Below are 57,671 nucleotides of genomic sequence, written 5' to 3'. Positions count from 1 at the left end.
GGGCCTGCAAATGTTGCGTTTAATGGATTGTTTACTGGTACGGCGCCAGACTCTACAAAGGCTAGCCTCGGTGGAGTGCAGGGTAGCGTAACACCAACAGGCTCGGTCACCGTCAATCCTGTTGGTGGAGGACAGCCTGTTGGAATTCGCAATCCTTACTTGGGTATGAATTTTATTATCGCGTTGGAGGGTATTTATCCGTCACGTAATTAACGTTGGATAATTGCTATTAAATTAATTCAGTAATCCAGAGGGAATTAAATCTTCTGGATTGCTGGTTTTAGCTACTTTAGCTAAATCAAAAATTTTCGTACACAGCGATTAAGGGGGCTTAATATGTCATGCTGCAAAACAGATCATCCCGATGATCGATATCAAACTCCGGCTTGTGGATTCGTAAACATAAATACGGGCATTAAGTGGATCGTTCAACTGGGTTTTGCAGCAGTAGTGTTGCTAAGTATGAGTGTCAATGCGGCTTCAATTCCTTCTAATGTCATTGTAGATTTCAATGCTTCTGGTTTTGTTGAGAGCGCAGACCATGGGGCAAATGTTTTTACACAGGGTGACTTTAAAATAACTTACAGCGCCGCTAACTGGTTTCAGGATACGGATGATGGTCAGAGTAATTCTGCCGGGTTATTTGCAGGTATGTATTCTGGAGTTGAAGCAATTACTGTCGAAACCACCTCGGGCAATGAATTTGACTTCGTTAGTTTTTACATCAATGCATTTGGTGGTGGTTTTGCCTCGGTTGAGGGCTTTAGAAACGGATCATCTGTTGGGACTCAAAGTACTGGGTCAGGCTTTGGTCAGGCTAATGGCTCATTTACTGTAACGTTAAACAACAATCCCTTTGATAATGTTGACAAGGTAGTTATTACTTCAAATAGCAGCGGTTATTTTGATGTATTTGATAGCTTTGTATTAAATACGGTTCCTGATATCACCCCTCCAACAGTCACCAGCGTAGGTGTGCCTTCGAATGCAACTTATATCACTGGGCAATCACTGAGTTTCACCGTTAATACCAGCGAAAACGTCATCGTGAACACTGGTGGTGGAACTCCCCGCATCGCATTGACCATTGGCGCCACAACCAAATACGCAACCTACTCGTCGGGATCTGGAACCGCTGCGCTTGTCTTCAGTTACACGGTTGAGAGTGGTTTGGTTGATTCTGACGGTATTACCATAGGTGCGCTTGGTTTGAACGGCGGAACCTTGAAGGATGCTGCCAATAATGACATGACGCTGACGCTAAATTCCGTCGGCTCCACAACCGGTGTTCTTGTGGATAGTACAGCACCCACCGTTTCTTCTGTGACAGCCAGTACAGCCAATGGCACTTATAAAGTGGGTGATAGCATCAGTATCCAAGTCAACTTCAGTGAAGCGGTTACAGTAACTGGCACGCCGCAATTAACCCTTGAAACAGGCACAACAGATCGCACGATTAATTATGCGAGCGGTAGCGGTTCAAGCACCCTTACATTTAGCTACACCATTCAGTCCGGTGATAGCTCAAACGATTTGGATTATGTCGCCACCAATTCATTGTCGTTAAATGGTGGCACTATTCGCGATGCGGCCACCAATAATGCGATCCTTACACTGGCTTCACCCGGAGCGGCTAATTCATTAGGTGCTAACAAAGCGCTGGTTGTGGATGGCGTTACACCGTCGGTAACCAGCACAGCTCCTGTTGGTGGCGCGGTATCAACGGACACCAGCGTGGATTTCACCGTGAATTTCAGTGAGTCTGTCAGCAATATTTCCACTGACGATTTCGCTTTGGGTACTACGGGTAGTGCAACAGGCACGATTGCTAGTGTATCTGCGAGTTCAGGCTCCAGTGTGACAGTGACGGTGAGTAGCATTACTGGCAATGGTACGATAAAGCTCAATCTAAACGGTTCCACCAATATTTCTGATGCGGCTGGCAATGCTGGCCCGGCTGCTTATACCAGTGGTACGACCCATACGGTCGCCATTCCAACGGCACCGGATGCTCCCACCATAGGGGTTGCAACAGCAGGTGATGGACAGGTTTCCGTCTCCTTTACTGCGCCGTCCAATAACGGCGGCTCGGCGATTACCGGTTACACCGTGACTTCCAGCCCCGGCGGTATTACTGCAGGTGGTAATGGATTCACAACGTCTCCGATAACGGTGACTGGCCTTACGAATGGTACGGCTTATACTTTTACGGTAACCGCAACTAATGCCATTGGAACAAGCTCTGCCTCCGCGGCTTCCAATTCAGTGGTGCCCAAAGTTAATCAAACAATTACTTTCAATAATCCCGGCGCACAGAATTTTGGTACCAGTCCGACCCTAAGTGCGACCTCTAGCTCGGGCTTGACGGTCAGCTTCTCATCTTCAACGACGGGGATCTGTACAATCACCTCTGGAGGTGCGCTGACCTTTGTTAACTCTGGCTCATGTACTATCGATGCGGACCAAGCTGGGAATGCTGCTACCAATGCTGCAACGACGGTAAGCCAAACCTTTAGCGTTAATGCCGTCGCGCCTAGTGCCCCAACTATTGGCTCCGCAACCGCGGGTGACACTCAAGCATCGGTTAGCTTTACAGCTCCCGCCAGCACTGGTGGAGCACCGATCCTTGCCGGAGGCTACACTGTTACCGCTAGCCCCGGTGGTGCAACGGGTACTGGATCTGGTTCGCCGATCACAGTCACAGGGCTGACTAACGGAGTCACCTATACTTTTACCGTTACAGCGACTAACTCCGCAGGAACGGGTGCAGCATCAGCAGCATCCAATTCAGTTACACCCGCATCGCCTCAAACCATTACTTTTGCTAACCCTGGGGCGCAGAATTTTGGAACGTCACCCAATTTGTCTGCCAACTCAACATCAGGCTTAGCCGTCAGCTTTAGCTCATCTACCACAGGGGTATGTACGGTTAGCGGTTCAACCCTGACTTTTGTCACTGCAGGTACTTGTACCATCAACGCTGAGCAGGCTGGTAATTCGTCCTATCTGGCCGCCGCCACGGTCAGCCGAACATTTACAGTAAATGCTGTTGTACCGAGTGCGCCAACAATTGGCACAGCAACGGCCAGTGACATGCAAGCAAACGTATCCTTTATTGCCCCGGTTAACACGGGTGGAACCTCCCTAACAGGATATACCGTGAGCGTCAGCCCGCCTGATGTTGCCCCAGTTGATGGTGCCAGTTCGCCGATTTTAGTGACAGGCTTGACTAATGGACAGGCCTATACCTTTACGGTAACGGCAAATAACTCTGCTGGCACAGGCGCTGCATCAGCTGCATCAAATAGCGTGACGCCCGCAGCAAGCCAATCCATTACTTTCACTAATCCGGGATCGCAAAACTTTGGTACTTCACCGACTTTGACTGCAACGTCTGATTCAGGTTTGGCACCAACCTTTACCTCATCCACTCCGAGTGTCTGTACCATCACCAGTGGGGGCTTATTGAGCTTTGTCACTGTAGGCACTTGTACCATCAACGCAGACCAAGTGGGCAATGCGAGTTATTTGGCGGCGACTCAAGTGAGTCGTTCATTCAGTATCAATGCCGTTGTGCCAAGCGCGCCAACAATCGGCACTGCCACTGCGGGGAATGCTCAAGCAACGGTGAGTTTTAGTGCTCCGGCATTCACTGGTGGTGATGCCATTACGGGCTATTCCTTAGTATCGACTCCAGGCGGTATTACGGCATCGGGTACTTCTTCACCCATCACGATAATGGGATTAACCAATGGGACTTCCTATTCATTTACGGTTGCAGCTATAAACTCAGCAGGAACCAGTAGCGCCTCCTCGGCGAGTAACGCAGTGAAGCCTAATGGTGCTCCCGTTATCAGTTCAACCGCACTCACGAGTGCCACCCAAGATGCAGCCTATAGCTACACCTTGGTAGCAACGGACAGCGATGTGGGCGACAGTGTCACCTTAAGCGCCGTGACACTGCCAAGTTGGCTGAGCTTTAATGCCGCGACTGGCGTGCTGAGTGGTACCCCAACTAATGCTAACGTGGGCAGCCATGCCGTGGTACTACGCGCCACCGATGTGGATGGTTTAACCGCAGAGCAAAGCTTCAGCATTGTGGTGGCAAACGTCAACGATGCACCAACCATCAGTTCAACGGCGTTAACCAGTGCCACCCAAGATGCAGCCTATAGCTACACCTTGGTCGCAAGCGACAGCGATGTCGGCGACAGTGTCACCTTAAGTGCCGTTACACTGCCAAGTTGGCAGAGCTTTAATGCAGCCACGGGTGTGCTGAGTGGTACCCCAACTAATGCTAACGTCGGCAGCCATGCGGTGGTGCTACGCGCTACGGATGTGGATGGTCTGACGATTGACCAGAGCTTTACCATTGTGGTGGCAAACGTCAACGATGCACCGACCATCAGTTCAACGGCGTTAACCAGTGCTACCCAAAATGCGGCCTATAGCTACACCTTGGTAGCAACGGATAGCGATGTGGGCGACAGTGTCACCTTAAGTGCCGTCACTCTGCCAAGCTGGCTGAGCTTCAATGCGGCGACAGGAGTCCTCAGTGGTACCCCAGCTAACGCTAATGTCGGCAGTCATGCCGTGGTGCTACGCGCCACCGATGTCGATGGCTTAACCGCAGAGCAAAGCTTCAGCATTGTGGTGGCAAACGTCAACGATGCACCGACCATCACCTCTAGTGCACAGACTAGCGCTACCCAAGATGCGGCCTATAGCTACACCTTGGTAGCAACGGATAGCGATGTGGGCGATAGTGTCACCTTAAGCGCGGTTACACTGCCAAGCTGGCTGAGCTTTAATGCCGCGACGGGCGTGTTAAGTGGTACCCCAACTAATGCCAATGTCGGCAGTCATGCCGTGGTGCTACGCGCCACGGACGGGGATGGTCTGACGATTGACCAGAGCTTTACGATTGTGGTGGCAAACGTTAATGATGCGCCGACCATCAGTTCAACGGCGTTAACCAGCGCTACCCAAGATGCAGCCTATAGCTATACCTTGGTAGCAACGGACAGCGATGTGGGCGACAGTGTCACCTTAAGCGCAGTCACTCTGCCGAGTTGGCTGAGCTTTAATCCGGCGACGGGCGTGCTGAGTGGTACCCCAACTAATGCCAATGTCGGCAGTCATGCGGTGGTGCTACGCGCCACCGATGTGGATGGTTTAACCGCAGACCAGAGCTTCAGCATTGTGGTGGCAAACGTCAACGATGCACCAACCATCACCTCTAGTGCACAGACTAGCGCCACCCAAGATGCGGCCTATAGCTACACCTTGGTGGCGACCGACAGCGATGTGGGCGACAGTGTCACCTTAAGCGCAGTCACTTTGCCAAGTTGGCTGAGCTTCAATGCAGCCACGGGCGTGTTAAGTGGCACCCCAACTAACACCAATGTCGGCAGTCATGCCGTGGTGCTTCGCGCCACCGATGTGGATGGTTTAACCGCAGACCAGAGCTTTACGATTGCAGTGGCAAACGTCAACGATGCGCCTGTCGCTTCCAATCAGTCTGTAGCTCTTGAGGAAGACAGTTCGGTGATGATCACGCTTGCGGGTGAGGATGCCGATAATGATCCTCTGACCTATGAGATCAGCGCCCAACCTGCCTCTGGTACCTTAGAGCAGCACGGTAGTGTCTGGCTCTATACGCCTGAGAAGGATTTTAATGGTACTGACTCTATTGGCTTTATCGCTAAAGATGCAGAGCTGAGCTCAGAGCCTGCCACAGTCACCATTACGGTTACGCCAGTGAACGACGATCCTCAAGCTGTCGATGACAGCTATACCTTAACCAGTACTGCAAATGACACCTATTCGTTAGCTGTGTTGGCAAACGATGTGGATGTCGATGGTGACACCTTAAGCATTGATGGTGCTGCTGCGGATATTGGCAGTGTACAAATCACTGCTGATGGACTCAGCTTTACCGCGCCCGAGGCTTATGTGGGGCCTGTTGCACTGCGTTATACCATTAGCGATGGCAACAAAGGCCGAGCAACCGCCAAAGTGAATGTGCTGATTGAAGGCGCTGACTCAGCGAGTCAACCCGTGATCACTCTACCTGATGATGTTGAGGTGAATGCGACAGGCCTGTTTACGCGGGTGAAACTCGGTTTTGCCAAGGCGGTTGACCGTAATGGCCATCCATTACCCGTGTCGCTGGTGAATAAGAGCTTATTCTTCGCCCCTGGCAACTCCTTAGCCTATTGGCAGGCAGTAGACAGCGAGGGCAACAAGGCGATTAAAGCGCAGAAGGTCAAAGTCAATCCATTGATTTCGCTGAGCAAAGATCAAGTTATTGCAGAAGGGAATCAAGTGACCGTGAGTGTTCACCTCAACGGAGAGGCACCAAGCTATCCGCTGAGTATTCCTTACACAGTGTCAGGAACGGCAGACAGCAGCGACCATGATTTGGTTGATGGCGTAGTGGAGATAGCCTCAGGACAAATGGCAGAAATCCACTTTACTACCTTGAACGATGGTGTGAGTGAAGGGAATGAAGAGGTATTAATCAGCCTTGACCCAAGCCTGAATCTTGGTAGTAAGCAGCAGACCCAAGTGGTGATTACCGAAGCCAATATTGCACCACAGCTTAGTTTGGCGGTGACTCAAGCTGGCCAACAGCAGGTGATAGTCGCGCAAAATGGCGGCGATGTGCATATTCGTGCCACCGCCTCCGATGCCAATGAGCAAGATACATTAACGCTGACGTGGGCAAGCGGTGCGTTAAGCTTGCAAGCGGATGCGACGGGGATGATGTTCTCTCCAGCCGCGGTAACGCCGGGGATTTATCCCGTGAGCTTAACAGCGACCGATGATGGTTCGCCTGTGCTGTCGAGTACCGAAACGGTGTACATCGTAGTGCGTCCAAGTTTAGCCGCATTGACGAGTGCTGATACGGATGGCGATTTAATCCCCGATGTTCAAGAAGGCTATAGCGATAGCGATAGTGATGGCATCCCAGATTATTTGGATGCGAACAATGACTGTAATGTGATGCCTGAAGGGGAATTGCAGCCAGTGTACTTCTTGGCCGAAGGGCAAGCGGGCGTCTGTTTACGTTTGGGAAATATTGCCCTAAGCCGTGGACAGAGCGGCGTGCAACTACAGCCTGAAGCTGTGGCTGAAGATGCTTTAGCCGCAAATGTGGGTGGTATTTTCGACTTTATCGCGACGGGTCTACCACAACAGGGCCAAAGCTATAGCTTGGTATTGCCACAACGCTCGCCCGTTCCAGCGAATGCCGTCTACCGCAAGTTTAATGCGCAAGCGGGCTGGCGAGACTTTGTGATTGATGCAAACAACACTGTTGCCAGTACTGAGGGGGAACGTGGTTTCTGCCCTCCGCCGGGGGATAGCCGTTGGACGCCGGGATTAACCGAAGGCCATTGGTGTGTGCAGTTGACTATCGAAGACGGTGGCCCTAACGATGATGATGGTGTGGCTAACCGTACTATCGTCGACCCAAGTGGCGTTGCTGTGATGCTCAATGGTAACCACTTGCCTGTCGCCAATCCCGACTCGGCAGCAATTGCTTGGAACCAGAGTATTGATGTCAATGTGCTTGCCAACGATACGGATAGCGATGGGGATAGTTTGAGTGTTACTCAAGTGATCAGTGAGTTTGGCACTGCCACAGTGTTAGCGGATCAACGGATCAGTTACACGCCAGCGGTAGACTTTATCGGCACCGATGTGTTGGTGTATAGCATTACCGATGGTAAAGGTGGTACGGCAAGTAGTGAGCTGACGATTGAGGTGAATGGCAACACAGCCCCTGTGACTGTTGATGACAGCGCCGCCACCGATGATCGCACCAGCTTGCTTATCGACGTGCTAAGTAATGACACCGATCTGGATGGTAATACGTTGACCCTGTTAAGTGCGACAGCTCAACAAGGCAGTGTGACTATCGAAGCCAATAAACTGCGTTATATCCCTAAAACAGGGTTTGATGGTGTGGATACCGTGACCTATAGGATTAGCGATGGTCAAGGTGGTGAAGCAACGGGGCAAGTGCTTATCACAGTGAAAGCCTATCAAGAGGTCATTATCGATAATAAGTCAGGAGGAGGCAGTATGACCTCATGGGCGTTGGCATTTATCTTAGCGTGCGCGATATTGCGTCGCCGAGAATTACAGCGATTGGCCTTAGGCTGCCTGTTATTGCTCAGTGTGACGCAACAGGCACAGGCAACAGACTGGTATGTTGAGGGTTTTATCGGCCAAGCGCAGGCCGATAAAACACTGCCTGAGTTAAACGCCCAAGTCGGAGAGGGACAACTCCTCAGCGTCGATGACTCGGATACCGCATTTGGGGTGAGTCTAGGTTATCAATGGACACCGATTGTGGCGTTGGAACTGGGCTATGCCGATTTTGGTGAAGGAAGCGCGAGAATTAAGGGCTCGACGTTAACGCCAGCGCAATACCATGAGTTGGTGAAAACTGTCACCCCAGTGCTTGCCGATGGGGTTATGTTGGGCTTGAGATTTACCTTGCTGCAGCATCAAGGTTGGCGCTTTGAAGTGCCTGTTGGCTTGTTCCATTGGCAAGCGGATATTAGTAGTACCATGGGCAATACCACGATAACGACTGATTTAGACGGCACAGATTGGTATGCGGGAGTGCGTTTTAGTTACCAATTTAGTGATGCGTGGTCTGTGGGTTTAGGTTATCAATACCTAGCTATCGAGCCGAATGACCTATTGAGCTATCAACTCAATCTGCGTTATCAGTTTTAGATGATATTGACATCAAAAGGGGCTTAGCCCCTTTTTTGTGGGTGAATTTTCGCGATAAAAAGCGGGAAAGTTTTAGCCGCTTCTCCTTTGTTATTGCTTAGTGCGTGACTTAAATCCCATTACTTGGGTGGTGGTCTTTGGAATAGCCGCACTAAATTCAGGTTGTAGATTAAAGACAGGATAGTAAGATTGTCACTTATCCTAGTTAGTTTGTTGCTATTTTTATCCAGGGGCAGTTATGTCACAGCGGCACCACAAGCCGGAAATCTTGCATACTGAAGTTGTCGCTAAGAGCCGTTTGTTTCAAATTGAACAAGTCCATCTTAAATTCTCTAACGGTGTCGAGCGCCAGTATGAGCGGATGAAGGGCGGAAGCCGTGGCGCTGTGATGGTTGTACCCATTCATCAAGGTAACATGCTGTTAGCCCGTGAATATGCAGCTGGTACTGACAATTACGAGCTAGGTTTTCCTAAGGGATTAATAGACCCTGGTGAGCAAGCTATCGAAGCGGCCAATCGAGAATTGCAGGAAGAAATTGGTTTTGGGGCCCGTAAGCTGACCCTGTTGAAAGAACTTAGCCTTGCGCCGGGTTATTTCTCTAGCAAGATGCAAATTTTCATAGCAGAAGATTTATATGAAAGCCGCCTCGAAGGCGATGAGCCAGAACCCATAGATGTGGTGCCTTGGGCGTTGGCCGAGTGGGAAGCGTTACTCGAAAATAGCGATTTTTCGGAATCCCGTAGTGTGAGCGCATTGTTTTTAGCGCAGAAACACCTACAACTTAAATAATCTTTTTTGTTATAGCATTCAGCAATTGAGTGCTTGTGGATCATTCGCGATGTTAGCGATTGGAGTGGTTATGAAGCCAGAAGAGTTAATCGACGAGGTGATTGCGATAGCAACGGATGCGGGTCGCACTATTCGTGAGATTTACCTCAAGGGTAATTTTGAGCGAGAAACCAAGTCTGATAATACCCCTGTCACCTCGGCGGACCTAGCGGCGAATAAGCTGATTTGTGAACGCTTAGCCGCATTGACGCCCGATATTCCTATCCTGTCTGAAGAGGCTGCCGATATTCCCCTGAGTGAGCGTGTCGGCTGGAAACGTTATTGGTTAGTCGACCCTCTCGATGGCACGGGAGAGTTTATTGCCGGTAGTGGTGATTTTTCGGTGATCATTGCGTTGGTGGAGCACAATCGTCCAGTAATGGGTGTGGTCTATGTGCCGATGACGCAGGTGTGTTACTACGCCATCGCGGGATTAGGTGCCTATAAACGCACCGATAAGCAGGAAGTGCGCATCAGTAGTAGGCAAATTCAGCACCGTGAGCAAGTTTCCCTAAGGTTAGCGGTGAGTCGTCGTCAGGATCCTCAATCTGTATTAACTCTATTCAATCATCCTAAGCATTGTGAACTGGTGGTCATGGGCGGTGCGGCCTTGAAGAGTTGTCTGGTCGCCGAAGGACGCGCCGATTGTTATGTGCGAGTCGGGCCTACGGGAGAGTGGGATACCGGCGCCGCACAGATCATTATTGAGGAAGCGGGTGGTCAGCTTATGGATACCGAGCTGCAACCTTTAACCTACAACGAACGTGAGACGCTTGAAAATCCTAACTTTATTGTTGTTGGTGCGCCCAATTTAGCGTGGGATAAAATTTTAATTGGTGAATAGGTTTACATGCAGTCGATTCGTCCAGTATTAAAGTCAGAGTTAGCCGACGTTTTTCAACTTGAACAGGCTATCTTTGGCGATCATTGTTATCCCGATTTTTTCTTCCGCCAAGGGTTTGATTGTTGGCCTGAGCAGTTTCTGGTTGCCGTAGACGCTGACGGGGAGCTTTTAGGCTATTTGCTCTGCGCTCAAAGTGGCGACCCTACCTGTATGTGGATCCTGTCCGTGGCGGTGAGTGAGCAAGCCCGCGGGCGAGGCATTGGTAAACAATTAATACAACAATGTTTAAGCCAAATACCACCTCTGGTTAAGCGGGTGGATTTAACTGTCGATCCCCATAATCCTGCCCATGGTTTATATCAGCGTTTAGGGTTTGTCGATACTGCCTTCGAAGCGGACTATTTTGGCGCTGGGGCCGACAGAGTCGTGATGAGTTATCACTGCCGCTAGGTAAAAGTTCAATGTCGAAACGGCGCTCTCGATTCAGGGCGTCGTTTTTTATGTGCTAAAAGTTAAATTCCCTCCAGGGTTGCCATCGAGCGATTGCCCAGAGTTAGACTTTCTTCCCTCATTTTTATGCCTTTTACTTCATGCTGTACGCAAAATAAACTTATTTTGAACGTTGTTTTTTATTTTTCAGACTGTTAATCTCACTGCATTCAACAGGGAGTGAGACCTATGGCGAGACGCAAAGAGCATAGTCATGATGAAATTCGTACTATGGCAGTAGAAGCGGCAATGGCACTGCTGCAACAGCAAGGGACACAAGAACTGAGTTTACGCAAGATTGCTAGCCAGATTGGCTATGTGCCGAGTACCTTAATTAATATCTTTGGTAGCTATAACTACCTTTTGTTAGCCGTTTCTGAGGCAACGCTGCAGGCGCTGATGCATGAGCTCTCCGAGGTAAATGCAGATAATAGTCGCAATAAAATCATCAACATGGCGCAAAAATACGCTGAGTTTGCCCATGCACAGCGCCAATGTTTTAAGTTGGTATTTGAACTGCAGCTACTCGACTCCGAACCTTTGCCCGAATCTCAAGGCCATCTTATCGCGAGTTTATTCAGTTTAATTGAACGTGAGTTAGCCCTGTTGTTCCCCCATAAGACTGCTGAGCAGCAACTCCAAATGAGTCGAGTACTCTGGGGCGGCATCCACGGCCTCACGGCATTGTCACTGGATAATAAATTGTTTGCCGATACGGCATCTTTACCCGCTTTACTAGAAAGTCATGTGACTGGGTATTTACAGGGAATGGGTTATCAGAGGGAAGCATCATGCTGCTAACAAAACGTTTTTTACCGTATTTCGCAACCCAATGTCTGGGCGCACTTAACGACAATATCTATAAAAATGTGTTGCTGTTGCTCGTCACCTTCAGCCAAGTCAATGATTTACCCATTAGCGTCGACATGTTTGTTAATTTGGTTGCAGGGGTCTTTATCCTGCCGTTTTTCCTGTTCTCTGCCCATGCTGGCGTCGTGGCCGACAATATGGATAAAGCCAAACTTATCCGTCGCTTAAAACTGCTCGAAGTCATCATTATGTTCAGCGCCGCACTCGCTATTGTGAGTGAGAATTACATGATGATGTTATTACTGCTGTTTTTAACCGGTAGCCAGTCAGCCTATTTTGGTCCGGTCAAATATTCCCTCTTGCCTCAAGCCTTAAAAGAGGATGAGTTAGTGACGGGCAATGCCTGGGTTGAGATGGGGACGTTTTTGTCTATCTTGATCGGTACCTTGAGTGCCGGGATCTTAGTGTCTGAAAACAACGCCACCTTGTGGTCGGCCATCACGGTTGCAGCCCTTGCCTTGGCGGGGTATTTGTCTAGCCGTGCGATCCCTGCTTTACCGCCGCAGGGCACGGTACAGAAAATCCAATTTCGTCCATTATCAGGCACTTGGCGCACCATTAAGAAGGCACGCCAAACGCCTTCGATTTGGATGGCCATCCTCGCCATTAGCTGGTTCTGGTTTTTGGGGGCGACATATCTGACCCAATTCCCTAACTTTGCCAAGCTGCATTTGCACTCTGGCGCGACAGTGGTGTCGCTGCTACTGGGAATGTTCTCTATTGGGATTGCGGTGGGCTCCTTTGTCTGTGAGCGTTTTTCCTTTGGCCATGTGGAGTTAGGCTTGTTGCCCTTTGGGGTGCTCGGGTTAACCGTGTTTGGTGTGGACTTGCTGTGGGCGATTCCGCCTGCACCTGCGGATGCTAGTTTTGTTTATGGCTTACAAAGCTTTATTGCTGAGCAGAAGCATTATCGAGTGATGTTGGACTTCTTTATGATTGGGGTCAGCGGTGGTCTGTTTATCGTGCCTCTGTACGCCTTTATTCAAGCGCGTTCTGCGAAGGGAGAATGTGCGCAAGCGATTGCCGCGAATAACATTATGAACTCGCTCTTTATGGTGGCGTCAGCGTTGTTGTCTATGCTGTTACTCGGTGTGGCTGGCTGGAGTATTCCACAGTTGTTCTTACTGCTAGCCGTGATGAATTTCGTTGTTGCTCTCTATGTGTATTCACAAGTGCCTGAGTTTACCCAACGATTTATCAGTTACTTACTCAGCCATGTGATGTATCGAGTGACTGTGACTGGGCGGGAAAAGATCCCCAAAGAAGGCGCGGGTATCATAGTCTGTAACCATGTGAGCTATGTGGATGCGTTGATCATTATGGGGGCGTCGACCCGGCCGATTCGCTTTGTGATGGATAAATCGATCAGTGAAATTCCGGTGCTGAAATACCTGTTCCGCCATGCAGGAGTGATTCCGATTTGTTCGCCGCGCCAGAGTGAGACGACTTACAATCAAGCCTTTGAATCAATTCATGAAGCGTTAGCGAATGGCGAGTTGGTGTGTATCTTCCCTGAAGGTCGTTTAACGCCGGATGGTGAACTCGGTGAGTTTCGCCCTGGTATCGATAAAATCTTGGCCCGCGATCCCGTGCCCGTAATCCCTATGGCGCTGAATGGCCTGTGGGGCTCTTACTTTAGTCATAAGGATGGCCATGCATTGACCACAATGCCGAAACGCTTTTGGTCCAAGGTATCGGTGAGCTTAACGGATGTGGTGGATGGGCAAAATGCTGATCGGCACTCGCTCAGGGATAGTGTCGCGAATCTACTCAATAAGTCCTAACTTGACGAGATAGATAAAGAAAACCGTGGCAGTTAGCACACGGTTTTCTTGTTTTTAACATGCTGAGCTGTACTTGTTTAGCCAAGATTATCTTGCGATAAGTTATCTAACCACTGATGCATGTCTTGGTGATTTCCCCTAAAAAGCACTCGATGTGCTTTTTTTGCTAATTGGTATTCATACATAGGGTCGTAATACTTTTGCAGTAGCAGGCTTATCCAAGTTAAATGCTGTGAGGTTTGGTTTTGATTGAGTTGCTGCGTCAGAGCTTGTTGCATGATGTCTTGCAGCTCTTGATATTGCTTACCACCAAGACGTTTGCGAATACTGGTAAGACTCTGCAAAAGATATTGGCTAAAGGCATCAAAGCCTGCCTCAATACCTAAGCGTTCAACAAAACCGTGATGCATTTTATGAACATATTCATCGAGTAAGCGACTTAGCCTAATGTCGTCATCTTCTTCGAGTACTACAATATCGGCTGCTTGCATGGCGCTATAAAAGCTTTGCGGCAGCGCTGAGCGGCCAATCAGAAAGCTTTCATCCTCAAGTAGTAAGCAGGAATGATTGCCCTGTTGGTGGCGGAGTAGTGCAATCGCGAGCTGATTTTCAAAGTTTATTTGCGTTGGTTGTGGGTCGATGTTTTTACCAAAACTCGATCCTCTGTGATTGGCGATACCCTCAAGATCCACTGCCTCTTTGCGCTGTCTTAAAAAATCCGTTTTACCGCAGCCCGTCATACCACTTAGGCTTAACAAGCGTTGTTCGCTAGGGACGGCATCAATCACACCAATTAAATATTGGCGCATGCCTTTGTAGCCACCCTGTACATAAGGTACGACTACGCCCGCTTCTTTAAGCCATTGCTGAGTTAGCTGTGAACGTAGCCCGCCGCGAAAGCAGTAAAGATAAGCTTCGGGGTGGGCCGATAAAAAGTGTAACCAAGCATCAATTCTTTGTTGTTTTACTGCGCCATGTACGAGTGAATGGCCTAAGGTAATCGCGGCTTGCTGTCCTTGCTCTTTGTAGCAAGTGCCGACCTTTTCCCTTTCTTTATCAACCATTAACGGCAGATTTACCGAGGAAGGAAACGCGCCGCGGTCAAACTCGATTGGCGCTCTTAAGTCGATTAATGGCAGCCCAGCGACAAAGATATCGTGGTATTGCTGGGCCTGGATAATCGTTGTTGTCATTAACACAGCACCACATTGGCGGTGGAGGTGGGCGTTTCTAACGAACCAATGCAGATAGGCTCAATTTGATGGGCATTAAGCAGTGCCACCAGTTCTGCTTCGGCCTCATTCGATACCGCCACTAACAAGCCGCCACTGGTTTGCGGGTCACACAAAATGGCTTTTTGGTGATCGGTAAGTGCGGGCAAGTGTTCGCCATAACTGTCGTAGTTACGATGGGTACCACCGGGTATACAGCCTTGCGCTAGATAGTCGAGGGCGCGCGGCAAGAGTGGCACGGCATCCAGATTAAGTTTAGCGGTGAGTTTAGCACCTTGACATACTTCAAGTAGATGGCCCGCCAGGCCAAAGCCAGTGACATCGGTCAGGGCGTTTACGCCTTTGATCTTAGCGATCTTAGCGCCTACGCTATTGAGCTGGCACATGGCATTCACCGCAATGTGGCTATCTTCGTCTTTTAGCTTCTTCTGCTTTTGTGCCGTGGTCAGGATGCCAATGCCAATAGGTTTTGTGAGATACAAACGATCGCCAGTTTTAGCAGTGTCGTTTTGTTTTAAATCGGTTAAGGCGATTTGCCCTGTTACTGCAAGGCCAAAGATAGGTTCAGGTGCATCGATGCTATGACCGCCAGCCAGCATAATGCCTGCTTCCATACAGGCTTGACGACCACCATCAACCACTTGTTGCGCGATTTCGGCAGGCAATTTGTTGATTGGCCAGCCTAAAATAGCAATCGCCATCATCGGCGTGCCGCCCATGGCGTAAATATCACTAATCGCATTGGTGGCAGCAATGCGGCCAAAGGTAAAGGGGTCATCAACAATGGGCATAAAAAAATCAGTGGTACTGATAATGCCAATCTCATCATTGAGCTTATACACGGCCGCATCATCGCGACTCTGATTGCCGACCAGCAGATTAGGATCGGTAAATACAGGCAGCTGCGAGGCAAGAATGGTGGTCAGTACTTTAGGGGAAATTTTACAGCCGCAACCGGCACCATGACTATATTCGGTGAGTTTAATGCTATCGGTTGGAGATACTGCACAATTCGACATGAGCCTAACATCCTGTAAAAAGTGAATGAGGCATCATAATAATAGGATACGGCCACCATGCAAGGCGGCCGTATGATTTTTACCGATAATTGTGGCCTAGCTATAAGTTGCAGTCAGGCTCTTCCAGCTTTTTTGCTGATTCAGGAGTCGGGTTTTTAGCTCTTCGACTTGCTGCAATAATTGCTGATCGACCAGTTGCTTACGTTTGGCCTCTAACAGTGCCTTTTGGGCTTGATAATATTCGAGTAAGTGTTGTTTCATCAACTCATACTCTTGTTGAATTTTTTCAATAATTTCATCGGCATTTGGCAAATTGAGCACTTTGCTTTTAGCATGCAGCAGTTGCATTTGTAAGCGGGCACTCTCGATTCGCTCCTGCGGACTCGTGCGTAAGTCTTTGGCTAAACCCACCCAAGATAACGCCTTAATCAACCACTTAGTCGGATCGTAATGCCACCATTTAATCCCGTTACGATAATCGTTTTCGAAGATATGGTGGAAATTATGGTAACCCTCACCGTAGGTCAGTACAGCCAGAAAACCGTTATCGCGGGCCGTATTTTTATCGGTATAAGGTTGGCTACCCCACACGTGGGCGAGGGAGTTAATGAAGAAGGTGCAGTGATGCACGACCACTAAGCGCAGAAGTCCCGCCATCAGTAACATACCCGCGATATTGCCAGTGAACCAGCCTAATAAAGCAGGCAGACCAATATTCATAAGTAGCACAAGTGCAAGATAGTGCTTGTGTTGCCACATCACGATACGGTCGTTCTGTAAATCACGCACGTTTTGGTAGTCATGGTAACGCTGGGCTTGGTATTCGCGCAGCATCCAACCGATATGGCTGTACCAGAAACCCATGTTGGCGGAGTAAGGATCTTTGTCATTGTCATCGACATGCTTATGATGCACTCGATGATCGGATGCCCAATGTAACGCGCTGTTTTGTAATGCTAATGCACCACAAAGTGCGTAGATGAAACGTATTACAGGGTGTGCCTTATAGGCTTTATGTGACCAGAGTCTATGGTAACCCGCAGTGATCGACAGGCCACTGGCAAAGGCTAATACCACAAAAGCGATCCATTCGCTGGCACCGTAACCGTGGGCTAGGCCATACCAAGGAACGAGGATTACCGCACTGAGAAAGGTTAGGCTAAATAGGGTGACATTAAGCCAGATGATAGGGGGTTTATTCATTATAGTTTCCAATATCCGCATTTGAGCGTACAACTGTAAGCTAATTTAGCCCAGCAATCTTGTTTGGTCAAGGTGGATAGGGCTGTGTTTCAATCGCAAAAGCGGTATTATCGCGTCATTACATTCAGTTAGCGGATTCAAGAATGGGTATTCGTGCACAGCAAAAAGAGAAAACTCGGCGGGCTCTAGTCGATGCGGCCTTTAATCAGCTCAGTGCTGAGCGGAGCTTCTCTAGCTTAAGTTTGCGAGAAGTGGCGAGGGAAGCCAACATTGCGCCCACATCCTTTTATCGTCATTTTAAGGATATGAATGAACTCGGGTTGACTATGGTCGACGAGGGCGGGCTTACCCTAAGGCAAATGATGCGTAAGGGGCGTCAACGTGCTGAAGCGGGTGGTAGCGTGATCCGTATATCAGTGGATACCTTTATGGAAGTTCTTGATTCTAATCCAAACGTTTTCAGAATTTTACTGCATGAGCGTTCAGGTACCTCGGCGGCATTCCGCGCTGCGGTGGCTCGCGAGATTGAACATTTTATTTCTGAATTGGCCCATTACACCGAAGCGACGGCGGGCCGTACACCTATGCTAGCCAGAGCGCAGGCAGAAGCGCTAGTGACCTTAGTGTTTAACGCCGGAGCGTCGGCACTGGATATGAAGCGCGCCGATCGTAAAGTGCTTGCCGATCAATTAGTAATGCAGCTGCGCATGGTCGCCAAGGGCGCTGAGGCATTACAACATAAAGTAGAACATCGTTAGTTGGGTACGGTTTGACTAAAAACAAAGGAGCCACAGGCTCCTTTGTTTTTAGGTATATAGAGTCGCCTAACGACGTTCTAACAGCACACCTGTTTCCATATGGTCGGTGTAAGATGATGCCAATCTAATAGTGTCCAAGTAAGTCTATTTTTGTATTTTAATTTATTGAATTTAAATGCTTTAATTTTTAATTGTTGTCCATGGCTGTCTAAGGGGATACAATAAAAACTCACACGTCGCCGTACCCCCAGCCGTACCCAGAATTGTTGAGGTTTACTCATGACCACAAAGCGAATTAGCAGCAATGCCACGTTGCAAGCATTAAATCCGCAAGATAAAGAGTACCTAGTCCCAGATAAAAAAATTGAGGGGTTAAATATTCGTGTTCGTCCGACTGGCACAATGACTTGGGTATTTCGATTTCAAGTTGGTAAGAAGCACGAAAAAATCTCAATGGGTCGATACGACAAGATGAAACCTGAAACGGGGATGACATTAGAGCAGGCAAGAAAAGAAGCGGGGCGTTTCCGTAGTTGGCTCGAAAATAACAAAAATCCTAAGCAGGAGTTATTAAGAGAGCAACGTGAGCAAGAAGAAGCGAAAACATTTGATGATGCTTTTGTAAGCTTTGATGAGAAGCTGCTATCAAAGCAATTGCGAGGTTCTCAAGCTCGTGCCACTTATTTTCGCGACATAAAGCCATATATTGGATGCATTAAATTAACTGATTTGAGAATGAATGACCTCAATAAAGTGTTTGATGCAAAGGTGGACAAAAATGGTCGAAGGATGGCTGGGGCGATAGGAGTATGTCATAAGGTAATCAATCAGGTTCTCAAGCATGCCTTAGCTTTGAATATGATAGATACGCATCCTGCGCCGCTATTGAGAGCGAGAGATGTTGGTGGTGGGACCAAAATCACGAGACGGAATCTAAGTTTTAGTGAGCTGAAAATATTGTTAACAGGATTACCATCTTGGCGAACGGATGCAGCCAATATACGGCTATTACATTTTTTACTTGGGTGCGGACAAAGGATCAGTGCAGTACTTGAAATGCGCTGGAGTGAGGTTGATTTTGAAAAAAAACTTTGGCTGCTTCCTGCTAGTTCAGAAGAACGGCACACTAAGAGCCAAGAAAGTCGTAAAGTGCCATTAAGTGATTATCTTATCAAACAGCTTGAAGCTCAACGTGAAACTGTTCCTAGTCATTGGAAATTAGTATGGCCTCAGGTTGGCTCAGATAAAGTGCAAGTACCTTCAGCGATTCGCTCGCATATCAAACGAAATCTGCCGGCGAATTTTGAACGTTTCTCGCCTCATGACTTGCGCCGTACTTTTATAAGTCGATGCAGTGAAATGGGGCTAGATATAGTGGCAATTGAAAAGACTGTTGGTCACCAGCTTCCTGGTATGCTGCGAGTGTATAACCACCACGATTACCTTGATGAGCAATTATCAGTACTACAAGCTTGGGGTGATAAGCTCGAAACACTAATGATTGAAAATGTGGTGCCTTTAACTTCGAGGCAATTCATATAGACGGCTTTTCCGTCAAATTAGATTCAGTCAGTATTATAGAATACTCCATATTGAACTTTCTTGCTATGTGAAATCAGTGAATAGTGTGTATCTCTGAACGCAAAAGCAACATGAAAGACCTCAGGGCGTCAATTCTATATAACTCATTAATACTATGTCAGAGCGCTATATTTAACACGCAATTGCTCACTAGCATGACCATGTGACGTGTACAGAATAGCTGCCTTTTAAGCAGAATCGTTCATATTTTAAAAATGTAAAAGCAAACCCATTATGAACTGTTTCTTCATCATATATGTATCATCGTTACCAGCATATTTTATTGATTGTTATTATTCTTATCTGTAGAAATATTTTCCTCTTTTAGCATTTCAGGTGTAGGTTCTGGATTTTTAGATGTAATTCTTGAATTTTTAATAAAGGCTATTTCTTGTTGCAGTGACTCGGCTAAATCTCTTAAATCTTGCAGACTTCCATCGTCATTTCTCTTACGTGAATTTGTTTTATTTTTTTTTCATAAACCTTATCTTTTTCATTTCATAGTTCTTTTTTAGTTTTTTAAGATATACTAAGGTTTCCCAATCTTTATCGTATAATGAAAAATGAATTGACGTAATTATGCAATCCATTTTGTCTTTTGGAGTTATCGGCTCTAGGTTATCCGCGTGTAAATTATTTTTAATATTGTTCCATACCCAATCTATATCTCTATCATTTACATTTAGTATCCAATCAGTTATTTTTGATGTTTTGTATTCATATTCTCTAATCTGATTCTTTAGACTTTCTAATAGGTCAAATTTCGCATGCATATTGTCAGACTGTTTTGGATTCCAAAAATCCATAAAGTATATGATTGAGTTAAATCTGTGTAGGGTATTGTCTAAATATAGTGAGTTAATTATTAATTCATATGTTTTTTTATGTTTTTTTGTTGAGAAATATAATGGTGGATCATATTTGCTTTGTATTGATGGAGTGAATTTTTTAATTGTTGATTCTTCAGAGGATCTTATGAAGTACCAGCATATTAGAGTATGTAATGAGTTTTTAGGGTTAAGCCATGAAAAATAGTTTTCATCTAAGATGTTTAATTTACATTCATAAATAATTTTTTCATTTCTTAATTTTACTTGATCTATTAATAGTTCAGGTTTTAGGTTTGAGTTTAATAATGTAGAGCTGTAAAGTGTTTCAATTATACTTGATTCAATATTTCCACTAATGATTGATTCTATTTCTTCATAAATAGCTTCCATACTTGTTGATGTATGTATTTTTTTTATAATGCCCTCTTTAATCATTACTTTATAAATATATATAAATTCCCTTTCTTTTTTAGATGGAATTTCATTTAAGTTTTCTATCATTTTGGTTGTTTTTGAGTGGTTTTTCTTATGCTATCATGTATTTTTTACGTGGTAAATATGTGGTTTATTCGTGGTTTTACTTATTTTTTTATCAACTGGTTTAAGTAAAAAGTACTTAATTTCAAATGTTTGAAGTGTTACTTGTCATTCGGAGCACGATTTTTATGTACTTGTTCAACAAAAAACATTTTTTGCTGAACTTAGCTTAAGACACAACTCCAGAGTTGAAGATGCCGGGATTTTGCGCGTAAAAGGGTTAATTTCTTTGAGAAAGGTTAGCTTTAGCGTCTAACGGAATTTCGGATTAGTAATATAGGTCTGGGCTAGTGTTGTAGAGCAAACCTATTGCTGTTTGACAGTGCTTAGAGTTCAGATCACCACATATGGTTATCGTGTAGAAATAAACATGCTTGGTACATCTAGTGAATTAATTACACTGGAGTATCAGCATGACACCATTCAATCCAAGCTTCTTACAGATGACTAGCGAATATCCGCTAGTACCAGAGTATCAAGCTATCATACTACGTACACTTGAATTAGAACTTAGTAACTTCAATCGAGTTTGTGCAATGCGCTTTGATTTGAGATTTCCTGACAACATGTTTTATCAAGACCCTAAAGTGATCTCGCGTTTTATTGACTCATTTAAGGCTCATTTACGAGCCTGGGATAGTCAACGCTTGGGCTCTCATAGCATCGGCTTTAGTTATGTTTGGTGTCGCGAAAGAGATCGCTCACCAAACTGGCATTACCATCTGATTTTTTTGTTTAATAAAGATGCCGTATGTGGTTTTGGAAGTAATACCTTTGGTGATGGCAGTATCTACAATCGAATTTTAAACTCATGGGCGAGTGCAATTCCCATTCCTGTAGAACAGGCTATAGGTTTAGTTCATATATGTAAGAACGGGGTGTACTGGCTTGATCAGCGTTCTGTGGATTTTCCTTCACAGCTAGCCTTGGCAATGGAACGATTTAGTTATCTTGCTAAAGAAAAAACGAAAGACATCAATGACGGATATCGAAATTTTGGTTCTAGCCAAAAAATTTTTTTGATTTAGTTCCATTATCATTGGAAGTATTCATACCTAAGTATGTTACCCACCAGCAGAAAAAGTGTCAGTATGTTTATTAGACGAATATTCATAGCGAATAGACAATAGATTTGAGTTGGTGGATTATTGCTGCGTGAGCAATCCCTTAGCCTCACACTCACGTAGCAATAACTATGGTTTGCAGTTAAAGTTTACATAGGACTCTAAGGTTATGAAATTAACCCAAAAGGAATGTCAAAATGGATATAGGTCACAGAGAGTTACAACTACATCTTAATAGCCAATATTATTGCTTGGCGCTAGATAAACTCGACTTAATTTCACAAACCATGAGAGCCGCTCTAAATAAGTATTCAAGAGTCTTTATGGTCCGGTTTGATGTGCATTTACCACGGTTGAATTTAAAATATTCACCCAAAATTTATGATTCAGCTGTAATTGACCGGTTTATTGACTACCTGAAAGGCACTATCCAAAAGGGAAGTTTTCCACAGGGTTGCAAACGTAAGCAAACTTATCCCAGTAAAATGTTCTATGTATGGTCAAGACACTATTCAGATGCAGATACTGACCATTATCATGTTGTCATTTTCCTTAATCATGATGTTTGCAGTCATTTGGGGGATTTCAGTGTCCATGGATATAGCCTGAATACTAAGATTGTTGAAGCTTGGGCCTGCGTATTGGAGTTAGACAGCGACAGTACTAAGTTTCTAGTGGATTACCCTGAGGATACACCTGTTTACTACCTCAATCGTAATGCTAAAAAATTCTCTCAGACTTTTGATAAAGCATTCTTTCGCTTAAGCTATTTAGCCAAACTAGGAACTAAGCACTATGAAGATAGGATGCATTCATTTGGGTGTAGCAAAGTGTTGGATTCACATTAAGTCAGGCTGCTGGTGGGATTAAATATTGAGTTCATCACAGCTTGCTCTCGAAAGTTAAACACCTAATGAAATACATCAGGCGTTTTTATTTTCATGTAGTTGATTATTAACGTTTTAGTGTAAATTCAGTCCTCTGAGCAGAGGTATTGACCAGTTCACTAAGTCTTTTTCGGAGGGGCGTTGATATCGGTCGTTGGAGCGGATTGTAAGCTATCGTGCTGTTGTTGCATTTGTGTTTTTATTTGGTTTTTAAATTGTTTTATTGTGTAACTATTTATTTTTTATTAATTGCTCATCCTGCATTTTGTATGGGTTTTATTTGTTATTAGATTTTGCTTAATTGTTAATTGGTGTTGATTTGATTTTGGTTAACAGTTATAGCTCGTTTGTTGCTATGTCAAACGGAGCTTGATGATGTATACCAATCCTTTCAAAACCCTATTAGTCTTTTTCCTCACATTCACCACGTCTTTCTCAATTTTTGCAGATACCGAAACAGTGGCATTAACAGGTGCATTTCGTGTTAATGAGATGGGAGCTGCAACCTATTCTTTGCCGATTGATGTGGCGCCAGGAAGAGGGGGAATGAAGCCTTCAGTAGCAATAGCTTATTCATCGTCCGGTTCGGATGGTTATTTAGGTTTGGGTTGGGGGATACAGGCTGCATCAGCAATAACACGCTGTCCTAAGACCATTGAACAGGATGGTTTTTTACAAGGTGTCCAATTAACGGATTCCGATAGTTTTTGTTTAGATGGCCAGCGATTGATCCTTGTGAGCGGTCAAAATGGTACTGATGGTGCGGAATATCGTAAAGAGATTGATGATGCCTCGTTGATTACTGTATTAGGCCGAGCAAGCGGTGGTGGTCCTGGTGCATTCAAAGTAGAAACTAAGGCAGGTGAAACCTTTTACTATGGTGATGTATATACCCAAGCGGGTAAAAATTTTGTAACGACATCAAACTCGAATAACCAAAGTGACTCGTATCAAACTGCATTGAAAAATGGCAATGAGGTTATTCATTCTTGGAGTTTAAAGGCAATTGAGGATGTGGTGGGTAACTACATTAGCTACCACTACATTAAAACCAACGAAGAGCAGTATTTATCCAGCATTGATTACTCTGGACATTCCAACGGTGCATTGCCCTATAAAAAAATTAGTTTTGATTACGGCGCTCGTCCATATCCTAAAAAGGGCATCGTTTATGGTTCAGCAGTTTCACAGACAAAATTGCTCAACAAAATTATCTTATCGACTGATAACCAAGTTGAAAAAACCTATTATCTCACCTATCAATTAGCCAGCTCTCTGTCCGGGTTTAACTATCTCGATAGCATCCGAGCCTGCGTGGGGGCTGATACCGCTGATTGCACCCGAAGCATTTATTTTACTTGGGAGCGTAGCAATATTCCCCAATCGCCAACCTATAAACCCTATACAGGACTGGACACAACTACCAACTTAAATATTCCTTCAGGTGAAAATCTAACCGCCAATATTTTTGATATGGACGGTGATGGGTTAGCCGATATCGTGTATGTCAGAAACGGCGCTTGGTATAAACGCTCTATTGCCTCGGGTATTGAGACGAAAATGACCAGCACTGGTGCCTCGCAACATGCTTATGCTCAAACGATTGATTTTGATGGCGATGGTCAGAGGGATTTACTGGTTGCAGCGAGTAGCAGTTCGCCTTGGCACGTGCTTTCTTTCAAACCGTCAGAAGAAAGGGTCCGAGATTGTGAGCCTGATGGACGCGGAGGTCAGCTGTGTAACGATAGTACCCGTACAGTGCAATATACGCTGACCTCCCTTGGCCGTACAGCGATTGGACTTAATGGCAGTGCGATAGTCGCGGACGTAAACGGCGATGCATTAGAAGATATCGTGTTTATCGATGCAGGCCAAATTAAGTGGTACCAAAATTTAGGTAGTGGAAACTTTGCCGCTGCGGCAAGTTTATTCACCTTTTCCTCTGGGACGACGGCAACTCCAGGTATTCCACAAATTAATCATACAACAAAAGGATTTGAATCAAGTGCATTGCTTGATGTGAATGGCGATGGCCTCACCGATCTTATATTGAAAGTAAATGAAACCGTATCCTACTGTTCAACGAGAAATGGGGTGGTTCATGGTATATCTCAAAATGAGTGCATTTACGATTTAAATGGTCAGTGGCAAACGAGTAAATGGGACTATTGGAAACTGTATCTATCGACTGGTACCGGATACAAAGAACAGCAGAGTATTTATATCACTTCAGGGACTGATACGCTTCGTGCGGCAGATTTTAATGGTGATGGGCTTACCGATATTGCCTATGTAAGAAGCAATCAATGGTATATCCAACTGTCCGATGGCAACGGCTTTTTGCCTGCCATTGCAACGGGGATAACCACTGATAACGATAAAAAGCTAAACACTTATTTTGTGGATATTTCGGGTAATGGCCGTGCCGATATTATTGCTAAATCAGATTTTCTTAAATCGACTATTTATATGTCAGATCCACACTCAGCAAGTGGAATGACTACTTGGGTGGCTTCAGGTCAAATCGACCAGGTAACCGGACCTCGTATATATTTTGCTGATATATATGGCCTTGGAAAACTTGATATTATTGTTACTTTTAATAGCAATTGGCAGAGTTATTCCCCCATTTCCCCCAAATACAACAATACTATCAAAGCCATTACAGATGGTTTTGGGGTGACGACTAACATCAATTATGCCTATTTAACTGAGCAGCTTAATGGTCAAAGCCGGGTATATAAAACTCAAACCTCCAGTAATGTTGATCATTCAAAAAACTTCTCTATCATCGCGCCACTGCAAGTTGTTGCTGAAGTCAGCACACAGGCAAGTAGTACCGGTAGTGTTAGTGTTGCTTACGAATATGGTGGATTACTTGTTAACCGTTTAGGTCGCGGTTTCGCAGGTTTTGAGTTACTCAGAACGATTGATGAGCAGTCTGACATCATCACTGAAACCATGTACGACCAGGTATTTCCGCGTATTGGGTTACCGATTGCGACTAAGCAAAGTTACCAATCACAAGCATTATCAGAGGCAAGAACCAGTGTTGATTTTGTGCGCGATAGCTATGGGGTGTATCGGCAAACCAGCATGAGCAGTACCGATATTACTCGTCAGTACGGAACGGATAATGTGGTTCGGGAACTGACGCAAGTTGATACTCAAAATACTTATGATGATGCGGGGAATATTCTCAGTAGTGAGGTAGTGACTCGTGACTTACAAACTAACACTGTAGCCTCTACTGTTTCTATTAACAACGAATACAACGGTGCCGGAGGTGGCGCCAGTAAAGGGCGGCTCAGTCATTCAGTCGTCGCAAAATCTCGCGCAGGTCAACGAGATAATGTCCCTGATATCACCAATGAGAGTAGTTTTACTTACTTTGATAACGGCTTAATCAAAGACTCTATCGTATCGCCCAATGACAACCGTTACAAAGTCACCACCTCTGTCACTTATGATATTTATGGCAATAAAACTTCAGAATCGATAACGGCAGGCACGAAGGCTGATGGCTCTGTTCCCCAAACTCGTAGCAATTACAGCACCTACGATGCGAGAGGACGCTATTTAAAAACCACCACTAATCCCCTTGGTGATACGGCAACCTATGGTTATAACGGCACAACGGCCGATAGTGTTACCGGGTTGATCACTAAAGTCACCTTATCGGATGCGAATGGCCGTAAGTTAACTAAAACCTCAGACCGCTGGGGGCGGCCAATTAGCGAGTTAACGCCTGATGGTGCATTAACCCAAATCAGCTACCAATCTTGTAGTGGCGGAGGATGCTCTTTCTTTGCTGATGGTTATCTTTTGACGACCACATCAAAAGCAGGAACGCCGAGTGCAAGTGTCATTACCGACAAATTTGGGCGCACGGTCGGTAATTTGCTGGTGGGATTTGATGGTAAGACGATTGTCACTGTAAAAGAATATGATGGATGGGGTCGTCTAATTAAAGACTATGAGCCTCGTTACGATGCTGTATCCACGTATTTTACTGAGCTTAGGTATGACGGTTTTGGCCGAGTCATTGCGCAAGTCAATCCTGATCGTGGTGAAACATTAAATAATGTACAAGGTTTTGAATCTCTGACCATTGATCCATTAGGAAATCAAACATCTGTAGTCGTGGATGCACTTGGGCTTCAGTCAGTGGTAACTGATGCTTTAAATAACCAGTTGCATTTTGTCTATGATGCATCGGGAAATCTACTCAAGTCTTATGTGTCGGGTAATGGTACAGAGATTGTCAGGACGCAGCTGATTTATGACGATTATGGTCGTAAAACCACCTCTATTGATGTTGATAAGGGAACGTGGCGATATACCTATAATGCGTTTGGGGAACTACTTTCTCAGACAAATGCCAACAGTCAGTCTACCTTTTTCTACTATGACACACTCGGGCGGCAAGTGCGCCAAACTGAGCCTGAAGGCACCTCTTGCTGGGTATATGGTACTAAAGCGACTAACAATGCGGGCTTATTGGTTGCTGAAAAACGTTATGACACTATTGTAAGTGATTGCAGCGCGGCAGGTGCTGTACATCAAAAGACCACGAACTATGATGAATTGGGAAGGTTAAAATCCACAACCACCACGATTGGTGCATCAAGTTATACCTTAAGCGTTAACTACGATAGCCTCGGGCGAGTCGCTGAACAAAGCTATCCTGAAAATTTGCTTACTGTTGTTAACCACTACAATACGTCTGGCTACTTGTATAAGCGTACCGACAAGGCGACGGGTAAAGCCTATCAAACCATCGAGAAAATGAATGCGAAAGGTGGCGTTGAAAAGGTTATCTATGGCAATGGTACAGAGGAACTAACCGCTTATGATGAAGCGTTGGGGTGGGTGAAAAGCATTCAGTTAACAAGCCCAGGCGAAATGCTTCACGATTTAGAATACGTCTTTGATGGTGTTGGTAATCTTACTCAACGCAAACACAAATTGTCTTCAGCATCAACGACATTTGCAGAAACTTATAGTTATGATGACCTTCATCGTCTATATAAGCGAACGAAAAATGTTGAGTTAGACAACATTATTTCACCAAGTGAAGTAAGCACTCTTCAATATGACGATTTTGGCAATATCACATCAAAAACAGGGGTAGGAACATATCGTTATGATGCGACGAATCCTTATCGATTATTAGATATTTGTGGTGAAGGAGGTTGCGGTACACTTGAAACAACTCCTGCAAGTAAATCCTGCCCAACGGGTTATGCGCTCAATGCGGCTGGCACTACCTGCCAAAAGAGCGAAACCCAATCCGCATCGCTAAGTTACAGCTATAGCTGTCCTAGTGGTTACACTCTTTCCGACACAACTTGTTCTAAAACAGAAATCAAAGTTGCGCAGGTTAAAACCGAACAAAGTTGCCCGAAAGGCGGCGACTTAAATGCATCAACGGGTAAATGCTCGCGAGATTTCACCATCGTTTCAGCAACTAAACCTTCTGGAGCCGGGGTTGTATGCGGTGGTGGGGAACCTATGGGGGGCGGTCGCCGTCTGTGGGAGTGTATTGAAACGTATCAATCCACGCCTAAACAGGTCTATAGCTGTGATGCGGGTTGGACGGTAAGCGGAACTAATTGTACTCGGTCATTATCGCAAGCGGCTACCCAAACACCTGTTTATTCTTGTCCCGCTGGTTGGTCTGTTTCAGGGAGCACCTGTAATCGAACACTCACAGCTTCAATAACTTATAGCTGTCCAGTAGGGTGGACGCAAAATGGCTCTCAGTGCAGTCGTGCACGTCAAGCCAGTTACGCGATGGTTTATGACAAGAACGGCAATATTACCAATGATGGTACTAGAACGCTGACTTATAGTTCCTACGATTTGGTCACCAATGTTGCCAAAGGTAACGAATCCAGTCGTTTTAAATACGATGCCTCAAGACAACGTTATGAGCGCTATGATGTCAAATTAGAAGACGGGGTTTTAGCCTACTACACCACTTACTACGTCGATGGCGCCTATGAAAAAGTGGTGCGTACCGGAGGTGGCAAATCAGCACTGACAGAGCAAAAACTGTACGTGGGTAATTTGGTCATTACTAAACGCAGTAATAACACCTCAGACAGTTTTTATCTGCATAAAGACCATCAGGGTTCTACCACGACCATCACGGATGCCGCTGGTAACAGTGTTCAGCAGTTTGTTTATGACCCTTGGGGAAAGCAAACAGCAGTGTATAACACGGGATTATTAGCCAATTATATCGCACCAGCCGCCACCAAAGGTTATACCGGCCATGAGCATATTAGTCATTTGGATTTAATCCATATGAATGGTCGTATCTATGACGCGACTATCGGGCGCTTTATGCAAGCAGACCCGTTCATTCAAGCGCCAACTGATACGCAAAGTTATAACCGCTATAGCTATGTGAAAAATAACCCGATGAGCTATACCGACCCCAGTGGCTTTTTCTTTAAGCGTCTTTATAAAGCTTTGATGGATATTGGAGGGGTGACTTTTATTCACCGACAGATTGCGAAAGTGGAAGGGCTTGGTTCGGCTATTCAAATTGGCCTAAATTATATTCCATTTTTTGGACAGTTGGCGTCAGCACACTTTGCCTTTGATGCTTCATTTGTTGCTACTGGGAGTTTGAGCTCTGCCTTTAAATCTGGGGCAATATCTTTCGCAGCTTCAAATATGGCAATGAATGGCCTAAACGGTGTGGAGGGATTTATCATCAGTGGAGTTGCTGGTGGTATTTTTAATGTTGTACAAGGAGGTGAGTTCGGTCATGGATTTATCGCAGCTGGTGTTGGGATGCTTGGAAATCAAGGCGCTGGAATGTTAGGTATTTCAGGGTTTGTGGGACAAACATTGGCATCAGCTATTATTGGGGGAACTGCATCACAGCTTAGCGGGGGAAAATTTGTGAATGGTGCTGCGTCAGCTGCATTTGTAAGAGTGCTGGGGGAAGTTCGTGCTGGCTTATCTAGAACAAATCAAGATCCTCAAGATGATCTAAGAAATGCTGTTGAACGGAATGAAAAACTCGATTTAAAAGTTACTTCTGTCGATGGTAAAACAACAATTTCAGGGACTATAAATGTTTACTGTAGTCTTGAGGGGGCTTGTAGTAAAATAACCAGCCAGTTAACAAAATCATTCAATTATACAGATGGGGATTATGCGCTGGCAATTGATGTTAATTTAGTTGAATCTGTATTCGATGCTGATGTATGGCTCACTTCCAGTAAAAACTTACCAGGAAATGCAATGGGGAATTACAGAAATTTGGTTGTAATTGATAAGGTTACAATCAAAAGTTCTTATATATATCAAAATAAATTTAATGTTTGGGAACATGAGTTTGGACATGTTTTAGGCTATGGACATCAACTGAATCTAAGTAACTCTGTGATGAGTTATTCTGATAATGCAAGAAACTATTTTACTAAAACTGAACTTCAGTATTTAGCGGAAAGTTATAGGTGATGTATGAAATTATTATTAGTTTTTGACATAATTATCAAATTTTTTTTACTAATTACAATATTGATACCTTGGTATATTGTTTTTAGGAAAGATTTGATGCTGAAATTTAAGTTGTTTACTGTGATTTCATTTTTAATGTGGTGTACTTTTGGTCTCAGTGTTATTTCATTTTCTAATGAAAAAATTGAACTTGTTATGTTTTTTTTAATTGTTTTGGGGTTTAATTCTTATTTGGTTTCATTGTTTTCTTCATCATTAAAAATTAAGATTCTTGTTTTTTTTCCATTAGTATTTTCCATTGGAATAGTGATTCTGAACTCTAGATTTTATGATGTCTATTTTGATTTTTTTGGGTACAGTATAAGTTGAATAAATTTTATGGCTAGTTTAATCAAAAAATGGTAAGGCGTTACCCATCGAAGAGCAAAGCCATAGCGAAGAAAAACTGGCATGGCACTGACCCTCATCCGAACCTATCACATGCTCGAAGGAGGTCCTGGAGGTTATCAGCTATTACGAGTATCGCTGGTTGATTGAAGATTACCACAAGGTATGGAAAAGCAGTGGCACCGTGGTGGAATTGGAGCGCATGAGTATGATACTGGCTTTCATCGTCATACGAGCTTCGCTTTATGCGGAAGTGGCAGCCCAATGTAGTTAAACGCTATTGGGTCAGAAAGCGTGGAAATTACTTTAGCTGAAAATGGAGGGACGTCAATTACCTCAACAGGCATCCGATATGCGGTGGGCGTACGAGCGTCTGGCCACATTAGGGGGAAAGATACCAAGCGGATAGGCCGAGCTTCCGTAGAGGCATTGTAGGAAGGATGTTTTTAGTTACAAACCATCCTTGAGGGTTACGAATTGGCCATCTCTCTCAATCATAAAGACTTGTTATCAAGAGACTGACCTTATGGTGGTTTTTACAGGCTTACCCCAATATGATCCGTACCAGCACTTTTGGACACCTTGCTAAGTGGGTACAATCCGCTTAACGAGGTGAATAATGTCAACAAAGAAAGTCCGCAAAACACATACGGCTGAATTTAAAGCTGAAACCCAGAAATTAGCTGATAAGATCGCTGCCGCAGCCAGAGGATTTAACCATCTTAAAAAAGCGGCAACCTACTTCGCGAAGAACCAAAAATAGCGCGATTTGAGTTTATTTTGGAGCATCAGCACCTGTCCTCGTTAATCAGAATGGTTGCGGTGCTTCAGGTGTCGCGTAGTGAGTATTATGCCTGGCATAAAAGCGGCCTGACGCTAAGCCTGAGGGCGCTGAAGCGTGTACAGCGAGATGTCTTGATGAAGGAAGCCTTTGACGATTCCAAAGCGCGTAATGGTGCCAGGCGAATTCAGGTAGACCTGGTTGAGCATGGTGATAAACCTGACGTCAAAAACATACGAAACAGCATGGTTCGTCAGGGCTTGGTGGCTAAAGCGGCTCGCAAGTTCAAGGTAACAACGGATAGCAATCATACGCTACCTGTTGCGCCAAATTTGCTTGAGCAAGACTTTAACGCAACGGGCTCGAACCAGAAATGGGTCGGTGATATTACGTACTTGATGACCAGCGAAGGCTGGCTGTATTTGGCTGTGATTATCGACCTCTACTCACGCACCGTGATTGGATGGTCGATGAGCAACCGCATGACGGCAGACTTGGTGTGTGATGCGCTTAAAATGGCCTTGTTTCGCCGCGGACGCCCAAAAAAGTGATCGTTCATAGTGATCGAGGCAGCCAGTATTGCTAGCATGATTACCGAGACCTGATTACAAAGCACCAACTGGTGCAAAGCATTAGCCGTAAAGGAAACTACTGGGACAACGCCTGTGCAGAAAGCTTCTTCCATTCATTGAAGGTTGAAGCGCTTCAGGATGAGCCGATAATGGATAGGGAAACGATAAGACAGCACGTTTTTGAATACATTGAGGTTGATTACAACAAGACCAGAAGGCATAGTCTCTTGGCTATCTTAGCCCAGAGAATTTTGAATTGAAGAACAGTGCTTAGTGAAGTGTCCACTGTTGCAGATACAGATCACTCTATCTCGTAAAAGGTTGTAGGTAATGCCAACAAATCAGCAAGTTAAAGCATACTAAAGGTTTTAATGTGTTCGAAAATGCTGTGCAAAATTATGGTCGAGGTTTTCGTTGATGATGGCCACAATGAAAAATTTACTGTTGCTTTATTTTTGTATGCTTCTTGCTGCATGCGATCAATTTCCAGGCCCTAACATCAGAAGTGGGTTTTCTATTCCGGTTAAATTAACCGTTACTTACAGAAATGGTGAAACCTTTTCCCATGAGTGGCCACCATGTCGTGTATTTGGTTTGGGAGCCATGGGGGAGGGTATTTGGTGTAAAGCAGAACGAAAATGTCACTTTAGAGCGGATTGATATCGAAGCAGAAGGAAAGATTATTCATACTTTTGATGGGAGCCTAATCAATTTATTGCTTGAAAAGGAAAAAAACGAGGTAAATGAGTGATGGATCTGGTATCCGTTTTTCTAAGGATATGGAGTGTACTTTACAGGCCGGAGACTAACAATAAGGAGGGATTACCCTCCTTATTGTTAGATTTCCAGCTCAACAAAGTCCTTATCGATATCGTTAACATTGAAAAATGGGCATGGATAAGGACTCTACTTTATGTCTACCGTAATGAATTTTACTGCAGTAAATTATGTTTATTTTCTCTTAGGCTGATAGTGTAAAGCGACAGATTGAGGTGAGCTATGGTCCTAAAAAATACTCTCTTATCATGTTTGTTATTGGGAATAAGTTTTATGACTTCAGCAATGCCTACGCAGGTCATCACCTCTAAGACTTTAGAATTTAACAAAGGTGCTGGCACTGGTATAGTCAGTGTTATTGATATAAAAACTCGCGACACCATAAGAGAATATCATGTGAATGCGGGCAATAGCCCTGTCATGCGAGTTTATGGCGACAAGTTATCCATCTCCAATGGGATCTTAAATCTTGGCGAGTATATTCTTAATCTTACGAATTCTTCCGTTGAATATCACCCAGAGCGCCGAGGCACCGTTTTTTTTACTGAAGACTCATATATGTATTTTTCAGTAATCAACAATGTGGGTGAAATTGTTTTTGTTAAGGAAGGTAAAGAGGTTCATCGCATTGATAAAGTGATGATAGTCCGACGTCCACCTAATATATACACCTATTCTGATAATTTCGTGAGTTTCTATCTTAGTAAAGGTGATTTATACCTTGTCAATGGAAACGATTTATCCTTTAGTAAGTTTTCATTAAAAGATTATACAGACATGATCTATTTAAGTGAGGATAAAGCCTTAGCTGTTAAGGGCGGAACATTATACTGGCTGCGCCTTTCCGATGGACAAGTGTTAAGAACGAAAAAAATATCTGTCATGGACTTATTTAGTATTGTAAGTAAAAGTGATGATGGCAGATTTATCACACTTCGAACTTTGAGTATCTCTTTGGTTCCTTGGTCAGATACTTTTATGCAAGAGCGTATCGATTTATATGTATTTGACTTGCAAAATGAAACCTTGGAAAAGCTTGCAAGCAGCGTGGCAGGTAATGGAGTGGGCCTTACGGTGAGATAAAATCAAGTAATTGTTTATAGATGATAGTCCTTGAAGCTTACTGTGAGTACCAAAATGTAGAGGGTGAACTGGCACCCTCTTAACCTGTTAGATTTCTAGCTCGACAAAGTCCTTATCGATATCGTCCTGCTCAATACCGATATAGCGCAGGGTAGTTTCTTCGGCGCTGTGCCTGAGCATCTTCATTACTCGGCCAATATCTTTGGTTTGTTGATAAAGCAGATAGCCTCGCGTCTTACGCATTGAGTGGGTGCCTAAGGCGATTTTGAGCTCTTCCCCAATCATCGCTAGGGCGCGGCAAATATAGCGCCGTGACAAAGGTGCGGGGTTGGTGTTTTTCGCTCGTTGATTGCGGTAAGACTGAAACAGGTAAATGTGATTCGGATGCTCGCGCGCAATTCGCTGTATCCGTTCCAGCGTTTTTGAGTTGAGCTTGATATTGGCGATTTTGCCGGTTTTAGATTCCTTAATGATAAGTCTATCGCCATGGATATCACTGAACTTAATCGAGAGTAAGTCAGAAATCCTCAGGGCGAGATTAAGGCCGATATTCCACACATCGGCCAGTTGCTGACTAAACTGTCTTTCGAGTAGATAGCTGATAAGCTTAACGGTGTCTTGATCTTTAACCGCTTGAACTTCAGGCATGGTCATGTTCCTCTTTTTTGCTATAGCGTGTTTTTGGGCACTTGCGTTGTTGAAAGCCTTATGGGGCAAGGGTTTGAGTGTTCCCGTTTTATGGTTACGGGAACTTGCAGGCGTTCAACAACATTGAAATAACGAGGCGGGTTAATCCAAGCTCACTTCCACTTGATAGGCTTCCATCTGGTAGTAACTGACAAAGTTATCGCTGAACAACTTAATCAGCCCCTGTGATTCCCGTTCCCCAATCCAACCGCTAAACAGGCTATAGACCTGCTTGCTGTTAAAGCAGATATCGATGTCTTTAACCAGTTCAGGCAAGGGATGACCGCGAAATGCAAAGTCGGTGACGTACACTAAACGCCAGTGATCTTGCTGTTTCTCAAGCCGGACTTCGACGGGATGAAAGCCACCCGCTTCGGCACTGTAATCAGGGTCGCGAAAATTAAGGGTGATGGCGTTGGCATCTTTTGGATCGAGGTTGGCCAGTTCCTTTTCAATCACTTGGTAAAAACGATCGGGCATCGCTGGCAGTTGGTTACGCTTGATGGTTAATGTCATGGGATATTCCTTGTTTGATTTACATGCATACGCAAGAGCCAAGGCGCAGTCACGCCTTGGCTCTTGTTGTCTATGCGGCTGGGTTAATAAAAGAGTTGTTGGTCGAGCGGTTTAATGTGAGTCGCTAAGGGCTGCTTGATAGAGCTCTAAAGCTAGGGTTTAGGAAAAGGGCTTACGGTTAGGGGATTGGTACAGGCTTACGAACTCGAACAAGTTATCGAGTGAGGGCGAAGTTGCTGGTGGTCAGTGGCTTAGCTTTGGTTTAGTTACGGTTTGATAAATCGCAATATACAAATAGCCGTAACTGCCAAGTGTGTCGGCCTCACAGGTAAAGCCGGCGTGTTCAATGCTCACGCAGTGCTGCTTGGTGGCATCAATCTCGCCTTCGGCCACCAGCCGCTCAAGCTGTTTAACCATAGTGGGAAAGGCCTCAACAAATTGTTGTTTAATTGCTGGTGGAAATTCACCGACAAAACTGGCGCGGTCATGGAGATAATCCAAATGCAGACCGCGTAAAATCAGCCTTGCACCAAAGCGGGGGGACACTTTACGGGGCAAGCCCCAGGCGTGCTCAATATCGAAAAGTTTTAGGGTTGTCATAGTGACCTCAATGGTTGAACGATGAAACAAAGGGAGTGGCTTGCTTGTTTGTTAGCGGATTAGCGGGAGCGGTGATAAATACATAGGCAAGTACAAGCGGTGAATACAGCTAGCTGGATACAGGGCGGGTAATCGTTTTTAGGTATGCACACTCCAATTAGGCTGTTCATTACTGCCATGGTTGAAGTACACACCGTTGATCACCCGTTGCCATTCACCTGTTGGCACACCATAACTATCACAGGGGCAAACATAGCGGCAAAAGGCAATCTCCTTGGGTAAGTGCTCAACCACATCACGGTGAAACACACTCAACACGGTTTTATGTAGCAGTGGATTAGGTGCCACAATCGGCTTGCCAATCACTTGACCCATGGCATTAAGTGGACGGACAAACATCGGCAAAATGAGTTCAACCGCTAAGCGGTTACGCAGTTCAGGAAACGCGGCGCAGGCCTCGGCAACACAGGCCTGTGAAAAGCTATCAGTAAATTCAATCATGATGGACTCCTTGAAAAATGGTTGGCATTAACGCTGACTAGAGTAAGCCGCGCTCAACAAAGGACACTGGCGTGCGACCAACCACGATATGGTCAAGCACGCGCACATCGATAAGCGCCAGCGCATCGGTTAACCGTTTGGTTATGTGCTTATCTGCCATTGAAGGTTCAGACTCGCCGGAGGGATGGTTATGGGCAAAAATCACCGCCGCCGCATTGACAGCCAATACCGCCTTAACCACTTCCCGTGGATAAACACTGGCCGCATCTAAAGTGCCAAAGAACAACTCTTTAAACTCGAGTAATTGATGCTGATTATCGAGTAGCATCACCGCAAACACCTCCCGCTCATAACCACCCAGTTTGTAAGTTAAAAAATCCTTAGTGGCCTGTGGATTAGTATAGGCGTCCTTTTTCACATAGCGCTCGGCAATGATATTTGCGGCAGAGGCGAGGATGACGTCATCCGAGGGCGGCCATAGCGTTACAGGTCGAATGGTTGTTCTGATGGGCATAGGTTTTGTTGACATATCGGGCTCCTTCAAAGCGTTAATGGGCTTATGCACTGGAGTGATATATAGCTAAAAAATGTTCGAAACAGACATAAAAGCCAAGGTGCTTGTGGGCACCTTGGCTTTGTGAGGACATGACTAACCTAGGCTATATACCTTTGTTTTTCGCCCAGTCGTAACCAGCAATCACGCCGAGAATAAATAACTCAGCTACGGGCCTATTGATGAGCAGGCTAAACATAATCCTTCTCCTTTAGGCTGCGGTAAATTCCAACGCCAAGCATAAAGCCGGCGATAAATGCGATAGGCATAAAGCCTCCTTAGTTTAAATAGATAGATTGGCCACTGGTTGCAATCGCTTCTGGTAGCCGGATGTGACAGTAAAAGGGTTACTGCATGTCATTGATATAGATGTGAAAAAGGTTGGAGACCGCTAAATTTCACAGTTAAAGATAACCGCCACTCCTCATGGTTTGAACTAAACCAGAGGATTCAAAAAATGAGATTAATCAGATTAAAAGAAGTTATCGACTGCACAGGCCTTGCCCGTTCAACCATCTACAAATACATTGATGAAGGCACTTTCCCTAAGTCGGTCTCGCTAGGCGATAGAGCAGTTGCATGGGTCGAAAGTGAAGTTCAGGAGTGGATATTAGAAAGGATCGCGCAGAGGGATGGTACGGTGACAGAATGCCTTTAATAAACAGTATAAAAAGGTGAAGGCTAGTGAAAGCCTTCACCTCATCAAGTTAATTAACTTATTTGTCAGATTTTGCTAGATAGCAAAGGCGGAAGCCCGTTTTCATGCCTTTATAGCGCGTAGTTGAGGTCGCTGGGCATAGATCTCTTTCTATCGCCCCCAATTTAATGAGGCCCTGTTTGGGCGTTTGTGGTTTTAATGAAATCCCGAAGTACAAAGACTGTGTGCTATCTCTCTGGATTAGATGGATCTTTTCTGACACAATCCTAAAAATTATAGGCATTAATCTAACTGATGTAATCGTTTAGTTGATCAGCTTTAGACATGATATTCAAAAGCCTTTAGGCGATTACCATTGCAGTTTTTGCCACAAGAATAATAAGAGGTGAGGCACAGGGATGGTCGATACAATTCCAAGCTATGAAGAGATGATGCCTGCAGTGCTTAAGGTGTTAGCTGGCGGCCAGCAAAAACCATTGAAGCAGGTTTATGATGACGTTGCTGTCCTCTATGGCTTTTCTGAAGAGCAGCTTGCGCTCACCTTGCCCAGCGGTAAACAAACCTACATTCGTAGCCGTGTTGGTTGGGCTAAAACCTATCTGGTTAAAGCGGGACTTATCCATCAACCTAAGCGTGGTATCTGCGAAATAACCAATAGGGGAAGGGAAGCTCTGGCGAGTGGTCAGCTTATTAATAACGACTATTTATCTCTGTTTGATACCTTTAATGACTTTAGAAGTGCTCACCATGAGCAATCAACAGAACAAGGCAAAGTAGAGCGTTATGCCAGTATCAGTCATAACGATAATACTCAAACCCCAACAGAGTTAATGGCGCAAGCCTTCACCGCCCTCAATTCGGTCCTTGCCGATGAATTAATTGATCAAATCCACACTCTATCGCCCAAGTTTTTCGAGCAGCTGGTGGTCGATTTAATGTTGGCCATGCGCTACGGCGGCAGTCAAAAGGATGCAGGCCAAGCAACCCAATACAGCAATGATGGCGGTGTTGATGGTATCATCAAAGAGGATAAGCTCGGGCTAGACTCCATCTACTTGCAAGCCAAACGCTATCGCGATAACACAGTCGGCAGACCAGATATTCAAGCCTTTGCTGGCGCGCTTGACATGCACCGCGCCCGTAAAGGGGTGTTTATTACCACTTCGACCTTCAGCAAAGATGCCCGTGATTTCGTTTCAATGATTGAAAAGCGCATCGTGCTCATCGATGGCCGTGAACTTGCGGCGCTGATGATAGAGCACAATGTCGGTGTTTCGACACGCGAGCTATACGCCGTTAAGGCAATTGATTCAGATTATTTTTGGGAAGAGTGATTTTTGAACTCGCCCGATCTGTAAGTATCTTCAGTAGCATCAGATTATTAAGCAGCGATAGGATCTGCCTTGTGTGAATGTGCTGAATGGATTTAGGGATAGTTAAGATGGACAAGAATAAGCTCAGCGAACGAGACATCTGTACCAAATTCATTACTCCGGCGATTGAGAGAGCAGGTTGGAAGCGCGATCAATTCTTCGAGGAGGTTAACCTAACTGCCGGTCGTGTCATGGTTAAAGGTAAGCTGGCGGCACGGATAAAAAATCCAGAAGCCAAAGGCGGCCCTAAACGTGCAGACTATGTGTTGTATGCGAAGCCGAACTTACCAATTGCAGTCATCGAGGCGAAGCAAGCAAAATACTCGGTGGGTCACGGCATGCAACAGGCACTTAGCTATGCCGAAATGCTTGACGTGCCTTTCGCCCTAAGTAGCAATGGCAGCGGCTTTCTACTCCATGACAGAACTGGTTTAACCCATTCAGTAGAATCAGAATTAAGTCTCGATGAATTCCCAAGCCTAGACACCTTGTGGCCTCTTTACCAACGTTGGAAAGGCATAGCAACCGAAACCGATACGCTCCTCGGGCAACCCTACCATAGTGATGGCAGCGGAAAAGGTCCTCGTTATTACCAAAGAGTTGCAATCAATAGAACTATCGAAGCCATTGCTAAAGGACAAAACCGGATACTGCTGGTTATGGCCACTGGTACCGGGAAAACCTATACGGCTTTTCAAATCATCTGGCGGCTTTGGAAATCCAAGGCTAAAAAACGCATCTTGTTTCTAGCCGATCGAAATATCTTGGTTGACCAAACCATGCAGCAAGACTTTGCGCCTTTCGGCAAATACATGCATAAAGTCACCAATCGAGAGGCTAAAAAGAATTACGAAATTTACTTAGCGCTTTATCAAGCTGTTACAGGTAAAGAAGACTGGAAGCAAATATATCTTCAGTTTCCATCAGATTTTTTCGATTTAATCGTAATTGACGAATGCCATCGTGGGAGTGCGAAGGAGGACTCCGCGTGGCACGAAATTCTCAGATACTTTGAAAGCGCAACTCACATTGGCCTAACAGCAACTCCAAAAGAAAAAAGGGCGATTGATGGTGAAATTATCAACCCTGAGTTTAACTACAAGTATTTTGGTGACCCCATCTATACCTATTCTCTTAAGCAAGGTATTGAAGACGGATTTCTCGCTCCTTACAAAGTTATCCGCATTGCATCCAACGTTGATGCATTAGGTTATACACCCGAAAAAGGCAAAATAGATAAATATGGTCAAGAAGTAGAACAACGTCATTACAATACCAAGGATTATGACCGAAACATTATCCTAGAGAGGCGTACACGCTTCGTTGCCAAAAAAGTATGGGAATACCTGTCAAACACAGACCCCATGGCAAAGACAATTATATTTTGTGATGAGCAAGATCACGCTGAGCGTATGCGTCAGGAATTGGTCAAGCTTATCCCTGCTGCTGCAAGTAACCGGCGATATGTCATGAGAATTACCGGTGATGATAAGGAAGGCAAGGCACAACTGTCTTACTTTATCGACAACGATGAGCCTTATCCCGTTATTGCAACAACATCTAAGCTGCTCACCACAGGAGTGGATGCCAAGACTTGCAAACTCATTGTTCTTGATCAAAACATCAACTCAATGACTGAGTTTAAACAGATAATTGGTCGCGGTACTCGTCTAAGGGAAGATTACAACAAGCTCTATTTCACCATTATGGATTTCAAGGGGGCGACACGTTTATTCTCTGATCCCGACTTTGATGGTGAACCGGTTGTTGTCTATGAGCCCGGTGAGGATGATCCAGTAGTTCCTAAGGATGATGGTGGGGAACTTCCCCCCGATCCTGACTCCAGCAAAGATAACGGCAACAATGGTGGAAAAGAAGTCCGTGAGCCTCGGAAAAAATTCTACCTGGATGATGTCGCAGTGGGTTTGGCTGCAGAACGTTCGCAATACTTGGATATTGATGGAAAACTCATCACTGAGGACTATCAAGGACATCTAAAAGAGCAGATTGAACAATCCCTCAAGGAAAGTTTTGGTACACTATCTGGCTTCCTAAAACGCTGGAATGAGAGCGAGAGAAAGCAGGCCATTATCGACGAACTGGCCGAACATGGCATCGATTTGGCCTTGTTGCAGCATGCAATACCCAATGGCGATGAAATGGATGCATTCGATTTGATTACACATCTTGCTTTTGACCAAAAGCCCCTGACTCGTAAGGAACGAGCAAACCAAGTAAAAAAACGGGATGCGTTTGGTAAATACGGCCAGCAGGCCAAAGCTGTGCTGGAGGCCTTAGTTGAAAAGTTTGCTGAAAATGGCGTCCTAGAGATTGAAAACCCAACAATTTTAGAGCTGCCCCCTTTTGATAAGCTTGGTAGCAAAACCCAGATTAGACGCGGTATTTTTGGCAGTATCGAACAATACCTCCAGGCCATAAAAGAGTTAGAAATTGAATTATACCGAGATGATCTGAGTGCCTGATCATTTCAATAGAGTGGACAATTAGATGAATTTAACTAGTACAATCAAAAGCATACAGGACATCATGCGAAAAGATGATGGCGTTGATGGCGATGCCCAGCGCCTTGGGCAACTCACCTGGATGCTATTTTTAAAGGTCTTCGACCAGCGCGAAGAAGAGTGGGAGGACGATAACAAAGACTACGTATCCCCCTTGCCAAAAGGGCTACGCTGGCGAGACTGGGCAGCTTACGTTCCGGGTGCCGATGGCAAAAAAGCGCCACAGATTGCTGCCAGTGAAATCATTAGCTTTGTTAACAATGATTTGTTTCCTGAGCTAAAAGAAATAGATGCAAATGCCAGCCCGCTTCATAAAGTCATTCGCAGCGTGTTTGAAGACGCTAACAACTACATGAAATCCGGCACCCAACTGCTGGCGGTGATCGAAAAGCTCGAAGAAGCAATCAACTTTCACGACTTTAAAACCCGCGCTAATATTGGTGATGTGTACGAGCAACTCCTTAATGACCTACGTGGTGCAGGAAACGCGGGTGAGTTTTATACCCCCCGCGCCATTACTGCCTTTATGGCCGACCGCGTTAACCCGCGCTTGGATAAACGCGAAAGTGTCATGGACCCAGCCTGTGGCACCGGCGGTTTCTTAACCGCCGCTATTGATCATCTGCGTAATCAGCTCACCACGAAATCGGGCGCAGAAGACAAGCGCGCCATTGAAGACCTCATTCACGGCATCGAGAAAAAACAACTGCCGCATCTGTTGTGTACCACCAACATGCTGTTACACGGTATCGATGTACCTAGCCAAATTGAACATATGAATACTTTGGGTCGAGGTTGGAACGAATGGAGTGCTAACCATAAAGTCGACTGCATCATCACTAACCCACCTTTTGGCGGTTATGAAGATGACGGTGTAGGCAGCGACTACCCGGCCGACCTAAAAACCCGCGAAACCGCCGATATGTTTATGGCGCTAATCATCAAAAAACTGCTAAAAGAAAATGGTCGCGCCGCTGTGGTGTTGCCCGATGGCTTTTTATTTGGCGATGGCATTAAAGGCACGCTTAAAAAACTGCTGCTGCAAGAATGCAAACTGCACACCATCATCCGCCTACCCAAAGGTGTATTTGCCCCTTACACCACCATTAAAACCAACCTGCTGTTTTTCACCAAAGGCGCACGAGTAGACGATGGCAGCGAACACTTTCACACTGACACCATTTGGTTTTACGAACACCCCTACCCAGCGGGCTACAAAAGCTACAGCAAAACCAAACCCATTCGTCTGGAAGAATTCAAACCAGAGCAAGATTGGTGGGGCGATGAAAGCGACGACTTTGCCAGTCGCGAAGAAAACGAATTCGCATGGAAGGTAGACTTCAAAGCTAAACGCGAACAGGCCGAAGCGGCTGCTCAGCCACATTGGAAAAATGCCGAAAGTTTACGTAGTCAAGCATCAGATGCTCGCAGGCAAGCTAGGTATCTTAGTGACTCCTTAACTGGTCGCAGAAAAGATAATGGCATTTCAGACTTGCTTCATGAGCAGTTGGTTGATTTACATGCAGATTTAACCGGATCAAGTGATAGCCAGCGCGCCTACACAGCAACCCTCATCAGCGCCTTACAAACCGCTATTCAAGAAGCGATGCCTGAAGGGGTTATTGCCAATCTAAACAATGCTATCGAGACTCTTAAAAATAAGGTTGATTCTCTAGAGTTAAAGGCGCGTGATGCCCAAGCCGCTGGCGACCGCCTCTATTGGCCTATTTTCAATCTGGATTTAAAAAACCCCAATGCGCCAGAGGATGAAAGCCACGACCCGGACGAGCTGCTTATTAAATACAAAAAGCTGTTAGGTGAAATTGAAGAAACCGAAAATCAGCTCAAAAGCGAATTGGCTGCGGCGCTGGCTCATCACTTCAGTGACGAGGAAGCTTGATGGACGCACAACAGTTTTTGACCGAGTTTGGCCATATTGCCAATGCGCCAAATGGAATAGTCAAACTTCGAGAGTTAGTCTTGCAACTGGCAATCTCGGGTCGACTCGTGGAAGAGAATGAATCCTCTCAACCTGTAGAAGATACAATCAAAGAAGCTAACGATATCCGTGAAGCATATGAAGAAGCTCTTAAACTGCGTTCGACCAGAATGCAGCCCCCATTGTCAAAGATCCCCTACATTATTCCTGAGCACTGGAAGTGGGAACGATTGGAACGACTTTGTAAATATATCCAGCGGGGAAAAGGGCCAAAATACGTAGATAAAAGCTCTACTTATGTTGTATCGCAAAAATGCGTTCAATGGAGTGGTTTTGATCTAACGCCAGCTCGACATATTGCAGATGATTCTTTAGAAAAGTATGGTAAAGAGCGTTTTTTGTGTGACGGTGATTTGCTTTGGAACTCAACTGGCACTGGAACAGCTGGGCGCGTCGCGATCTATTCAACTACAGAACAAAAATCAGCAGTAGCGGATTCACATGTTACTGTTATCAGGCTTGCTAATTGCTTGCCACGTTATTTTTGGTGCGTGATTGCTTCACCATGGGTGCAGTTGCGCATTGAACCGTCGCATTCAGATTCACTTGTATCAGGGACAACCCAACAGGTTGAATTAAATACGACTACGGTTAGATCGCTCCCAATTCCCCTTCCTCCACTTGAAGAACAATCCCGCATTGTTGCTAAAGTTGATGAGCTGATGGCTTTATGCGATCAGCTGGAAGCGCAGCAACAGAAACTCCGCACCCTGCAAAACCACCTGCGCCAAGCTACCCTGCAAGCCGTCGCCGCCAGCCAAAGCCCGCACGAACTACAAGATAACTGGCAACGCCTGCAAGACAACTTTGAGCAACTGTTTTCCGCGCCGGAGGATGTAGAGGATGTTCGCAGGTTAGCTATGGAATTAGCTGTCAGGGGCTTATTAACAGAACAGAGAGATACAGATGAATCTGCAAATCACATCCTGCTTCGTTGTGCTGAAGAATATAAAGACCTGGTTCGAAACGGTGAAATTAAACGACGTAAACCACTTCCTGAGATAGATGCGTCGCAAGCTCCATTTGAGCTACCTAAAGGCTGGGTATGGGCAAGATTTCCGGAGCTAGGCATCTTTGGTCGTGGAAAATCAAAACATCGACCTCGAAATGATCCGAAGTTATTTTCACCCGGAATTTACCCGTTAGTTCAAACGGGCGAAGTTGCGCGGGCAGGAAATTTAATTAGCGAATACCACTCAAAGTACAGCGAAGTTGGTTTGGCTCAAAGTAAATTATGGCCTGAAGGTACTCTTTGCATAACTATTGCTGCAAATATTGCAGACTCTGCGATTCTCGGGTTTGAGGCGTGTTTTCCAGATAGTGTTGTTGGATTTTTACCTGCGAAAGAGTTGAGAGATAAGGTCGAATACTTCCTGCTCTTTATGAAGACTGCGCGTGAACAACTCTTGGCATTCGCTCCATCTACAGCACAAAAAAATATTAACCTTCAAATTCTTGAATCCGTATTGGTGCCGGTGCCGCCGAAAGATGAAATCGCGCGAATTCTTAGCAGGATGGGAGAAATTAACGCGTTATGCGACAGAGCAGTCAGTGCGCGAACTAAGTCTCTTAGTGTTGGAGAATTGCTAGCTCAGGCATCCGTTTCCACCCTCACCGGCATTGCCATCGAACAAGAAGAGGAACCTATGAAAGCCCCACAAACTGAACTGGTGGCCCCGGTGCGTTTAGGTACGCCGCCCGATGTCAAAGCCCAAGCCCCGCTGGCCACCATTTTGGCCCGCCATAACGGCGAGATGAGTGCCAAAGATTTGTGGCAGCGTTTTGGCGGTGAGATTGATGCCTTTTACGCACAGTTAAAAACCGAAGTCACCCACGGCTGGTTGCTGGAACCTGCGCCTGCCGAAATGCGCGAAAAGGCAGATAACTAAAAGGACTGGGATTAAAAGGACTCTAATTTTATGGGAACTGTATGCAACTTCGATATTTAGCCATTCCGCAGTTTCGTAACCTGCGCAATTTGGAAGTGAGTTTTTCCTGCGCGTTGGATCCGGTTGCGAGCGCAACGACCAGCGAACCCAAACGCATTCGCAGCCATGCGCTGATTGGCCAGAATGGCACAGGTAAATCTAACTTAATAGAAGCGTTGATTAATATCTTCCGAACAATAGATCTCGAAATAGATCCACCGTTTGAGTACACATTGGAGTATGAAATCAGAGAAAGGATTGTTCGCATCCAGGCTGACTTTGATGTACTTAAAACCAGAGCAACAGTATGGGTAGACGGTAAAAAGGAAACTCAAAGCTTCTTACTAAAAAACCGTGAACTATTGCCTTCACATATTTTTGCCTATTACTCTGGCCGTCATGAGCGCATTGAACAATTGTTTCAGGAGCATCAGCGCCGCTTTAACTTACGGCAAGAAATCACCGCCGATGAAGTACTGCCCGAACATTTGCTGCAAAACTTTACCGCCAGTGAAGCCGACATTCGCGCCATAGAAGAAGCCAAACTCCGCCGCGAAGCCAAACTCAAACAAGCCGGTGACGACCGTCTGCGCCGCCTGTTTTATTGCCGTGGCGGTCATAGCCAATTGGTATTGCTGGCCTGTTTACTCTCGGATGACCCGGTGTTTAAAAAGGTACTCAATAACCTACATATCGAATCACTGGAATCGGCGCTGTTTGTACTCAAAGAACCCCACCGACTGCGCGAAAAACGCCGTAATGGAAAATTTGATGAAAACGAAATTATCGAAGGCGACCCACGTTTTTGGTATGCCCGTGGCAATGTGGTCAGCGAATTTCTCGATAAACTCTGGCAAGTGGCCTGGGCACCCATTGAGCAGGAAGCCAGCAAACAGATTGATTTTCGTGGCCGCAGCGAAAAACAAAAACAGCTGTACCTGTATATACCCAACAAAGAAAAACTTAAAGAGTTGGGTGAACTGGTCGGTGGCCCCGACAGTTTCTTCCGCTACGCCGAAGGCGCCTATATTGGCGATTTAATCGACGAAGTACGCATTACCGTCAAAAAGCGTGATGAGCATGGCGGCAAGGTTAGCTTTACCCATCTCTCTGAAGGCGAGTTACAAATGCTCACTGTTCTGGGCTTAATGCGTATTACCCGCGAAGACCATTGCTTGTTTTTATTGGATGAACCCGACACCCACTTGAACCCCATCTGGAAGCTGCGCTATTTCGACGACATTGAAGGCGTATTAAGTTCAGATAAAGATGCGCTGGTGCAGGGAGAATCGCAAATTCTGATCACCACCCACGACCCGATGATGGTGGGTAGTCTTAAGCGTGAGCAGGTACATATTTTGCGCAAGCACGGTGATCGTTCAGTCATTGAATCACCCGATGAACACCCGCAAGGTATGGGGGTTACGGGGTTGCTCAAAAGTGAATTATTTGGCCTGTCATCGACACTCGATATTGAAACCGAACGTCGATTATTCCGCCGCAATGAGTTGTTTGTAAAGTCACCGCGTACGCCGGAAGAAGATGCTGAACTTTCGAGGCTCTCTGCCGAGCTAGCCGATCTTGGCTTTTCGACCGCCGATTTTCGCGACCCAGATTACGCTTTGTTTGTTCGCAAGATGGCCCAACACCGCAAATTCAGAAAACCGACACTTACACCTGAAGAGCAAGCCGAACAAGATCGTATCGCCGATGACATAATAAGCGAAATTCTGCGCGAGGAAGCTGGCGAATGATTTTTATCGACTTGGAAAACAAACTGCCGACCGATACTGACTTGCCTGCCAATGTTCGTTGGACTCAAGCCGATTGGGATGCGTGGTTAGCTGAGTCAGCACGTTTGGTTAATGAGCTTGCCAAACTAGATGCTGCAGGAAGTGTCAAAGAGCGTAATAGCTTGATTGATAAACACGACAATCATTGGGGAAAACTAAAACCTTGGTTATTAACTCTATCGGGCGGAAAATGCTGGTTCACTGAGGCGCGCGACCTTGCTTCACACTTAACTGTAGAGCATTTTCGACCCAAAAAGGCTGCTCGTAATGTTAAAGGCCAAGAGCGCGACGGTTATTGGTGGCTAGCTTTTGATTACATGAATTTTCGAATAGCCGGCACCGTGCCTAATTGTAAAAAAGGTGTTTGGTTTCCTCTTCGTTATGGTTCACCAGTTTCTACTTTCACGCGCCGCTGCGAAGGCGACGAAAATCAACATTTTCTCGACCCTACCAACGCGTATGATGTCACACTTCTAGCGTTTGACGAGGAAGGCAAGGCTGTGCCAGCTCCTGGTATTCCCCGTTGGGAATACGTGAGAGTTAAACGCACGGTAGAAAGATTGAAACTTACTGAACATCAGGTTTTGTCAGAGGAACGCCGTAAAGTCTGGCAAAAAACCTCAAAGTTGATTAACAAATATCACAATGCTCTTGCGGAAGCACGTAACTCTCCTGCTGCGCGTGAGCGAGTCAGATCCACTGCGCGTGAAATTGCTTGCCTAACAAAACCTGAGTCTGAACTTTCAGCTGTAGCGAAATGGTGTATTTGGTTACGGAACGACCCGCAACTTTCAAGACTGGTTGGTTAGGGCGTCATGCTGTAGGAAGTTACCTTACTGACATGTATTGCTCTTTATTGGTTCAGTCTATTTGCTAATGACTGCATGAGTGGAACAACACTATGAGTAAGCTCTGACAACTATTGTAGTTTGAAGTGGACGTAAAATTAGACTAAGTGATGGACTGGTTAGTTTGGGAGTGATGATGGCGATAGGGATTAGTGAGTTATTAAGCGGTTTACAATTTGCTGAAAAGATTGCTCATTACGTCAAAAAGTTTTTAAAGCAACCTGAACCAGAGACTCCTGCCAGCCGATTTCTTGCCTTATTCAATGCCCATGGTGTAAAGGCAAGTCAAATTCCTGATTTCTTTGGACACTGCCTAAGTATTGCCGATTGTCACTCTGCAGAATCACTCACTAAGGTGTTAACTTCTGATCTGATGGAAAAAGCGGCGCAGCTTTTTGGTATCAATAGAGATTGGTTAGATTGCGCTAGTGATGTGGTTTACGAGCCGCATTCCTTTTATAAAAATCCTCAAGGATTTGATGCCTATCTAAAAAGCATTGCACTTGAATCGCATCTACCTTTGCGGGCGACTTTGTATATGCCCACCAGCAATAGCTTATTTTATCCTGATGACTCTGGGGTGTTGGTGATATCGGTTCCCGTGGGAGAGGTTAATCAACGAACCATATATTGTTTTGAATTGGTCAATTATGATCGTATTTGTTACTGGCACTGTAGAGGTTATTTAGCCGCAAATTTGGCTTCCATGCTGAGAAGGTATGCGATCGTTTATGGTTCATACGTAGCTGCAAAAGTGCTTGAGCCTGTTGCACAAGGGCAAAGATTGCCTGTTTATGATTATGGGTCTCAAGACGCTTTCCGGTTGAAGGTAAAAGGTCGTGTTTCAATTGAAGAGTTGATTTCTAACCCTGATAAATATTTGGAGGGTGTCGATCCAGAAACTAACAAATTTGGGCACCGTGAAGCTATCGGCCTATGGCTGAACATGGCAGACCAAATGCGCACTCGAAGTCACGCGGAGCATTCTCGTATAGTGTTGAAATTCGAAGAGGCATTTAAGTCTTTAACATAGAAGATTACAGCGCTGTTGTTAAAAGTGATGATTTTAACCGTATGAAATTTTGGCTTTTATGGGGGGTATTGGGTGTCGCTTGTAAGGTTATTAGGGGTATTTAATCTAGTAATAAAGCCCCACTAATAGGAAGTGCCTACATGTCCAATTAGTGGGTAATGATGAATCAAAACGTAACAGACCAATCGCCATCATCGGTAAGCACATCGACTTGTTTTACATCACAATCACCATTGGCTATCACTGAAATCGATTCTCCAAATTTAAGTAATTTAGGGAGTCCCGACATTACGGTGCCGCCACAATTTCCCCTGTTTATGATGACTTTGTTTATCGTTACAGTATCGCTAATGGCTTTTACGTTGATACTTGGGTACGTATAGCCAAATGTTGTTTGATATTCGTAAGTAATTTCAATGTTAGGCTGCGAGTTTCCACAGCCAAAAATCATCAAAGTAAAAGCTAAAATAACCAATGTTTTAATCATATAAACCACACTTTTTACTGTATGTCAGAGTATCGTTGAACTCTATCAACTTGTTTTAAACCAAGTTGATTTTCAATGTTCTAGACTCACGCCCTTTGCTTTTTCAAAGGGCGAAGGTGAGTCATTACGAGGCACTATTAGTGAGCTTTTTGGTTTGGACAAAAACGGTGATTGAGTATCCAATCCCGTACAACGCTGAAAATATCCCCCAGCCGGCAGAGGCTTCTAAATCAACTTCCGCAAATGCAGAGGCAAGAATGAGGCATAAAGGGAAAAACACCATTCCTATGATTGACATGGTTTTTACGACAGACATGTATAACTCCTTTTAAAAATTGTGTTGAACGACATCACCGGTCTTGAAAGAAGATGCTCACTAGAAGCATTTTCTAGACTTTAAATATCAAAATGACAACTATACAGGTCTAAATGTATCTTTTATGGCGTGGTTTGTCTATAGCCAGTGCTTGAGAATTATCCAGTATTCAATGCTCTGGAGTTCTCAAGTGAATGATGATGAAGTATTAAAAATGGGGATGGCTTTCGGCCGAGCGGTTAAGTTACGTCGTGTTGAGGTGGGGTTTAGCCAAGAGGAGCTAGCGGATAAGGCTGAACTTGCTAGATCATTTGTATCAAGTGTTGAGCGTGGTATGGCTAAGGCATCTATCGCTTCAGTGTGGAAACTTGCTCAAGCGCTAAATTGTAATCCATCGGATTTATGGATAACGGCAGAGAGGCTTTATGGTGTGCGTTAAGTCGGTATAAGCCTTGTGTGGGAGAGTAATAAAGTCTCATACTAAAATGGCAGCGATCCTATGCGGTACGCTGCCATTTCTAAATCCTTTATGCCCCAAAGCTAGATAAGTTTGTCGTCAGGTGTGTAGGATGAATTGTCATTGTTTCCCCTGTGACACGCCATAAACTCATCCATGCCGCCAACGGTCACAGTTGCAACAATGCCAATCTTTATGACCATCGAACTGTTCATCTGGCTAAAAAGCTTTTGCCCCAAAACAATTCAGCGCTTCATTTTTAGACATAGCCTTACATTCAATTATGCATGAGATTTTGTAATCCATTCTGTTAAATTAAGAATGGCATCTCCAACATGCTCCTAGCGTTTATGCATCAATCAATGAGGTATAGCTATTTCCATTTTTAGACTAAAAAATAAACAATGAAGGGGCGTAACAAATTGGGTCACATTGGTTAACCTCCCAAACCAAATTGACATTATTCATCTATTCAACATGTTGGGGATGAATCTCCCTCGCAGTGAGGTTTGTGCTAAGACGAAATACCATATTTTGTTTGAGAAATGTTAGCGAAAAATCCTATAGATGGGCAACTATGATTAAAAAAATAAAACTATTAATAATTATTTTTGCAGTGATTAATTGCACTTTATGTTGACTACTCGGTCAGTTCGCGATGTCCATTGAACAATAAGTAGGTTTTTGTCTTTGAAATTAACTAGTGTGAATTCACCAAGCTTCCTACAACCACTTGTTTCAGTAATGTTTTCAATGTTATTTTATGTGGAAAAATGTTGCCACTATGATATTGGTAACATTAACTTTAGCTGAGATCGATTTAATTTCAAATTTAAAGAATAACATTAAATATATTAGTAATTCATGTTGAATAAAAATAAGGACAACGTGATATGGATATCCGTTACAAGAAACTGTCTTCCGCATTATTTTTGACATTTTTATCGCCCCTTACAAGTGCAGCGTATGCTGCCGACATAAATCCTGTGATTGCCGAAGCGTTGGAGGAGCCTGGCTTTGGCCTTACTCAACAGCCTCAGAGTATTTCAAAATTTGCTGTTGTATCAGCGGCAGATACCGGAGGTTCGGACACATCCCCCACAAATACCGCTGAACTTGCCTTAGCAAGGATGAATATAAAAACAGAGGTGACCCCTGAAACAACTGAGCTTTTCGGTGAAAAGGTTGATTTAAATTCAGGGGCTATCAGTATGACAAATACTGATTTAGTTATTCCTGGTAATTTTCCTATCGAAATGGGTATTACTCGAGTTTATAAAGGGGTCCATTATTCGCAAGGGCAATTATTGCACTTTGCGGATTGGCAGTTAGATATACCGTCAATTTCTACCACCATAGTAGATGGTGATTCTACAGTTAATACGTGGACTAACGGCAAACCTTGCTCAGGCTCCCTCAATCCAGGTTCAAGTTACCTTGGAGATAGTATGGGCTATGTTGTCGCGAAACAATATTGGAACGGTGACTTTATTAACGTCCCAAGTGTAGGCTCAGAACGATTGCTTGAACCCAATACGGCAACCCCAGGCGTCACGCGAGTAGCTAAAAACTGGCGTATCACCTGTCAGGCTAATGGCAACTCAGAAGCATTTATTGCCACATCTCCACAGGGGATTACCTATACATTTAGTATGTTACGTACTTTTCCTGCCGAGATATTAGATATTCCTTTCGTCGATAAGGAAACGAGCAGTATATGGAATACTAAGGCTACTGTATATAAAGCGTATATGCAGGTTACTGAAGTAAAGGATAGGTTTAATAATAAAGTAACCTACCACTACAGCGCGCCAGACCAATTGGATTCGATCACCTCTTCCGATGGCAGGTCAATTCATTTTACCTATGAACTTGGTGTAGAACGAAAGCGTATTAAGACTATTACAAGTGATGGAAAAACTTGGTCGTACTATTATCGAATAGCTGAGCAAACAAAACCTGTTGGGCCAGCCTATATTTACCCAGATCAGCTTTATCGAGTCGTGTTACCTGATGGACGTGAATGGGTATATGATATTGATTTTACACCGACCAAAGCGCTAGAGCAGCGACAGATACAATACAGTTATGGTGGTACTCAGCAAGACGACTTCCAATGTTCGTTTTCTGATTTTTTACCTAATTATATACCTCGCTCTTATGTTAGTAGGGTGACTCATCCCAATGGATTAAAAGCCGAGTTTGAAGTTAGGCCGACAATATTTGGGCGATCCAAAGTACCCAAAAAACTTAATTCGAATCCATTAATTAGAATTAATGAATTCGACAGATGTTTTTCAAACTTTGCGCTGATTAGAAAGACGTTATCAGGAAAAGGCGTTTCTCCTCTGCATTGGTATTACAGTTACTCACAAAACCCAGGGCAATACATCGATGGAAGTGGCGATTATGGACCTGCACCACAGGCATTATCGGGTCTACCAGAACTACCAAGTGGCATGTCAGCAATGGATTTACGTTCAACTACTGTGGTTGCTCCTGATGGTAGTAAAGCAATCCATGTGTTTGACCGTCGTTATAACTATTCGCAAGATAAGGAGGTTGCGACCTACTTGTACGATACTGACGGTACGACATTATTGCAGCGCAACGAGATGACCTATGGTCAAGGGAGTGCGATAGGTAAATCACAGTTATTTAGCGGTAGGTGGGATGGAAAATTTTTTTCAGGCAGCGGCGCTTCATTTGAAAATGAGTCGCAGTACAACAGCTTTGTCAATAATATAAAAAGTACTATCTATCAACATACGCAAGACTCAAGAGTCGATACTTATAGTAAAGAGTTCTTAAACTTCAATAACTACGGCTCACCCGAATTAACGGTAGAGTCCAATAGTTTTAATACTAATAGGAAATACCTAAAAAATACGTACTATCATGATTTGAATAATTGGTTAATTAATCTTGAGGATAGCAACGCCATTTCATTTGATGGAGTTAACTATATTACCGCCAAGAAGAATACCTATTATCCTGATAATTCCGCCGAAAAGTCTTCGCTTTACCAAGAGTATCAAAATGGCAGATTACTCAGCACGCATAGTTACTATGGTGATGGCAACATAAAGCAAACTACGTTCAATGCAAACAATCGTTGGATGGCATTTGCCAATTATATGCGTGGCAAGCCGCAGTTAATCAAAATACCTCAACGCGACACTGCTAATTGTGCAAACCCAGATACCTGTTTTTTGTCGGCATCAATGGTGGTCGATGGCAGTGGCAATATCATCAAAGTAACCGACTTTAATGGTGTTGAAACTCAGTATCGTTATGACAGTAATAACCGCGTTATCAATGTAAAGAATGCGGATACGCGATGGGCTGAGACAACCATTAGCTACGACTTAGACAGTAGTGATAATGCGGCGTTGTTCCAAAATATTACACGTGGCAACTACAAAAAGACGGTCACGCTCGATGGCTTAATGAGGCCTATTTTAGTGAAAGAGTGGGACTTAAATAACGAGTCTGCAACCGCCAAATATATTAGCCAAGCATTTAATGTCTACGGTAAGCCTACCTTTACTTCATTTCCATCGACCTCACCTGATGAGACGCTAGGAACCGCTATCGCTTACGATGGGCTCATTCGCACCACATCCACAACTCGCACAAGTGATAATAGCCAGACAACGACGCAATATCTATCAGGCAATCAAACTGCAGTAACAGATGGTCGTGGCAATACAACACTGACAAATTATTTGGCTTATGGCTCGCCATCGAGTGAGAAAGCGACGCAGATAGCTGCGCCTGATACTGATGTCATTAGTATCAACTACAATGAATTAGACCAAATTGTTGCCATTACTCAGGGCTCGATTACGGAAAACCGTTTGTACAATGGCTATCGCGACCTGTGTAAGGTGGTGCGTCCTGATACGGGGATGGCAGCATTTGGCTATAATAATGTTGGTGAAATGATATGGCGAGCAGAGGGGACATCTGGTAGCGCGACGTCTTGTGATGAAGCCTCCGTACCTTCGGCACATAGAGTGGTGCTTACTTATGACAACGTCGGTGCACTCAAGACAGAAGACTTCCCAGATTCAACACCTGACAGACAGTATACCTATGACAATAACGGCAATTTGAAGTCGTTAACAACGGGAACGGCTGTGTGGCAATATCAATATAACAGTCTCAACTTGCCTCAGAGTGAAACTCTCAGCATTGATGGTCGCAGTTTTGCGTTGACATCGGGCTACGATAGCTTAGGTAGTGTTGCCTCTCTCCAATATCCCTCTGGTGCCGTGGTGGACTTTGCGCCTAATGCATTAGGTCAAGCCACAAAGGCAGGTACCTATGCTTCAGGAGTCAGTTATTATCCAAATGGACAACTTAAACAATTCACCTATGGTAATGGCATTGTACGTAACGTCGCATTGGACACCACTGGGCGAATTGATGCGCTAACGGATATCAAAGCGGGCTCGCTGAAGAATAGCCTCGACCCTAGTTATGACAGTAACGACAATTTAACCCGCTTGATTGATGGTGTTGACTCAAGCAACAACATCGCTAACCTGAGTTACGATGGCGTCGATAGGTTGAGGTCTGCCGATGGCAAATGGGGAACAGGACGTTACGTTTATGACGGTCTGGGTAACATCCTTAGTCGCAGTTTGAACAATTCCACTATCAACTACCATTACAACACGCTTAATCGTTTAAATAACTTAAGTGGTGCCTATGCCTACAGCTATCAATATGATACCGCTGGCAATATTACTCATAATGGACGTTATTCACTGAGTTTTAATCGTGCTCAGCAAATGGTGGCCGCTAAAGACATGGCTTATGTCTATGATGGCTTTAATCGCAAAATCAAACAGAACAAGCCATCAGGTACTGCTTATACCGTATATAACAAAGCCGGACAGCTACTGTACCGTGAAGATGATAATGGTAAAAAGACAGACAGCGTTTACCTTGGTAAGCAGATAGTGGCTGAAGTGGATATTTGCCCGCCATCAGGATGCGCAGTCACACAACCAGCAACGAAGACTTGCCCTGTGGGCTACAGCCTAAACGCGGCAGGAACGCTTTGTGAAAAAGCAGAAACACAAAGTGCCAGTATTAGCAGCTATAGCTACAGCTGTCCGGCAGGTTACTCGCTCTCAGGTTCAACCTGTCGTAAGACTGAATCTAAAACAGCCAATACCACGACTCAGTTGAGCTGCCCTAAAGGTGGGACACTCAATACTGCTACCTCAATGTGCACCCTATCTTTTAGTCAAACATCGAGTACACGTCCTACGGGAACGGGTATCTCTTGTACTGGGGGAGAGCCAATGGGTGGGGGAATGCGTTTATGGGAGTGTACTGAGACCTATGCCGCGACACCAAAATCGGTATATTCCTGTGATGCTGGCTGGACGCTAAGTGGTACTAGCTGTACACGCACGTTATCGCAAAATGCGACCAGTACCCCAGTATACGCCTGTCCCTCTGGCTGGGCACTCAGCGGCTCTCAATGTAGCCGATTGGCAACCACCGCTATCGTTTACACTTGCCCATCTGACTGGACGCTGAGTGGTAGCCAATGTACTCAATAATTGCTCAGGGACAAACATCAGTGTTAAGGAAGGCTAATTTTATGAAATGGATAAATGTGATATGTGCATTAGTGCTCTTTGCGCTCCCAGTTCAAGCAGCAACCGTGCGTTACCAGCACACAGATATGTTGGGGTCGGTCGTATCAGAATCGGATGAGTCGGGTAATATTATCAGTCGCAGCCAGTATGAACCATTTGGTAAGCGCATGGGCGGCGATAAGGAAGGGATTGGTTATACAGGTCATCTGCAGGATAAAGACTTAGGTCTGACCTATATGCAGGCCCGCTACTATGACCCGCTGATTGGCCGATTTTATGCCAATGACCCGATGGGGTTTAAAGATGTCCATAACTTTAACCGCTATGCCTATGGGAATAATAATCCTTATAAATATATCGATCCGGATGGGAATTATGCAGAGTCATTGTGGGATGCTGCCAGCCTATCAGTTGGCGTCACTTCAATGGTTAGTAATCTTGCTGATGGTAATTTTTCCGATGCTGGGATTGATGCAATTGGCGTAGTTGCAGATGGAGTTGCAATAGCTATTCCTATAGTTCCAGGTGGCGCTGGCATGGCAATTACTGCCAGTCGTGGAGCAGAATCTGCTGTAAATGCAGTGAAGTTAGAGAAACAGTTGGCGTCAGAGTCACAAGTTTCTCAACTTTCTGAGGGGGGAGGAACTGTTATTAGCCAACCTGCAAAGCAAGCTGATCGCATCGCTAGTCAGACAGGAAGGGATTCTGCAAACATCCAAAAAGTTAGTTCAGATTCTTTTAAGGCAAAAGATGGTTCTACTATACAAACGCACTCTTTTAGAGATGCATCCACTAATGAACTAATTGAACCCAAAACAATAATTAATGAAGATAGAAAATAGGTTAATGAATGAGGAAAACATTAGAACGAATTTCATCTGAAAATAAACAAAAATCCATAGATATTGTTAAATCACCAAATGGAGGATTTGAGCTTGTTCATTATATAAAAAAATACGATCTTGAAGAGGACAAGTATTATGAAATTCGTGAGTTTCCTGGTCCAACTGGAACTTATGGCGACCTAAACTCTGCTATCGCTGAGGCAAAGAGATTGGTTGAATTATAGAAGAACAAAACTGGACATATATGGTCACCTCGGGGTTAGCAAGGTCAATGCCCTACTTTGGTAGAAAATAGCGGGGACAGGCAGAGGGGGTGAATAGCGGGGACAGGCATATTTTTTGTGTTTTTTAGACTCTTCAACTAAATAACTGATCCTAATAGTGCTACATTCTGCCGGAATCCATGTGGCGTATGGCATGCGTGTAATCTGGCACCAAAGCCTGAAGTAACAAGACTCAGCGCACGATGCATGTTCCGTATCCCTTATAGAAACCTTACGAGTGCAGTGATCTACTATTCGGAACAGCTATTTAGGCTTTAAAATATCCTGATTTTGTCTGTGGAAATAGCGGGGACAGGCATATTTGTGTTTTTTAGACTCTTTTAGACTCTTCAACTAGGCTTTAAATTATCCTGATTTTGTCTGTGTGGAGTTTGCTATGACTTCGGTCAGAAGACAACTAATTGATGCCAATGCAACGCCCTTCTATCATGTGATAAATCGCTGTGTTAGAAGGGCTTTTTTGTGTGGTGAGGATAAGCTATCTGGGCGTAGCTACGAGCATCGACGTGGCTGGATTGTTGATAAAATCAAAGCCTTGTCTGCGATATTTTGTATCGATATTTGCGCCTACGCGGTGATGAACAATCACTATCATTTAGTGCTTAAAATAGATGCCGATAAGGCCAAATCGTTAACGCAAAAAGATATTATCAGCCGTTGGTGCCAAATCACTAAAGGCCATGCAATTGCTACTAAGTATATGAAGGGTGATGCATTAATCGAAGGTGAACGCATGTTACTCGATGGCTTAATTACCCAGTGGCATGAGCGATTGAGTAGTATCTCCTGGTTTATGCGCTGCCTAAATGAAGAGATTGCCCGTAAAGCAAACCGAGAAGATGAGTGCAAAGGTGCCTTTTGGGAAGGCCGATTTAAGTCGCAAGCGC

Annotated in this window: 36 protein-coding genes and 3 pseudogenes (1 of these 39 only partly in view); 28 read left to right on the top strand and 11 right to left on the bottom strand. The window is 44.8% G+C overall.

From position 1 onward, the window contains the following. The 7 genes from L976_RS07925 to L976_RS07895 form a co-directional block, all read left to right on the top strand. Positions 1-213: the 3' portion of a phage tail protein gene (locus L976_RS07925; protein WP_231570482.1), read on the top strand. Its footprint begins 486 nt before the window's first position; only the last 213 of its 699 coding nucleotides appear in the window; its start codon lies beyond the left edge, outside the window; it ends in the stop codon at positions 211-213. A 123-nt stretch (positions 214-336) separates the two neighbouring features. Next, positions 337-8,754, top strand: coding sequence for a putative Ig domain-containing protein (locus L976_RS07920; RefSeq protein ID WP_047535775.1), 8,418 nt, complete (start codon positions 337-339; stop codon positions 8,752-8,754). 238 nt (positions 8,755-8,992) lie between these two features. Continuing rightward, entirely contained in the window at positions 8,993-9,544 is a 552-nt protein-coding gene (gene nudE / locus L976_RS07915; RefSeq protein ID WP_037430523.1) for an ADP compounds hydrolase NudE, read from the top strand. 70 nt (positions 9,545-9,614) lie between these two features. Continuing rightward, positions 9,615-10,427: a 3'(2'),5'-bisphosphate nucleotidase CysQ gene (gene cysQ / locus L976_RS07910; RefSeq protein WP_047540291.1), complete on the top strand. Its 813-nt coding sequence runs from the start codon at positions 9,615-9,617 to the stop codon at positions 10,425-10,427. Between the two features lie 6 nt (positions 10,428-10,433). Beyond that, the gene (locus tag L976_RS07905; protein WP_047535773.1) at positions 10,434-10,877 is read left to right on the top strand and encodes a GNAT family N-acetyltransferase; all 444 of its coding nucleotides are present in this window, start codon (positions 10,434-10,436) and stop codon (positions 10,875-10,877) included. 228 nt (positions 10,878-11,105) lie between these two features. Next, complete coding sequence (locus L976_RS07900) at positions 11,106-11,717, top strand: TetR/AcrR family transcriptional regulator (protein ID WP_047535771.1); 612 nt, start codon at positions 11,106-11,108, stop codon at positions 11,715-11,717. Further along, entirely contained in the window at positions 11,708-13,570 is a 1,863-nt protein-coding gene (locus L976_RS07895; protein WP_047535769.1) for an MFS transporter, read from the top strand. The genes L976_RS07900 and L976_RS07895 overlap by 10 nt, the downstream gene beginning before the upstream one ends. 77 nt (positions 13,571-13,647) lie before the next feature. On the opposite strand, the gene mnmH is transcribed toward L976_RS07895, so the two are convergent. The 3 genes from mnmH to L976_RS07880 all read right to left on the bottom strand — a co-directional run bounded on the left by mnmH (position 13,648) and on the right by L976_RS07880 (position 17,024). Beyond that, positions 13,648-14,763 (bottom strand): tRNA 2-selenouridine(34) synthase MnmH, encoded by a 1,116-nt coding sequence (mnmH, locus tag L976_RS07890; RefSeq protein WP_047535765.1) that lies wholly within the window; start codon positions 14,761-14,763, stop codon positions 13,648-13,650. Then, positions 14,763-15,821: a selenide, water dikinase SelD gene (selD, locus tag L976_RS07885; protein WP_047535763.1), complete on the bottom strand. Its 1,059-nt coding sequence runs from the start codon at positions 15,819-15,821 to the stop codon at positions 14,763-14,765. The genes mnmH and selD overlap by 1 nt, the downstream gene beginning before the upstream one ends. Positions 15,822-15,917: 96 nt before the next feature. Next, the gene (locus L976_RS07880; RefSeq protein WP_047535761.1) at positions 15,918-17,024 is read right to left on the bottom strand and encodes an acyl-CoA desaturase; all 1,107 of its coding nucleotides are present in this window, start codon (positions 17,022-17,024) and stop codon (positions 15,918-15,920) included. Between the two features lie 143 nt (positions 17,025-17,167). Here L976_RS07880 and fabR point away from each other — a divergent pair, with 143 nt between their 5' ends. Further along, the gene (gene fabR / locus L976_RS07875; protein WP_011070594.1) at positions 17,168-17,782 is read left to right on the top strand and encodes an HTH-type transcriptional repressor FabR; all 615 of its coding nucleotides are present in this window, start codon (positions 17,168-17,170) and stop codon (positions 17,780-17,782) included. Between the two features lie 279 nt (positions 17,783-18,061). Continuing rightward, complete coding sequence (locus L976_RS07870) at positions 18,062-19,324, top strand: tyrosine-type recombinase/integrase (protein WP_047535759.1); 1,263 nt, start codon at positions 18,062-18,064, stop codon at positions 19,322-19,324. A gap of 503 nt (positions 19,325-19,827) precedes the next feature. On the opposite strand, the gene L976_RS07865 is transcribed toward L976_RS07870, so the two are convergent. After that, entirely contained in the window at positions 19,828-20,694 is an 867-nt protein-coding gene (locus tag L976_RS07865; protein WP_047535757.1) for a hypothetical protein, read from the bottom strand. A gap of 449 nt (positions 20,695-21,143) precedes the next feature. Here L976_RS07865 and L976_RS07860 point away from each other — a divergent pair, with 449 nt between their 5' ends. The 6 genes and pseudogenes from L976_RS07860 to L976_RS07825 all read left to right on the top strand — a co-directional run bounded on the left by L976_RS07860 (position 21,144) and on the right by L976_RS07825 (position 33,763). After that, positions 21,144-21,758 (top strand): inovirus Gp2 family protein, encoded by a 615-nt coding sequence (locus L976_RS07860; protein WP_052183982.1) that lies wholly within the window; start codon positions 21,144-21,146, stop codon positions 21,756-21,758. A gap of 233 nt (positions 21,759-21,991) precedes the next feature. Further along, positions 21,992-22,642 carry an inovirus Gp2 family protein gene (locus tag L976_RS07855; protein ID WP_052183981.1) on the top strand — a complete coding sequence of 217 codons (651 nt, stop codon included), beginning with the start codon at positions 21,992-21,994 and terminating at the stop codon, positions 22,640-22,642. A gap of 414 nt (positions 22,643-23,056) precedes the next feature. Beyond that, on the top strand, positions 23,057-30,163 hold the full coding sequence (locus L976_RS07850) for an FG-GAP-like repeat-containing protein (RefSeq protein ID WP_047535755.1): 7,107 nt from the start codon (positions 23,057-23,059) through the stop codon (positions 30,161-30,163). Positions 30,164-30,578: 415 nt separating this feature from the next. Then, positions 30,579-31,000, top strand: a pseudogene (locus tag L976_RS22745) (IS4 family transposase); the annotation flags it as partial. A 169-nt stretch (positions 31,001-31,169) separates the two neighbouring features. Then, a pseudogene (locus L976_RS07840) lies at positions 31,170-32,177 on the top strand (IS3 family transposase). A gap of 776 nt (positions 32,178-32,953) precedes the next feature. Continuing rightward, a complete protein-coding gene (locus tag L976_RS07825) occupies positions 32,954-33,763 on the top strand; it encodes a hypothetical protein (protein ID WP_047535741.1) in 810 nt (269 codons plus the stop codon). Between the two features lie 87 nt (positions 33,764-33,850). On the opposite strand, the gene L976_RS07820 is transcribed toward L976_RS07825, so the two are convergent. The 5 genes from L976_RS07820 to radC form a co-directional block, all read right to left on the bottom strand. Continuing rightward, a complete protein-coding gene (locus L976_RS07820) occupies positions 33,851-34,411 on the bottom strand; it encodes a tyrosine-type recombinase/integrase (protein ID WP_047540283.1) in 561 nt (186 codons plus the stop codon). Between the two features lie 141 nt (positions 34,412-34,552). Next, positions 34,553-34,966: a DUF2787 domain-containing protein gene (locus tag L976_RS07815; RefSeq protein ID WP_047535738.1), complete on the bottom strand. Its 414-nt coding sequence runs from the start codon at positions 34,964-34,966 to the stop codon at positions 34,553-34,555. Positions 34,967-35,209: 243 nt separating this feature from the next. Further along, the gene (locus L976_RS07810; RefSeq protein ID WP_047535735.1) at positions 35,210-35,566 is read right to left on the bottom strand and encodes a type IV toxin-antitoxin system YeeU family antitoxin; all 357 of its coding nucleotides are present in this window, start codon (positions 35,564-35,566) and stop codon (positions 35,210-35,212) included. A gap of 138 nt (positions 35,567-35,704) precedes the next feature. Then, positions 35,705-36,067, bottom strand: a complete 363-nt coding sequence (locus L976_RS07805) for a hypothetical protein (protein ID WP_011071648.1) — start codon at positions 36,065-36,067, stop codon at positions 35,705-35,707. A gap of 37 nt (positions 36,068-36,104) precedes the next feature. After that, the gene (radC, locus tag L976_RS07800) at positions 36,105-36,596 is read right to left on the bottom strand and encodes a RadC family protein (RefSeq protein WP_047535728.1); all 492 of its coding nucleotides are present in this window, start codon (positions 36,594-36,596) and stop codon (positions 36,105-36,107) included. A 481-nt stretch (positions 36,597-37,077) separates the two neighbouring features. Here radC and L976_RS07795 point away from each other — a divergent pair, with 481 nt between their 5' ends. The 8 genes from L976_RS07795 to L976_RS07760 all read left to right on the top strand — a co-directional run bounded on the left by L976_RS07795 (position 37,078) and on the right by L976_RS07760 (position 48,774). Continuing rightward, entirely contained in the window at positions 37,078-37,278 is a 201-nt protein-coding gene (locus L976_RS07795) for a helix-turn-helix transcriptional regulator (RefSeq protein ID WP_047535724.1), read from the top strand. A 398-nt stretch (positions 37,279-37,676) separates the two neighbouring features. After that, positions 37,677-38,612: a restriction endonuclease gene (locus tag L976_RS07790; protein WP_047535721.1), complete on the top strand. Its 936-nt coding sequence runs from the start codon at positions 37,677-37,679 to the stop codon at positions 38,610-38,612. A 107-nt stretch (positions 38,613-38,719) separates the two neighbouring features. Further along, positions 38,720-41,134: an EcoAI/FtnUII family type I restriction enzme subunit R gene (gene hsdR / locus L976_RS07785; RefSeq protein ID WP_047540281.1), complete on the top strand. Its 2,415-nt coding sequence runs from the start codon at positions 38,720-38,722 to the stop codon at positions 41,132-41,134. Positions 41,135-41,159: 25 nt separating this feature from the next. After that, the gene (locus L976_RS07780) at positions 41,160-43,073 is read left to right on the top strand and encodes an N-6 DNA methylase (RefSeq protein ID WP_047535719.1); all 1,914 of its coding nucleotides are present in this window, start codon (positions 41,160-41,162) and stop codon (positions 43,071-43,073) included. Further along, positions 43,073-45,061: a restriction endonuclease subunit S gene (locus L976_RS07775; protein ID WP_047535716.1), complete on the top strand. Its 1,989-nt coding sequence runs from the start codon at positions 43,073-43,075 to the stop codon at positions 45,059-45,061. Before L976_RS07780 ends, L976_RS07775 begins: the two co-directional genes overlap by 1 nt. Before the next feature lie 41 nt (positions 45,062-45,102). Then, positions 45,103-46,854, top strand: a complete 1,752-nt coding sequence (locus L976_RS07770; RefSeq protein ID WP_047535712.1) for an AAA family ATPase — start codon at positions 45,103-45,105, stop codon at positions 46,852-46,854. After that, entirely contained in the window at positions 46,851-47,702 is an 852-nt protein-coding gene (locus L976_RS07765) for a hypothetical protein (RefSeq protein WP_007651331.1), read from the top strand. Before L976_RS07770 ends, L976_RS07765 begins: the two co-directional genes overlap by 4 nt. A gap of 175 nt (positions 47,703-47,877) precedes the next feature. Beyond that, on the top strand, positions 47,878-48,774 hold the full coding sequence (locus L976_RS07760; protein ID WP_047535710.1) for a hypothetical protein: 897 nt from the start codon (positions 47,878-47,880) through the stop codon (positions 48,772-48,774). Positions 48,775-48,940: 166 nt separating this feature from the next. Here the strand turns inward: L976_RS07760 and L976_RS07755 are convergent, their stop codons facing one another. Continuing rightward, positions 48,941-49,261 (bottom strand): hypothetical protein, encoded by a 321-nt coding sequence (locus tag L976_RS07755; protein ID WP_047535708.1) that lies wholly within the window; start codon positions 49,259-49,261, stop codon positions 48,941-48,943. A 124-nt stretch (positions 49,262-49,385) separates the two neighbouring features. Then, a complete protein-coding gene (locus tag L976_RS07750) occupies positions 49,386-49,577 on the bottom strand; it encodes a hypothetical protein (RefSeq protein WP_037415839.1) in 192 nt (63 codons plus the stop codon). A gap of 124 nt (positions 49,578-49,701) precedes the next feature. Between L976_RS07750 and L976_RS07745 the strand changes: the two genes are divergently transcribed. The 5 genes and pseudogenes from L976_RS07745 to L976_RS07725 form a co-directional block, all read left to right on the top strand. Beyond that, positions 49,702-50,016, top strand: a complete 315-nt coding sequence (locus L976_RS07745) for a helix-turn-helix domain-containing protein (RefSeq protein ID WP_231570481.1) — start codon at positions 49,702-49,704, stop codon at positions 50,014-50,016. Positions 50,017-50,927: 911 nt separating this feature from the next. After that, positions 50,928-55,616 (top strand): RHS repeat domain-containing protein, encoded by a 4,689-nt coding sequence (locus L976_RS07740; protein ID WP_047535706.1) that lies wholly within the window; start codon positions 50,928-50,930, stop codon positions 55,614-55,616. 41 nt (positions 55,617-55,657) lie between these two features. Further along, positions 55,658-56,497 (top strand): RHS repeat domain-containing protein, encoded by an 840-nt coding sequence (locus L976_RS22740; RefSeq protein ID WP_081990908.1) that lies wholly within the window; start codon positions 55,658-55,660, stop codon positions 56,495-56,497. A gap of 8 nt (positions 56,498-56,505) precedes the next feature. After that, positions 56,506-56,724, top strand: coding sequence for a hypothetical protein (locus tag L976_RS07730; protein WP_047535704.1), 219 nt, complete (start codon positions 56,506-56,508; stop codon positions 56,722-56,724). Positions 56,725-57,160: 436 nt separating this feature from the next. Then, positions 57,161-57,671 (top strand): annotated as a pseudogene (locus L976_RS07725) (alpha-amylase family glycosyl hydrolase); the annotation flags it as partial.

The sequence above is a fragment of the Shewanella sp. ZOR0012 genome, assembly GCF_000798835.1.
Classification (GTDB): Bacteria; Pseudomonadota; Gammaproteobacteria; order Enterobacterales; family Shewanellaceae; genus Shewanella; species Shewanella xiamenensis.
Note: the sequence above shows the minus strand (reverse complement) of the source record. Positions and strands in the feature narration are given on the sequence as shown.

Bases quoted from the DNA above. Each gene is read 5' to 3' on its own strand.
- L976_RS07920 (WP_047535775.1), top strand. From the start codon at position 337: ATGTCATGCTGCAAAACAGATCATCCCGATGATCGATATCAAACTCCG.
- nudE (WP_037430523.1), top strand. From the start codon at position 8,993: ATGTCACAGCGGCACCACAAGCCGGAAATCTTGCATACTGAAGTTGTC.
- cysQ (WP_047540291.1), top strand. From the start codon at position 9,615: ATGAAGCCAGAAGAGTTAATCGACGAGGTGATTGCGATAGCAACGGAT.
- L976_RS07905 (WP_047535773.1), top strand. From the start codon at position 10,434: ATGCAGTCGATTCGTCCAGTATTAAAGTCAGAGTTAGCCGACGTTTTT.
- L976_RS07900 (WP_047535771.1), top strand. From the start codon at position 11,106: ATGGCGAGACGCAAAGAGCATAGTCATGATGAAATTCGTACTATGGCA.
- L976_RS07895 (WP_047535769.1), top strand. From the start codon at position 11,708: ATGCTGCTAACAAAACGTTTTTTACCGTATTTCGCAACCCAATGTCTG.
- mnmH (WP_047535765.1), bottom strand. From the start codon at position 14,763: ATGACAACAACGATTATCCAGGCCCAGCAATACCACGATATCTTTGTC.
- selD (WP_047535763.1), bottom strand. From the start codon at position 15,821: ATGTCGAATTGTGCAGTATCTCCAACCGATAGCATTAAACTCACCGAA.
- L976_RS07880 (WP_047535761.1), bottom strand. From the start codon at position 17,024: ATGAATAAACCCCCTATCATCTGGCTTAATGTCACCCTATTTAGCCTA.
- fabR (WP_011070594.1), top strand. From the start codon at position 17,168: ATGGGTATTCGTGCACAGCAAAAAGAGAAAACTCGGCGGGCTCTAGTC.
- L976_RS07870 (WP_047535759.1), top strand. From the start codon at position 18,062: ATGACCACAAAGCGAATTAGCAGCAATGCCACGTTGCAAGCATTAAAT.
- L976_RS07865 (WP_047535757.1), bottom strand. From the start codon at position 20,694: ATGATAGAAAACTTAAATGAAATTCCATCTAAAAAAGAAAGGGAATTT.
- L976_RS07860 (WP_052183982.1), top strand. From the start codon at position 21,144: ATGACACCATTCAATCCAAGCTTCTTACAGATGACTAGCGAATATCCG.
- L976_RS07855 (WP_052183981.1), top strand. From the start codon at position 21,992: ATGGATATAGGTCACAGAGAGTTACAACTACATCTTAATAGCCAATAT.
- L976_RS07850 (WP_047535755.1), top strand. From the start codon at position 23,057: ATGTATACCAATCCTTTCAAAACCCTATTAGTCTTTTTCCTCACATTC.
- L976_RS07825 (WP_047535741.1), top strand. From the start codon at position 32,954: ATGACTTCAGCAATGCCTACGCAGGTCATCACCTCTAAGACTTTAGAA.
- L976_RS07820 (WP_047540283.1), bottom strand. From the start codon at position 34,411: ATGCCTGAAGTTCAAGCGGTTAAAGATCAAGACACCGTTAAGCTTATC.
- L976_RS07815 (WP_047535738.1), bottom strand. From the start codon at position 34,966: ATGACATTAACCATCAAGCGTAACCAACTGCCAGCGATGCCCGATCGT.
- L976_RS07810 (WP_047535735.1), bottom strand. From the start codon at position 35,566: ATGACAACCCTAAAACTTTTCGATATTGAGCACGCCTGGGGCTTGCCC.
- L976_RS07805 (WP_011071648.1), bottom strand. From the start codon at position 36,067: ATGATTGAATTTACTGATAGCTTTTCACAGGCCTGTGTTGCCGAGGCC.
- radC (WP_047535728.1), bottom strand. From the start codon at position 36,596: ATGTCAACAAAACCTATGCCCATCAGAACAACCATTCGACCTGTAACG.
- L976_RS07795 (WP_047535724.1), top strand. From the start codon at position 37,078: ATGAGATTAATCAGATTAAAAGAAGTTATCGACTGCACAGGCCTTGCC.
- L976_RS07790 (WP_047535721.1), top strand. From the start codon at position 37,677: ATGGTCGATACAATTCCAAGCTATGAAGAGATGATGCCTGCAGTGCTT.
- hsdR (WP_047540281.1), top strand. From the start codon at position 38,720: ATGGACAAGAATAAGCTCAGCGAACGAGACATCTGTACCAAATTCATT.
- L976_RS07780 (WP_047535719.1), top strand. From the start codon at position 41,160: ATGAATTTAACTAGTACAATCAAAAGCATACAGGACATCATGCGAAAA.
- L976_RS07775 (WP_047535716.1), top strand. From the start codon at position 43,073: ATGGACGCACAACAGTTTTTGACCGAGTTTGGCCATATTGCCAATGCG.
- L976_RS07770 (WP_047535712.1), top strand. From the start codon at position 45,103: ATGCAACTTCGATATTTAGCCATTCCGCAGTTTCGTAACCTGCGCAAT.
- L976_RS07765 (WP_007651331.1), top strand. From the start codon at position 46,851: ATGATTTTTATCGACTTGGAAAACAAACTGCCGACCGATACTGACTTG.
- L976_RS07760 (WP_047535710.1), top strand. From the start codon at position 47,878: ATGGCGATAGGGATTAGTGAGTTATTAAGCGGTTTACAATTTGCTGAA.
- L976_RS07755 (WP_047535708.1), bottom strand. From the start codon at position 49,261: ATGATTAAAACATTGGTTATTTTAGCTTTTACTTTGATGATTTTTGGC.
- L976_RS07750 (WP_037415839.1), bottom strand. From the start codon at position 49,577: ATGTCTGTCGTAAAAACCATGTCAATCATAGGAATGGTGTTTTTCCCT.
- L976_RS07745 (WP_231570481.1), top strand. From the start codon at position 49,702: ATGGCGTGGTTTGTCTATAGCCAGTGCTTGAGAATTATCCAGTATTCA.
- L976_RS07740 (WP_047535706.1), top strand. From the start codon at position 50,928: ATGGATATCCGTTACAAGAAACTGTCTTCCGCATTATTTTTGACATTT.
- L976_RS22740 (WP_081990908.1), top strand. From the start codon at position 55,658: ATGAAATGGATAAATGTGATATGTGCATTAGTGCTCTTTGCGCTCCCA.
- L976_RS07730 (WP_047535704.1), top strand. From the start codon at position 56,506: ATGAGGAAAACATTAGAACGAATTTCATCTGAAAATAAACAAAAATCC.